Here is a 55,231-nt window from a genome sequence, read left to right as displayed (position 1 = left end):
CGGTGCTGGACCCGTGCTTCTCGGGCAAGACCGACCTCCTGCTGCTCGCTGCGCTAGCGCGGGTGCGGCCGTCCATCGTCAGCATCGTGCTGACCAATCATGACGCGACGGCGTTTCGCCGCGCGTGCGAAGCGGCGGGCGCCGACTTCTTCTTCGACAAGACCTCGGAGTTCGAGCTCGCCTGCCGCGCCATCGAAGCGATTGCCTATGCGCGTCGTGCGCATCGGGTCTGACCGCCAGGAGCCGATCATGCAAGTTGCCGCAGTCCGTGAACCCCGCCACGACGCGCCTCGCACCTCGCACGTCGTACCGATCCACGTCGCGCCCAGCACCGCGGCGGCACGCCACGCCGTCACGCGCTGCTCCACCTGTGCGATGCGCGCGATCTGCATGCCGCCCGAGCTGACACCGGACGAACTGAGCCGGCTCGATGCGTTGATCTGCTCGACGCGCTCGATCAAACGCGGCGACGCGCTGTATCGCGCGGGCGACGAGTTTCAAAGCATCTACGCGATACGCGCCGGCTCATTCAAAACCGTGGTCATGCATCGCGACGGTCGCGAGCACGTGACTGGCTTCCAGATTGCCGGCGACTCGCTTGGCCTCGACGGCATCGGCGAGGCCAAGCAGAACTGCGATGCGATTGCGCTCGAAGATAGCGTCGTGTGCATCATTCCGTTCGCGCAGCTCGAGGCGATCTGTCGCGAGATCAGACCGATGCAGCATCACATCTATCAGATGATGAGCGGCGAGATCGTGCGCGAATCGAGCCAGATGCTGCTGCTCGGCACGATGACCGCCGAGCAGCGCGTCGCGACGTTCCTCCTGAATCTGTCGAAGCGCTTCAAGGCGCGCGGCTTTTCCGCCGCGGAGTTTCATCTGCGCATGACGCGCGAGGAAATCGGCTGCTTTCTGGGCATGAAGCTCGAAACGGTGAGCCGGATGTTCTCGAAGTTCCAGCGCGAGCACCTCGTCAAGGCGAACGGCAAAACGATCCGCATCGAAGATCCGGAAAGACTGGCTCGGGTCTGAGCACCGGCGCGACGCCCGCCCCACGTTCGTTCGCGGGACATGCCGGGTGGAACAGGCGCTCCTGAACTGATATAACTCAGTGCGTTGCGGTACGCGACCTTGCGTGGCCGCCCGGAGGAGCGATGGGTCTATCGAGCGGCGAGTCTTCCTGCTTCACCAGTGCTGCGTCCGGGTCGGACGTGTCCGTCGAGGATCGCTATTTCATGTTGGTCGAAGCGGTACAGGACTACGCGATCTTCATGCTCGACCCCGCCGGCCGCGTAACCAGCTGGAATCCCGGCGCACAGCGCATCAAGGGCTACACGCCCGAAGAAATCATCGGCCAGCATTTCTCGAAGTTCTATACCCCGGAAGACATCGCGGCCGGCAAGCCCGCGCGCGAACTGGAAACCGCCGCAGCCGTAGGCCGCGCCGAGGACGAAGGGTGGCGTGTGCGTCGCGACGGCTCGCGTTTCTGGGCTAATGCGGTCGTTTCCGCCGTGCACGATGCGTCCGGCGCGCTGCTCGGCTTCGCCAAGGTCACCCGCGACCTGACCGAGCGCATGCGTCTCGCGGAACTCGAGCGCGCGAGTCAGGTATCCACGCACACGCACATCGCCCGTGAAAACGAGCAGAAACGTATTGCGCGCGAACTGCACGACGATCTCGGCCAACGGCTGACGGCGCTAAAAATGAGCGTGGCGCTGCTCGAAGCGAAGCTGAACAAGCAAGCCGACACCGAGCCGCTTGCGGCGCAAACGCGCGAGCTGCAACAGCAGATCGACTGGATGGCCGCTTCGCTGCGGCGCATCGCCGCCGATCTGCGCCCCCCGCTGCTCGACGACCTCGGACTCGCCGCCGCGCTCGACTGGCTGGCCGAAGACTTCACGAAACGCTACAACGTGCGCTCCAGCGTGCATCTCGAACCCGCCGAGCCGGTATGCGGCGAATTCGCGGCGACGGCGCTGTTTCGCATCGTTCAGGAGGCGTTGACGAACGTCGCGCGGCACGCCAAGGCGAGGCACGTACGCATCGACATGACCTGCGCGGGCCCGATCGTATCGCTCGATATCGACGATGACGGCGTGGGTGTCGCGCCGGATCATGCGCAGGGAACAACTTCATTCGGGCTGCTTGGCATTCGCGAACGTGTGCGGCAGTTGCGCGGCAACGTATCGTTCATCAGCTCGCCGGGCCATGGTTTCAGGATCTCGATCCAGATACCAGCCGACGCGCTCGTGTAGTGCCCCCACGCCGCCGCGCCCCGCTAACGCGGATTACTCCTCGGGCGCTTCCTCGCTGATCTGCTCTCGCATCAGCAACACCGGACAGGTCGAGAAACGCAGCACCCGCTCCGCCACGCTGCCGATCACGAGGCGCCGCACGCCGCGTCGCCCATGCGTGCCCAGCACGAGCAGATCGGCGTGGACGTCCTCGCCGTGGCGCAGCACGATCGTGGCGACGTCGTCGGACAGGCTCTCCGACTCGATCATCGCGGGCCGGCAACGCACATCGGCGGCGGCGCAGGCCTGCTCGGCCTGCTCGAGCACCGAGTGGCCGTCCTGGCGCAATGCTTCGACTAGCGCGAGCGGGTCGTAATAGCCGGCATAGGAAAAGATCGGCGTCTTGTCGACTACATAAACCGGATGCACGACGGCCTTCGTCAGCGCGGCGAGATTCACCGCTTCTTTCAGCGCGCGTTTCGAAAAGCTACTGCCGTCTAGCGCGACGAGGATATGTTGATACATGCCGATTCTCCACTGAGGTTGGATTTGTCAACGCGCGTGGCGCGCCCCTGCTACAGATAAAGGGGCCCGCCCGCACTGGCCGGATGCGGCGTGCCGCGCGTATGCCGCGACGGTGAGCCGCGTGCTGGTCGCGGTCGACGAGACGAAAGCGCGCATTCGCGGCGACGAACTGCCGGGCGACATGCGTGGCGAGCGCCAGTCCGGTGCCGCCCGCGGACGCGATCATCACGCGGTGGAAGGTGTTGCGCTCGGCAGCAGTGTTCATCGGCTTTCCTCGGATCGTCGCCGCGCCTCGGCCCGTGACGGGGCGCCCAACGGTGCGCGCTTACATAATGAACGCCGGCGCGGCGGGCGGCTTGATCTGCATCAAGCGACCATGGCTCGCGAACAGATCATGAGCGGACCGCGAGCACGGCCGCGCCGGTCAGCTTGCCGTGGCGCAGATCGTCGAGCGCGCGGTTCGCGTCGCGCAACGGGTAGGTGGTCGTCTCGATCGCGAGCCGGGTCTCCGCGGCGCTGCGCATGAACGCAAGCCCATCGTCGCGGGTCAGATTGGCGACCGATACGACGCGCCGCTCGCCCCACAGAAACGCGTACGGGAACGACGGAATGTCGCTCATATGAATCCCGCCGCACACCACCACGCCGCCCTTCGCGACCGCCTGCAGCGCCAGCGGCACCAGTGCGCCGACCGGCGCGAACAGCAGCGCGGCGTCGAGTTCGCTGGGCGGCGCCTCGTCGCTGCCGCCCGCCCATGTCGCGCCGAGGCGCAGCGCGAGTTGCTGGGCCGCGTGATCGCCGGGACGCGTGAACGCATAGACGGTGCGCTGCCGGTGACGCGCGACCTGCGCGACGAGATGCGCGGCCGCGCCGAAACCGTAGATGCCGATCCGTTCGGCGTCGCCCGCCATGCTCAACGTGCGATAGCCGATCAGACCCGCGCACAGCAGCGGCGCGGCCTCGACATCGCTGTAGTGCGGCGGCAGATGGAAGCAGTAGCGGCTATCGGCGACCGTGCGCTCGGCATAGCCGCCGTCGATCGTGTAGCCGGTGAAGCCAGCGTCGTCGCAGAGATTTTCGCGGGCGGACAGGCAGTAGCGGCAGTGGCCACAGGTATGGCCGACCCACGGCACGCCGACCCGTTCGCCCACCTTGAAACCGCTGACGCCCGCGCCCAATTCGGCCACCACGCCGACGATTTCGTGACCTGGAATCACCGGCCGCTTCGGATGCGCGAGTTCGCGATCGACCAGATGCAGGTCCGTGCGGCACACGCCGCAGGCATGAACGTCGATCAGAATCTCGCCGGCGCCGGGCCGCGGATCCGGCACTGCCCGCTCGGTCAGCGTCGCCGAGCTGCCGTCGAACACCATCGCTCGCATCGGGTTTCTCCTTCGGACGCTTCGGCGGCGGCACGCTGACGTGATGCAGATCGCGAGCTGCGCGCCGCTTTCATCAGATCAGCATAGGCGCGCCATTGTGTCGCGCGATCGGCTGCTGCCCTGAACCGTTTGATCGGGGTCAATAAGGGCCGTTTCGCCGCCCGTACACTGATCTTATTCCTGATAGGCGCAGGACGCGCACACGTTCGGGCAACGGGTACCTGGCCAATACGAACCAGTCATTTATATTGCGGAGACTTGCCATGCGTTTGACCGTTCATCTCGACACGTTCGATCGTGTCAACCCGATGGCCTTCGCCATTCTCTGGCTCGACAAGGACACGCGGCAATGGTCGCGCGAAGGTCATTTCGGGCTCGACTTGCCCGACTGGGGCGCGTTGCATGTGGGTTGCGGCAATACGCTCGTGTGCGCGCCGCATGGCACGACGCCGGTCTGCGCGCTCGAGGGGCTCGATCTCAACCAGCTCGACGGGCCGTTCGAAGGCGAGATCGGCCGCGTGCAGTGGTGCGCGGAGGGCGGCCGCAGCCTGATCAGCGGTCACTGGCGCGTGCAATGCATCGACGTCGAACAGACGGAACCGGAAACCAGCGTATTCGCAACCGACGAAAACGCGTGATTGGGCGCGTCGTAACCGCGGAGGCGGCGATCGCCACGACTGCCGTCGCTTGCGCTTGCCGCACGCGCTCGAGATCAGCGGCACCACCGCTCCGTACCGCCTTGGACGTTACGAAAAGAGGCCTGGAGCTGCGTCAGGTTGTGAACATCGAGTTTCGCGTAGATTTTTCGCACGTGGTCGATTACAGTGCTTTCGCGAATACCCATCAGTTGCGCAATGTCCCCATGCGAGCGTCGGAGCAACAGGTAAATGCAGAGTTGCCGCTGCCGTTCGCTCAAGCCAAGCTGAAATCCCCGCGTCTCGATTTCGAACGCGAGCGGAGGGAAATGCTCGGTGTAGATAGCGATACATGCGTGGTCCGCGCTCACTGCTGCGTGGTCGAAGCGATACGCTCTGAACGTAAATCGACCGGCGGCGTTGAACCGTTCCAGGACAGGTGGCGCTGCGGCGCAGCCTCGCCAGATTCCGTTGAAATTGGCAAGTAGCGGCGCCAGCCAACCCGGGAGCCGCGTGTGTTGCGCGTGGCTGACCGACTCTCCGCCTGCGAGCGCAAGCATCCGCATGCCGTCGTCGTTCTGCAACATGATCTTACCGGTGTCGTCGGCCACGATAACCGACGAACGGCCGTCTTCCGTGTGATCGGGATGCCGGCCTTTGGGCGACGTGAGCGCATGCCCGATATGTGCCGACAAAGGTCGAATGTCGGCGAGGTCCCGTTCGGAAAACGGCCGGCCGCCGGGCATTCTCTTGAGCGTCACGCTGCCCCACCCGCGCTTCCCATCGAAGGCCGTCAGTTCCAGGCTGTGCCGGATGTACATAGGGCGGTAGAGCTCGTTATACATCGTGCTGTTGAGCAACGCCCCATCGTGGCGTGCCGAGTTTTCGTATCCTCGTCCTCGCCGCATCGCAGTCGAAAAGCTAACCCCCATCGCATCAACCTGCATTTCCGTATTGTGCACTTCGGACATGTAGAGCGGCATCATTGCGTAGATGGCCTCGTTCTGGCTGTACATGTCGCTAAGCGCATACTGCGCGTCCGCGTAGAAGAACATGCCCCAGTCCGCGCCGACCAGCGTACGAAGCGTTTCGACGACGTGCGGAATGACGATGTGCGGATCAGATCCAAGCGAGCACAGCCGCCGGACGTGACCTGACAAAGCAGCGTGTTTTGAAGACATTTCTGTCTCCGGGGATCGTAGAAATCCGCTATGCCTGTGGTTGCTTCCTATACTGTCAGACGTTAGGCACGACTGTTACTCCCATTTGCGAGGGTATCGGTCCAGCGGAGATGTAAAGATGGGACGAGTCGATGACATTCATGCGGCGGTGCGGCTCGTCTATCAGGCGGCGCTCGATCCCGGGGAATGGCATACGGCGCTCGATTCGGTCGTGAACGCTATTGGTGCACATAAAGCGGTGCTCAACGAAGTGACCGGAGATGCCGCTGGTGTCGTCGCGTCGACCGGCATCGACCTCTATTCCGCGTCACGGCTGCACCGCGAGTTCGCGTCACGAATGCCGTACTGGATCAGCGCCATTCCGGCAGGAACGTCATTGCGTCAATCGTCAGCGATTTCGGATGCGGATTTCAGACGCTCGGATCTGTATAACGAGGCGGTTCGTCCGGCTGGCGGGTTCTACGGGATCGTCACGCCACTCGTGCGCACGCCTGTGCGTCAGGTCTATCTTTCGACCGGGCGCGAATTAGGCGCAGCGGATTTCGATAACGAAGATGTAGACGCCTTGAATGTCGTTGTGCCCCACCTTATCAACTCGCTTGAAGTGGGCAAGCGGCTCGTGCGCGCGGACGCGAACGTCAAGTCGGTATTTGATTTGCTCGATCGCGCGAGCGTCGGCGTCATTCTGTTCGACGCCGCGCTGTGCCCTGTGTTCGTGAATAGATGCGCCGAGGCGCTTGCATCGAGTGGCGACGGATTGGTGCTGTCGAAACGCACGGTGGCGGCGACGAGGCACGCGGAAACACTGTTGTTGCAGAAGGCGATGGCCAGCTCGGTTGGCTTGCATGACATAAAACGCAGCGGCCGCGAGAGTGCGATACAACGAGCCGCACCCACGCGCTGCTATCTTTCGCGCGATCCGCCGCGCCTGCCACTCGTCGTCAGAATCATGCCATTCGACCTGCACCAGCGGTCTGGCGCGTATGGAGATGCGGGCGAATCCAACACCATACGTGGCGCTCTGTTCCTGACGGAAGCCGATCGTGCGCCGAACGTCGATGCGGACGTACTCGTAGAAACGTTCCAACTCACCCGCCGCGAGGCGCAACTTGCGGTGTTACTGGCCAACGGCTACTGCCTCGAAGAGGCGGCGACGAAGCTCACGATCGGCTTAGGCACAGCGCGGGGATACCTGAAACAGATATTGGGCAAGACCTGCACACATAGGCAGGCCGAGCTCGTCGCGTTGATCCTGCGCAGTAGTCTGCAAGCTTTCGAATCTGCCGATGGCCGCTAAAGTCGCGGCGGCAAGGCCGTCTCCGCCAGACCGGCAAGCGGGCGTTTTTCACGCACGCGCTGACTCAGCATGCCGAGCACGAGTAGTGCTATCGGATAGAGGATCTTGTAGTTCGAATCCGCCATCAGGAAACCACAGGACAGAAATGCGAGCGGTGTCAGAAGCCATCGCTGTGCTCCGCGTTCGATCTTCCAGCAAGCGAAGATACATACCAGGTAGAGCACCAGAAAATTCTGGTTAGCAACGATCAATAGATCCGAGATCTGGATGTGAAATGCCGTCACCCCTGCCAGTACGGCCGCGAAGCTTGCCGCCACCAACAATACTGCGTTGCGAGGCGTTCCTTGCGCGTCCAGGCGCGCAAAGACTCCGGGCAGCAGGCGGTTCCTGCTGGCGGCATAGAAAAGACGACTGGCAGCGAAGACCCACGCATTGGCTGTCGCCTGGATAATCACGACTGTCACGAGCGCGAATGCAGACTGCCAGCGCAAGGGAACGAGCTGAGCAATGCCTTCTGCCGCGTTCACCGACGACTGGTTACTTGACGCACCGTTTACGGTGCCTGCCAGCAGAGAATACAACACCACTACGACGAGAAAGCTAGCCAGATAAACGAGCTTGATCGTTCGCTGCGGCTGCTGGAACTCCTCGAGACCGAACGAGACGTTCTCCCAGCCTATAAATGCCCAGAAAAGCAGAGCACTCACTCTCCAGACTTGCGATGGCTTGACGCCTGTCCAGTCGGGACGCGTCCACAACAGCATACCGGTGCGCAGGTCGGCGTGCCTCGTCACGCAAAGGGCGAGCACGGCAGCGACGATCAATGCGAGCGAGAGCTTATTGACGAGCGCAGCCTTGCGAATGCCGACGAGGTTGAACGTAACGGCAACCAGCAAGATCGAGATGCAGATCGGGACATGAGCACTCTTGCCGAGGCCAAAGGCAACTAGCGCATAGCTTGCCCCGATCATCGATTGGGCCGGCACGGTAAGCGGGAACGTGCCGCAGAGAACGGCCGTGACGGCAGATTCGGCGCGCCGCCCGAGCGCGGCTTCGGCGTAACGCGAAATGCCAGCGGCGGAGGCGTAGCGCGTGCCAAGGATTGCAAACACCCAAAGCAGCGGAAGGCAGGCGATCGCGCAGGCCAACCATCCGAATGCCGCGATTTGCGGTGAGCCCAGCTGCAGCGCAAGGCCCGGAAGACCAAACACGCCGGAGCCCACGACCATCCCGACAGCCAGCGCCGTGCCGCCGAACAGCGAAATCTGCCGACGCAATTCTGGCACTTCTTTCTCCTTCGCTGTTTGCTGTGCTGTGACTCGATGCAAGTCCAGATCGATTGCGGCGACTAGCACGGTCGTATTCATGCTAGATGTCGCGCGAAGGCGAAACACCCCATGTACAGGGGGCATCTGCGAGTCGGCCGCGAGCGGACGGAGCGTCCGTTGGACGTACCGTCGCCACGCGCGAATCGGCTAGAAGCACAGCGGAAGGTTCTCTGAGACCAGCCGCCGCGTCAGGCTGTAGTCAATGGCAGCGCCACACGTGCCTCCGGAATGCATTGGAGGCGATGGGCAGTCTGGAGGGGGCTCGACACGTGCGGGTCAGCACAAGCGAGGCGGACGGTGCCGGCGTGGTCGTCACCGTGCGCGACTCCGGGCCGGGCTTCGGCCCGAACGGTCCGGAACACGCGTTCAACGCGTTCTATGCGACGAAGGCGACGAGTCTGGGCATGGGACTTTCCATCTGTCGTTCGATTATCGACGCCCATGGTGGCCGCTTGTGGGTGGGTGAATCCACGCCGCGCGGCGCGGCCGTTCAGTTCACGGTGCCCCCGCACGCGTCGCCAATGCTATGACGCGCCGCCGGATATTTTCGCGAGAACGCTCGCAACGATGCGATCGCACTGCGCCCCGCCGAATTCGAACGCATCGCGCTCGGCGAGATCGAGCGCCTGAGCAAGCGACTCGCGCAACATGCTGCGCGCGCGGAAATGCCGGCTCCGCACCGTCGCTTCAGGAATGCTCAGACACTGCGCGGTCTCCTCGACGCAGAGATGCGCGACGAACGCCGGCCGCACCTTCACGAGCAGCGCCTTCAGTTGCTCGTTCTTCGCGCTTGGAATGAGCGTCTTGTCGAGCGCGTCGATCACGTTTTCATGATAGGTGACCTCGTGATCGATATAGGCCTTATCGAAGCTGGCGCCCGAAAGTGTCTTCAGCTTGGCGATGTTCTGGTCGCCGCCCTGCTTGATGTTCTGACTCGTCGGATTGTCCTCGGGGGTCACGTTGAGCTTCTTCACGAGATCCGTCGCGGCCTTGTTGACGCCGGTGTGATCGGTGACCATCCGCTGCGCGAACGCCTTCACGTCCTTCGATTCCGTTCTGGTTTCCGCGAGCTTGCCCGCGTCGATATCGACCTGATTTGCAGTCACGACGATCGCGGCAATCTGCGGATCGCTCGGCCCGGTGCCTTGCGCACCAGACGCTATGCTCGCTAACGCGAGGGTCGCCGCCAGCACTGTGTGGATGATGAGTTTCATATGACATCTCCCCATATTCCATTGCGGATATGGGATTGGATGTCACGTCGGAGAAGCGCGTTCCGGATCGACCAGCAACGCGCCCGGAATGCGCGCGCCACATTGACGCGTGACGCCAGAAACTACCGCACACTACATCGCGATCACTTTGCCGGGGTTCAGGATATTGTGCGGATCGAGCGCAAGCTTGATCGCCTTCATCGCGGCGAGTTCGGCCGGCGAGCGCGACATGCCGAGCACGCTCAGCTTTTCCTCGCCGATCCCATGCTCGGCCGATACCGAGCCGCCCATTTCCCCAGTGAGTTCATAGACGACGCGCTTGACCTCATCGATGTCCTCGTCGGTCCAGCCCGGTTCCTGCGCCACCACGTGCAGATTGCCGTCGCCGAGATGCCCGTAGACGAGGATCGTCGCTTGCGGCCAGCGCGCGCGCAGCCGCTCGTCGCAACGCTGCGCCGCATCGCCCGCCTGCGCGACCGCGAAACTGATGTCGAACGAGATGCGTCCGGGGATCAGGCGCGGATATTCGGCCGGCGCGTCGCGAATCGCCCAGAACGCCGCGGCGTCGGCGTCCGATTGCGCGATCGCGGCGTCGGAGATCACGCCGGCGTCGAGCATGTCGGCGAGAAAGTCCTCGAACGCCGCCGCCTGCCGCTCCGGGTCCGCGCCGCAAGTCTCGAGCAAAACGTAGTAAGCGTGATCGCTGCCGAGCGGCACGCGCAGTTCGGGCAGGCGTTCCCGCACGAAGTCGCAATAGCTGGGCCACATGACCTCGAACGCGGACACGCCGGCCGGCAGCCGCTCCTGCGCGCGGCCGAGCAGCGTGGTCACCGCCTCGTAATCCGGCATGCCGCACCATGCGGTCGAGATTGCGCGCGGTTTGGCGCGCAGGCGCAGCACCGCGCGCGTGATGACGCCGAGCGTGCCTTCGCTGCCGGTCATCAGGTTGCGCAGGTCGTAGCCGGTATTGTTCTTGATCATCTTGCGCTCGCCGCCGATCACGCTGCCGTCGGCGAGCACCGCTTCGACGTCGAGCACCTGGTCGCGCATCATCCCGTAGCGGATCACGCGGTTGCCGCCCGCATTCGTTGCGATGTTGCCGCCAATCGTGCAACTGCCGCGCGCGCCAAGGTCGAGCGCGAACATGAAGCCGGCGTGATCGGCCGCTTCCTGCACCGCCTGCAGCGGCGTGCCCGCGAACACGGTGATGGTCGCGCTGACCGGATCGATGTCGATGACGCCGTTCATCCGCTCGACGCTCAGCGCAACCTCGCCGCCGAGCACGCAGGCGCCGCCCGCGTGCCCGGTCATGCCGCCTTGCGTGACGACCGGCTGGCGGAATTGATGACAGATCCTGAGCGCGGTGGCGACCTGTTCGGTCGTGCGCGGTCGGATCAACGCTATCGGATCGGTCGATGGCGTGCCGCTCCAGTCGGCGAACTGCCGCCCGCCAAATTCGGCCGGCAGACTCACGATGTCCGCGCCGAGCGTTTCGCGCAGCGCGGCGACAGCTTCGTTACCGCGGGTCGCGGCGTTCGGTTCTTGCTGCATCAGATATCTCCAGTTCGTCAGGCGGACAGAGCCGCTGCGCGCGCCTGCACCGTTTGGGTCTGCGTTTGCGAGTGCACGCGCGACAGCGGCGCCTGCTGCCCTGGCCAACGCAGATAACTACGGTCGAGCCCGGCGATATCGCAGCAACCGAGCAAGCCGAGCGCCCGGTCGATCTCGGTCTGCAGAATCTCAATAGCCCGCTCGGCGCCCGGCTGACCGCCCGCGCTCAGACCATAGGTGGTCGCGCGTCCGAGCAATACCGCATCGGCGCCCAGCGCGACCGCCTTCAGGATCTCGGAGCCGCGGCGAAATCCGCCGTCGAGCATCACGCACAGCTTACCCCCAACCTGCTCGACGACTTCGGGCAGCACGTCCATCGCCGATACCGCGCTGTCGAGCTGCCGCCCACCGTGGTTCGACAGCACGATGCCGTCGACGCCGGCCTCCAGCGCCTTCAGCGCATCCGGCGCACCCAGCACGCCTTTGACGATCAGCCGACGCGGCCACAGATCGCGCAGCCAGCGGATATCGTCCCACGACAACGACGGGTCGAGTTCCCGGCCCAGTGTGATCGTCGCGCCCTTCACGCTGTCCTGCCCCGGCGGCAGCAGGTCGCCGAGATTGGCGAAGCGCGGCATGCCGTTCGGCCACAGCACGTTGGCCATCCAGCCCGGATGGCGCAGCACGTCGAACTTGTTGCGCCAGTCGAGCTTCAGCGGCTCGATGTAGTTGCGCAGGTCCCATTCGCGTTTGCCGAACACCGCGCTGTCGGTCGTGACGACCAGCGCCTCGATGCCCGCGGCCTTCGCGCGCTGCGCCAGTTTCGCCAGAGATTCGCGCGTGCGGTACATATAGACCTGCATCCACACGCGACCGCCCGCGCGCCGCACGACGTCCTCCAGCGAGACCGTCGACACGTTGCTCAGCACGAACGGAATGCCGGCCGCTGCCGCCGCGCTGGCCAGCTTGACGTCGCCTTCGCGAAACATCAGGCCGCTATAGCCGGTCGGGCCGATCATGAACGGTGACGCGCTGCGCTCGCCGAACAGCGTCACGCTCTGATTGCGCTTTTCGACGTTCACCAGCGTGCGCGGCAGAAAAGCGATTTCGCGGAACACGTCGCGGTTGCGCCGCAGTGTCGCTTCGTCTTCGGCGCCGCCCTCCACATACTCGAAACAGAAATTCGGCAGACGCTTGCGGGCCATCGCGCGCAGATCATCGATGCTGTGCGCGCGCTTCACGTCGCGGCCTGAATAAAGGCGGCGTTCCAATTGCATCCTCCAGTGCGTGATTGACTCGTCTATTTGATTGTTGGTTGTGTCGCTGCGCAGCCGTTCAGGTCACCACGCCGACCTGCCACGGCACGAACTCGCTCTGCCCGTAGCCGTGCAGCTCGCTCTTGGTGCGCGTACCGGAAGCGCAGTCGAGCATCATGCGGAAGATCGCTTCGCCGAGTTCGTCGATGCTCGCGCTGCCGTCGATCACTCCGCCGCAATTGATATCGATGTCGTCCTGCTGGCGCTCCCACAACGCGGTGTTGGTCGCCAGCTTCAACGACGGCGACGGCGCACAGCCGTAAGCGGAGCCGCGCCCGGTCGTGAAGCAGATCAGGTTCGCGCCCGAGGCGACCTGTCCGGTCGCGGACACCGGGTCGTAGCCGGGCGAATCCATGAACACGAAGCCCTTCGCGGCGATCGGCTGCGCGTATTCGTAGACGTCGACCAGATTCGTCGTGCCGCCCTTCGCGACCGCGCCGAGCGATTTTTCGAGGATCGTCGTCAGACCGCCCACCTTGTTGCCCGCCGATGGATTGTTGTCCATCGCGCCGCCATTGCGCGCGCAATAGTCCTGCCACCATGCGATGCGCGCGAGCAGTTTGTCGCCGACCGCGGCGCTCACCGCGCGGCGCGTCAGCAGATGCTCGGCGCCATAGATTTCCGGCGTTTCCGACAGAATCGCGGTGCCGCCATGCCGCACGAGCCGATCGACCGCGGCGCCGAGCGCCGGATTCGCGGAGATGCCCGAGTAGCCGTCCGAGCCGCCGCATTGCAGACCGACGCATAGATGCGCAGCCGGTACCGGCACGCGCTGCACGCGGTTCGCGTCGGCGAGCATCTCGCGCACCATCGCGATACCGCGTTCGATCGTCTTGCGCGTGCCGCCGCTGTCCTGGATCGTGAAGCTGCGCAGCTTCGTCGAACTGGCGTCGAGGCCGCCCGCCGCGAGCACACCGTCGATCTGATTCGTCTCGCAGCCCAACCCGACGAACAGCACCGACGCGAAGTTCGGATGCACCGCATAACCGGCGAGCGTACGACGCAGGATCGCAATGCCCTCGCCTTGCATGTCGATGCCGCAGCCGAGCCCGTGCGTCAAGGCGATTACACCGTCGACGTTCGGATAGTCGGCGAGCGCGTCGGGACGCACGTCGCGCCGGAAATGATCGGCAATCGCGCGCGCAACCGTCGCCGAGCAGTTCACACTGGTCAGAATGCCGATGTAATTGCGCGTCGCGATGCGGCCGTCGTCGCGACGAATCCCCATGAAATGCGCGGGTTCAGCGACGTAGACGGTCGGCTGCGCATCGGCGCCGAACGCGTGCTCGCGCGCGAACTCGGACATGCCGAGATTGTGCGTATGAACATGCTGGCCGCGCGCGATCGCTTCACGCGCTACGCCGATGATCTGGTTGTAGCGCTTGACCGGCTCGCCCTGCGCGATGTCGCGCGTCGCGATCTTGTGTCCCGGTGGAATCAGCCCGGCGACGACCAGTTGTTCCGCGTCGATGCGCGTGCCCGGCAACAACTGCCGGGTCGCGATGATGACGTCGTCGGCGGGATGCAGGCGAATGATCGGGCACGCGCCGCTAGCTTGAGTCGACATGAAAAGCCTCGAAGACAGGGTTATCCGTAAGCGTTCGAACAGAATACGTCAGATCGTGGAGCCCACGCCCTTGGGCAGATCGCGGCTGTCCGATTCCAGCGACAGCGGCTCGATGCGTCCCACGATGAAAAGATAGCTGAACGCGCCAAGAAAGCAGAAGCCGCCCGCGACGACGAGCGGAATCGTGAACGAGCCTTTCGACATCGCCACCATCACGCCGGTGAACGTCGTGATCACGATCCCCGCCAGATTCGATGCGAAGTTCTGAATCCCGCCGATCGACGCGACATGACCCGGCGTCGGCGCGACGTCGCCTGGCAGCGACCAGATGCTCGCCGCGGCGAACGCGAGGCTGCCATAGGCGATGCCGAAGAACGCGAGCATCAGATACGTGTTCTCCGTGAACGCCGACAGCGTGATCACCGACGACAACAGCATGCCGCCGACCATGCAGGTCTTGCGCGCGGCCGTCAGGCTCCAACCTCGCCGGAACAGCGCGTCGGACACGAAGCCGCCGAACCAGCCGCCCGGAATCGCGATCAACGCCGGAATCATGCCGAGCGTGCCGAGCGATTTGAGCGAGAAGCCACGGGTCTCCACGAGGTAGCTCGGAAACCACGTAATGAAGAAATAGATCACGAAGTTCAGGCAGAAGAAGCCGAGCATCATGCCCCACAGCGTGCGGTGGCGAAACAGCGACGCCCATGTCACCTTCTCCGCGCTTACCTGAGCCGCGGGAGTAGCCTCGAGTGCGACGGCCATCTCGTCTTGCACAGGATTGCGATAGATCACGAACCAGCCGACGATCCAGACCGCGCCGAGCAAGCCGGTGAGGACAAAAGCCGCCTTCCAGCCGAGCGTGCTGATGATCAGCGCAACCACGGGAATCGACAGCGCGGAGCCGACCCGCGAGCCGCTATCGAAGATGCTCGTCGCGAGCGCACGTTCCTTGGGCTGGAACCATTGGCTCACGAGCTTCGTGCAGGACGGATACGCGCCCGCCTCGCCGACGCCGAGCAACAGGCGGCAGCCGAACATGCCCGCGACGCTGGTCGTGACCGCGGTGGCCGCGGTAAACACCGACCACCAGCCGACCGCGAGCGGCAGCGCGATGCGCGCGCCGACGCGATCGACGAACCAGCCGAACGGCATCTGCATGAACGCGTAGGTCCAGAAGAAGCCGCTCAGGATGAAGCCCATCTCGGCGGGGCCGATGCCGAGCGCCTTTTCGATTTGCGGCGCGGCGACCGCGAGATTCGCACGATCGATGTAGTTCACTGCGATCGCGAGAAAGCACAGAAAAATTACTACCCAACGCATCTTCTTCATGAAACCGTCTCCTCCTGGCCCAGGCTAAGCCTATGTTTGGATGAACCTTGCGACCTCGTGAGCCGCTGGTGTACTGCAGGGTCGACGACCCGATTTACTGCGGATTTGCGGCCCGCGCCTTTAGCCGCGTTGCACGCACGCGGCAAGCGCCGCGTTCAGACGCGGTTGCTCGACACGCACGCCGAGCTCGCGGGCGAGTTCGATCACCGGCTTGAAGCGCCGCTGTTTCTTTTGCTCATGATTGCGCGCGATGTCGGCGAGGCGATGATCGAGGAACGGGTTTTCGAACCGCTCGCGCACGTCGTCGAGATAGGCGCGCGCGTCGCTGCCCTGACCGAGCGCATCGAAGACCGGCAGTACCTCGTCGCGCCACAGCGATTCGAGATCGGCGCGCAACAGCGGATCGCGCATCGCGTGCAGCACGTTCTCGTCGGGATCGCGCGCGTCGGCCTGCCAGCGCTCGGCGAGCCACGTATGCCCGAGATTCAGCAGCAGCAGCTTCAGGCGTTCGTAGTGCAACAGATCGTCGGTGACGATCATCGCTTCGTGCTCGCACGGCAGCACCATGCCGGCACGCCGCTCGATCGCCCACAACGCGTAGGGTTCGGCAACCGCGCCAACCGGCCGGATCGGCTCCGACACGATGCGGTCCACCAGCGAATTGACCCAGATGCAGGTGTGCTCGATGTAGCGCAGGAACTCGGTCCCGCCGCCCCAGTCGCGCGCGATATCGGCGACGAGGCCACGCAGCGTGTCGCCGTTGCCCGATACGAGTTCGCATGGCAGCAGCGTCAGCGGCGCGGCGCCGGCTTTGAAGCGCGCGTGCAGCAGCACTACGAGCTTCGCCGCGAATCCGCGCGGCACGCTCTTGTCGTCGCGCAATAGCTCGGCGGTGTCGTCGGCGAAACACTCGTAGCCTCGGTCGCCGGTGTTCGAGATCACCACGCGCGCGTCGTGCGCGAAGCGCTCCACCACTGTTGGCCAATCGGTATTCGCGTTCAATGCCTCGCTGATCGCATGACATTGCGTGGTCGTATCGATCACCGCTTCGCGACGCAGACCGCGAATGCGCACCTCGTACAGCCGGTGCGCGCGCAACGCGTCGATGCGCGCGAGGCTCTCGGGATTGGCCGTCGTCTGCACGACGCTCACGTGCCCCAGCGCGCGGCCCGAGTCGAGCGCCGCCGATACGAACAGATCCGCGTGCGCCTGCAGAAAGCGACTCGTGCCGAATTGAAGAATCGGGTTGCGCATCGTCCGTTTTCCCCGCTCGCTCAACAGGCCACCAGCGCCTTGATGACGCCGGCATCCGGTTTCAGCAGCTTGGGGAATTCGCCCGGCAGATTGGCGAGCTCGACCACGTGGGTATTGAGCGCGGCCGTCGGAATCTTGCCGGCGCGCATCGCTTCGAGCACCGTTTCGAAGTCGGCGACGGTCGCGTTGCGGCTCGCGAGCAAGGTCGTCTCGCGCTTGTGGAACTCGGGATCGGCAAACGAAATGCGCTGGCTGACGATCGACACCAGCACGTACTTGCCGCCGTGCGCGACGAACTGCAGCCCGCGCTCCATCGCCTTCACGTTGCCGGTCGCGTCGAATACCACGTCGAAGAACTCGTTATCGGTCAGCGCGGCGAGTTGGGCGGCATCGGTCGCGGCGTCGGTGGTGTCGAGCAGCACCGTGTGATCGGCCTGCAATGCGCCGGCACAAACGGACAGGCGGTCCGCGCGGCCGTCGAGCACGCTGACCTCGGCGCCGCGCAGTTTCGCGAAGATCGTCACGGCCATGCCGATCGGCCCAGCCCCGACTACCAGCGCACGCTGCCCGGCTTGCACGTCGGCGCGCGCGACCGCGTGTGCGCCGATAGCCAGGAACTCGAGCATCGCGGCTTGGTCGAGCGTCACGCCGTCGGCCTTGAAGACGAACGCCTGCGGCACCGCGAGGTACTCGGTCATGCCGCCGTCGGTATGGACGCCGAGCACGCGGATGTTCACGCAGCAGTTGCCCTTGCCCGCGCGGCAGGCCACGCAGCGCCCGCACGACAGATACGGCATCACGTACACCTGGTCGCCGGCCGCGACGCGCGCGCCGGCCGGCGCCGCTTCGACGATGCCGGCAAGCTCGTGCCCCATCACGCGCGGATACGACAGATACGGCTGATTGCCGGTGAAGATATGGAAGTCGGTGCCGCAGATGCCGACTCGGCGGATGCGGATCAGCACATCGTCAGGGCCGGCGTTCGGCATCGCGCGTTCGGTGAGCGCGAGCTGGCCGGGTTGTTCGCAAATGACTGTCTTCATCGTCATGGAGGAATTGATCGGGTATCGGGAGCGGAGCGGCCCGCAGGGCTGCTCGCCTGGCGTCTACTTGGCGTCGATCTGGCCTTACCAATTTGCAAAAGTAACGGCACATGCGATACTGGTCAAGCCAATTTGCACGATGTTGGGGGAAACCCCGAACGCTGTCAGCGCGCAGCCGAGCGCGCGCGATTTGCGCGCCGGGCGCTTCGATCTACAATCGGCGCTCGCCTTATCGGGATTGCACAAGCTCCATTGCCGGGAAACGTTTCGTGAACACCAAACCTGCCGACACGCGCCGTCTGTACCTTCAGATCGCGGAAAAATTGCGCGATCTGATCGCTCAGCCGGAGTTCGCGCCGAACGGCCGCCTGCCGCCCGAGCGCGCGCTGGCGGAAACGCTCGGCGTATCGCGGCCGTCGGTGCGCGAGGCGCTGGTCGCGCTGGAACTGGAAGGCCTCGTCGAGATTCGCATGGGCTCGGGCGTCTATCTGTGCGCGACGCCGTCCGCGCCAAGTGATGCGTCGCTGTCGCAGGCCGAACTCGGCGATAGCCTGCTCGACATCCTCGGCGCGCGCTGCCTGATCGAAGGCTCGATCATTGCGAGCGTCGCACCGTTCTGCAAACCGAAAGACCTGAAGATGCTGCGCGCGATCTACAACGAGATGGAGCGCGAAGTGAAGGCGGGCAGAATTCCGGTCGCCGCCGATCGCGCGTTCCATCTGGCGATCGCGCAGATGTCCGGCAACGAAGTGCTGGTGCGCACCGTCAGCTCGCTATTCGATGCGCGACATAGTCCGCTGTCGGAAAAGCTGCGTGGCCACTTCGAAAACGAAACGACGTGGGGCGCCGTGCCCGAAGAACATCTGGTGATTCTGGAAGCGCTGGAAGCGCACGATCCGCTGCAGGCGCAGGCGGCGATGCAGCGCCACTTGAAGCTGTCGTTGGAGCGGGTGATCACGGGGGGACAGCGGACGACTTAGAAACGGTTTCATAAAGACTTCTGGGCACGCTTGAGCGTGTTCCAGCAGATCAAGGAACAACCGAGTCTGAGAAACGCCTCATGAACGGTTCGTCGTCAACGATTGGTTTTCCCATCTACTCAATCCGCTTGTTTGCGCCGCAATCGCAAACGTGCCGAGCGTCGACGCGGCTCGTATCAGCGCGCCGCCTCGGACCGTACGCTGCGCGATTTCACGCGCCAGTTCGCGAGCGCGCCGAGCGCCATCAGCACGCTGGTGCCGAGAAACACCGCGCGCATGCCGACGTGGCCGCCGACGAAACCGCCCAGCAGCGGACCGGCCACCTGCCCCGCGTACTGCGACGACACCGAGTAGCCGAGAATCGCGCCCGTCACGCTCGCCGGCACGTTGTGCCGGATCACGCTCGCGATGCACGGCAACAGGCCGCCGAGTGCAATGCCCATCAGGAAACGCAGCACGATCAACTGCCAGCTCGCGGTGACGAACGCCTGCGGCACGAGCAACACCGCCGAGACCGCGAGGCAGCCGACGATCACGTTCCAATGCCCGACGCGATCCGCGAACCTGCCGAGACGCGACGACGAGATCACGCTGCCGAGCGCCGCGCCCGACATGACGAAGCCCGCGACCATCGTCACGCTTTGAGGCTTCGTGAGATGGGCGACGTAGACGGTGATGATCGGTTCGATCGACATGTTCGCGACCATCAGCAGCAGGCCGGTGGCAAGCATCGCGATGGCCGCCCGCTTGTCGTCGACCCAGGCCCACGCGCCCTTCTTCGACGCGCTGTCCGCGCGCTTGCGGACCGGCTGCTCGCGAATCAGAAACGCGGTCGCGAGAAAGGCGACGAAGATCGCCGCGCCCGAGGCCCAGAAGGTCGCGCGGATGCCGATCAGCGGCGGCAGGAAGCCGCCGAGCAGCGGGCCGACCAGATTGCCCGCCATGATCCCCGACGACAGCACCCCGAGCGCCCAGCCCGAACGCGCCTTCGGCGTCTGCGTCGCGACGAGGATCATCGAGCCCGACGCATAGCCGCCGAGCAGCCCGGCGAGCAGCCGCAACGCGACCAGTTGCCAGGCCGAGTGCGCCATGCCGATCAGCGACATCGCGACCGCCATGCCGAGGCTCGAGCGGATCAGCATCAGCTTGCGGCCGTAGAGGTCCGCGAGCTTGCCCCACAGCGGCGCGACGAGCGCGGCGCTGAAAAACGTCGCGCCGAACGCGGCGCCGGACCACTGCACGATCGCCGCATGATCCTGCACGCCGAGTTGCTCGACGTAAAGCGGCAGGAACGGCAGCAGCACCGTCATCGCGACGATGGTCGTGAACGAGCCGAACACGCACACGCACAGGTTGCGCTGCCAATGCGCGGCGGCTTCATCGGCGGCCGGCGGGGCGGCCTTGGCCGCCGCCGTCGCCTGCGCCTGCGGCGGCACCGGTTCGGCCGTTGGTACGTCGAGCTTGCGATTCATCTTCGAGACTTTCCAGGTGACTAGGGGGCCGTTCGAGCTATCCGAAGCATGCTAACGGGCTGCGTCGCCGTCAGGCAGTCAACCCATCATCCTGGTATCGCTACTACCTCTTCCGACTAGTGGCCCGCGGGCGACGCGCTGTGCGACGTCTGCGGCGCGGCCGCCGCCGATGCCGCCGCATCCGACACCCCCGCCGCGCCGCCCGGCAGATCGGCCGGCTTCGTCGAACTCACCGCATCCGGATAGAGCTGCATCAGCACGCGCAGCACACCATTGGTCCAGCCAAAGCCGTCCTGTAGCGGATACTCGCCGCCGCCCGCCGACTTGTCGCTCGCGTCGACGTCGTACTTCTCGACCAGCTTGCCGGTGCGCTGGTAGTACGCGACGTTGGTGCGAATCCAGCGGGTCGCGATATCACGCGCTAGCTCCGGCTCGCTGTAGCGGCGCAGCCCGATCACCGCGAGGTACTGCAGCGGCGCCCAGCCGTTCGGTTCGTCCCACTGCTGTCCGGTATCGGTCCGCGTCGTCGCGAGACCGCCCGGGCGCAGCAGATCCCGCCGGATCGTCTGCGCCACTTCGCGCGCGTCGTTGCGTGTCGCGACGCCGGTGTAAAGCGGGTACACGGTCGCGGCAGTCAGCCGGTGCGTGAGCGTGCGGTGCACGAAGTCGTAGTCGGCGAAAGCGTGCAGTTGCGGGTCCCACAGCATCCGGCGGATCGCATCGGCTCGCACGCGGGCGCGTAGTTCGAGATTCTCCGCGTGGCCTGCGTCGCCGGTCACCCGGTAGGCTTTCGCGAGCGCGCGTTCGAGCTCCACCATCAGGCAGTTCAGGTCCACTGGCACGAGCGAGGTCACGTCGATGGTCGCGAGCGTCCTGCCGTCGGCGAACCAGCGCGAACTGAAATCCCAGCCGGTTTCGCCGCCCGCGCGCAGGTTGCGCCACAAATCCTGCGCGTCGCGTTGCGGTATCTGCTGCGCCGTCATCACATCCTCGCGGTACGACTCGTCGCGCGGCGCCGCGCGCTCGTCCCAGTAGCGATTGAGCAGCGTGCCGTCGGCGAGGCGCACCAGATGGCGCGCCGCGTTGCCGGGCGACAGATGATCGCTGCCCGCCATCCAGTACGCGTATTCACGGCGCAGCTCGGGCAGATAGCGGGCGTAGACCTGATCGCCCTCTTTGCGCGCGACGAGCTGCACCATCTGCGCGAAGAACGGCGGCTGCGAACGGCTCAGGTAATACGTGCGATTGCCGTTGGGGATATGGCCATAGCGGTCGATCAACGTCGAGAAGTTGTTCAGCTCGTCGTCGACGAGCGCGCGCTGGCCGCTCGCGTCGAGCCCCAGCAGAATGAAGTACGAGTCCCAGTAGTAGATCTCGTCGAAGCGGTCGCCCGGCACGATGTACGACGACGGTAGCGGCAACAGCGAAGCGTACGGGCTGGCGCTCGCATCCGGTTCGCGGCGCAGCACGCTCCACAGCGTATCGATGTGCGCGGTGACGCTTTCGTTCGGATCGGACACATAGCGCTTCGGCTCGCGAGCAGGCAGCGTGAAGCGCTGTTCGACGAATTGCTTCAGGTCGAAGCGCGGCTGAGCGCGCTGGCTGTCGTAGTCGGCGATGACTTGCGGAGGCGGCTCGTTTGGCGACATGTCGGCGAACGTCTTGCTGTCCGGGTACAGATGCGCTAGTTCGACGTCGCGATACAGCTCGCCATACAGCTCGGATGGCGGCGTCGGCACGACCGGCGACGGCTGCGCGTGATCCGTGTTGCCAACGCGCCCGGCCGCGGCGCTGCTCCCGGCATTCGCAGCGCCAGCCGATGCGGGCAGCGTAAGGACCGGCACGGCCGGCTGGGTCGGCGCGACCGTCGGCGCGGATTGCGCGGTGACGCTGCTGCTTGCGGCGAGCGCCAGCGCGGTGGCCACGGAGGCTAGAACGCAGCGGTACGGCCGCTCGCGGGAAGACCAAACGGGAAGATCGGAACGAAATGGCATCGGCGGACCCGTTGAGGACGACGCGGTGACGTCGACGTAGGCGGCCCGCCGCGCGTGCCGATCCTATGCTGCACGCTACCGCGGGGCTTCGAGAGGGTCTCGCTAGCAAATGCGGGGCCCGCTTCGCAAAACGATGTCGCGCGCAAGCGCTCTTTACCGAGTGCTAACCAGGTCCTTACCGAACTGCGCTCGAAGCATGAGCCTTCATCGGGCCGCGCGGTCCGGCGCCGGCTTGCGGCCCGCTCATTCTAGGCGGAAACCGCCGTTAGCCTCCGGTCGCGAATCCTAATGACGCCGCCTTCGCGCGAAGATTCGCGAAGCGGTCCGCCGTCGGGTTGATCGCCCGCTTTTGCGACTGATCGACCGCCGATAGGGAACTCGACGGCGAAGGCACGACCGCCCCCAGGCAGGTTCCGCCGAACGGCCCCTGGACGACCGTGAACGCGGGAGCGTCGGTGCGGGGCGCGCCGTTGAAATCGAGCGCGTAAGCGAGATTGAAGGTCGCCCGATCGCCGCCGCGCACGCCGAGCGGCTGCAAGCCGAAGCGCCATTGCAATAGCGCGTGAATCGAGCTGGGGTCGAACGGATAGCGCGTGATCGAACCCGCGCGCACGCGGGGGCCCAGCAGCGCGAGCGGCACGCGAAAGCCGAGCTTGCCGTCGTTGCCGAGCGTGAGCTCGTTGTTGCTGATCGGCCTGGTGGGCGGCACCACGTGCTCGAGAAACCCGCCCCATTCGTCGTAGACGACGATCATCAGCGTGCGGCTCCACGTCGGGCTCGTGCGCAGCGCCTCGTAGACCTGCGCGAGAAACGCCTCGCCGTCGCGGATGTCGGCATGTGGATGATCGTCGGAGGAAACGCCTTCCGGCTCGCCCGTAAATGACGGATCGACCATGCAGAATGGCGGCAGCGTCCCCGCCGCGGCATTCACGAGGAAATCCGCAAACGGGCGCGAAATGCCGACATACCGTGTGCCATAAAGCGCCGTGATCGGCACGTCGTGGTAGTAGTAGCGAGCGTCGACATCGGCGTCGCTCAGCTTGTCCCAGATCGTCGCGAGCGACGACGTGTCGGCGCTGTCGTCGAGCCGGTCCGTTGCGCCGCTGTGCAGATAGAGGCGATTGGGAAACGTGCTGGTGAGGATGCCGCTGAAGTAAAAGTCGCCGATCGTGTAACTGCTGGCCACGGCGTTGAAAAATTGCAGGTCGGCCTGCGTGTAGAAGCCGATAGGCAGCAGGTCGCCCCGGCTCAGGCTCGTGCCCGGCGTGAGCAGCCAGCCATTCATCGCACCCGATGCCAGTTGCGTGCGTGCCCCCGAAAAGCTGTGATTGGGGTCCAGGAAGGCGCACGCCTGATAGCCGTACGCGGCATTCGCCGCGAGCGAAAACGGCGTTTGCGTCGCGCCGAACGCGTCCTTGAATTGCCGGTTCGCGGGCATGCCCTCGGCGCCCGGCACCCAGCCGAGGAAATGGTCGAACGAACGATTTTCCATCGTGACCAGCACGATGAAGTCGATGCCCGAGCTGGCCGGCGCGGGCAACGCCGGGCGCGGCAGGCTATAGCGGTCGGCCGCGTTGGGCGCCGGAATGTCGGTAATCGAGGGCGCGGGGTCGCCGCCTCCTCCGCGCGTTAAGTCGTCTCCGCCCGATCCGCCACCGCAACCCGATAGCGCAACGCTGCCGGCCACCGCGGCTACGCCAGCAAGAAAGCGGCGGCGGTCGTGTGCATGAGTCTTGTGAGTCTCGTCGCCCATCACACGCCTCCTGATTGGCTGCGGCGCGGGCATTCGTCCATGCCTGCCTGCCGCGAAGCAACACGCGCGCGCCGATTGGAGCGGCGGTTGGCCGTTGGCAGCAAGTTTCGAACCCGAGGGATTGGCGGGCCGTTGCGAAGTGGCGATGTCCAACGAATGACTTCAAAGGCAGATGAGGCCTTGTCCGCCTAGATCTCCACGCGCGCGCCGACTTCGATCACCCGATTGGCCGGCAATTTGAAGAAAGCCGCGATATTGCCCACGTTGTGCAGCATCACCGCGAACAGCCGCTCGCGCCATAGCGCCATGCCGTGGACGCGTTTGGGCACGACAGCCGCGCGGCTCAGGAACCAGGATGTGTCGTCCAGGTTGAACGTGAGTTCCGGCGACTTGTAGGCGGCCAGCGTGCGCGGCAAGTCCACTTCGTCCTTGAAGCCGTAATTCACCGTTGCGTGCCAGCAACCCGCGCACAGCGGCCTGATCTGCACGCGCTCGCTGTCGGCCACCCTCGGCACGCTTTTCGTGATTACGCTCAGGAAGACCGTGCGCTCATGCAGCACACGGTTGTGCCGCAGGTTGTTGACGAGCGCGTGCGGCACCGCTTCGGCGTCCGGCGTCAGGAAGATCGCCGTGCCGCCCACACGCGTCGGCGAACTTTCGAGCAGCGCGGTGAGGTACTGTTTGAGCGGCGTCTTTCCCGCCCGCGCGCGCGCTTCGGCCAGCATCATCTCCCAGCCGCGTCCCCACGTCGCCATGATCGTGAACATGATCGCGCCGACCACGAGCGGGAACCAGCCGCCATCGACGATCTTGAGCAGATTCGCCGAGAAGAACAGTGCGTCGATCACGAAGAAGAACGAGGTGGAGAGCACGCACAGCAGCCAGTTGTAGCGCCACGCGTAACGCACGACGAAGAACGTCAGGAACGTGGTGATCAGCATCGTACCGGTCACGGCGATGCCATACGCGGCCCCGAGCGCCGTGGACGAGCGGAAGCCCAACACCGCCGCGACCACGGCGATCAGCAGAATCCAGTTGATGCCGGGCACGTAGATTTGCCCGATCTCGCGCTCCGACGTATGTACGATGTTCATGCGCGGCAGGAAGGAAAGCTGCATGGCCTGCATCGTCATCGAATAGGTACCCGAAATAACGGCTTGCGACGCGATCACGGTGGCGATCGTCGCCAGCACGATCATCGGCACGATGGCCCACTGCGGGAACAGTCGGTAGAACGGGTTTTGCACCGCGCCCGGGTTCGCCAGCAGCAGCGCGCCCTGGCCCAGATAGTTCAGCGCGAGCGCGGGAAAAACGACGCCGAACCACGTAACACGGATGGGCCGCTTACCGAAATGGCCCATGTCGGCGTAGAGCGCCTCGGCGCCCGTCAGCGACAGCACCACCGCGCCGAGCGCGACGAACGCCAGCCAGCGGTGATGCATGACCAGGCGGAAACCTTCCAGCGGATTGAGCGCGTACAGCACGACCGGCGTGGCTATGATGTTCGCGACGCCCGCCGCGCCGATCACGACGAACCAGAGCACCATCACTGGCCCGAACACGGCGCCGATGCCGCCCGTGCCGTGCTTTTGCGTGACGAACAGGACGATCAGCGCGGCGAGTGTCACCGGAACCACATAGGTCTTGAGCCCGGGCTCGACGACTTCGAGCCCTTCCACGGCGCTCAGCACGGATATGGCCGGCGTGATCACGCTATCGCCGAAGAACAGCGCCGCGCCCATCACCCCCACCACGAGGAGCCCGCGACGCAAGCGCGGCCGCGACGCGACCGACGACGCCGCGAGCGCGAGCAACGCCATGATCCCGCCTTCGCCGTGATTATTCGCCCGCAGGATCAGGACGACGTACTTCAGCGAAACGACGATCATCAGCGACCAGAAAATCAGCGAAACGATGCCGACGATATTGAAAGCATTGAGCGTGAGACCGTTGGCGGGATCGAACACGGTGGCGAGCGTATAGAGCGGGCTCGTGCCGATGTCGCCATAGACCACGCCGAGCGCGGCCAGCGCGAGCGCTGGAAGAGCCGGTGAGGCGTCGCCGTGGCCTTCCTTCCCCGACGCGGCGGTTGCGGAATGTGCCATGTCTCCCTCCTCCTACGAATCGCGCGTGAGCCGTGATGGCCGAGCCGCGGGTTCGCTTCGATTCTTTCGTTTCGTTGACGTGAATTCGTCTTGGTCGTGCGCACTGGATCGTGCCAGTGCGCTAGAGAAGTATAGAAATTTCCGGCGAAAATGCGCTTTGCGCAGCAGTCACGCATCTGGCCGACGCCGTCGCTCCGTCCACTGTCAGCTCAACGTCAGGTAGAACGGCGCAAGTGTCAGCAGACCGCCTCGTCCGTCCGCCTCGAAGGTGCCGTGCCGGCGTGCTCTCCGAGTTCCATGATTTCCACGAGCCGCTGCTGGTAGTGCTCCGGCAAATACTCCGCGAGTGAATAGCTTCTGCCCTTGTCCGCCAGATGTATCGCGAGTCGATCCAGTGCCAGTTCGAGGCTCTGAGGCTCCGACCGAAATTTGATCTTGTTGCCCACCGCGTCAGCGGTCGTCGCCATGCTGCCGCCGTCGTGGACGAGGGCAGGCAAGCCGAGCATGGCTGCCTCGATAATGACGAGCGGCGCATTCTCGGCTCCCAACGATGGCACGACGACCGCGTCGGCAAATCGCCGCATCCGCGCAAACAATTCCTCTTGCGGCAGTCTGCCGAAAAAAACCAGTTTGCCGCGCTCGATCAGCGACGCGAAGCGCTGCTCCATCGCACGACGATCCGGACCGTCCCCGTAGACTCCTAATACGTCAATACGATGAAAGTTCACGCTCTCTGCGAGTTCGATAAATTCCGCGAGTCCCTTTTCCTGTGAAATCCTGCCGACAAAGGCAAGCCTGAATCTCTGCTTGCCAGCAACACGCGAAGGCTGAAACGCGACCGGTACTGAAGAGGGATTAAAAAACGACTCTCGTATTCGTGATGCCACTGCGATGCAGCGCTTCTTCCATGAAGGCGCTTGGACAAACGATCGTCTCGAAGATCCGCGTGGCAGGGAATGCCTCGCGTACTGCGTGCCAGTAACACTTCGTCATCAAGTCGTGCAGAAGACCTTTCGTCGTCGACCGACGGGTCAACGCCGCACGCAGATTGCTGATAAACAACTTCCGCTCCGCCCATCGACGCATAATCGTTTATTACCAATACCCTGCAGCGCTTCATGTTCAGGCCCGCTGTTGGTGCACATCTCACGACACCGAGTACATGCATGATGGTGGTTAATTCGTCGGGAATTTTATGAAGTCATTTTCGACGACTGTGTGTGAGAGCGCACCAAGCAAGTAACCGTTCTTTTACTGCGTCTTACAGGCCGGGGGGATTAGAAGTGCTATTACGCCGCGAAAGCTGCGGATGAAAAATTGATCGGAGATATCTATTGCGGTATCGACGGTACCTGGGTTGCGTGGCCGCGGTTTCCTGACCCGCATCGACGACACAACGGCGGCCACCCTCAGCCAGGGTTTCCCCTCCTTCAGCACATCAAAACTTGTCCTACTATCAAGCAGTTAAAACTAACTAACTCATCAGTTAGTCCGGTGTCCATGCCGCAAGTCGCCCGTTCCAGAATGGGTCGTCGTCCTCATCCGCAGGACTTCGACGCACGCGAACATCTGCTCGATGTCGCGGTGGCGCTGTTCGCCGAGCGCGGGATCGCCAACACGACGGTGGCGCAAATCGCGGCGGCGAGCGGCGTGACGTCCGCGATGGTGCACTACTGGTTCCAGACCCGCGAAAAGCTACTCGACGCGTTGTTCGAGGAAAAGCTGGTCGCCGCGTTCGGCGCCATCTGGGACCCGGTCGATGCCGAACGCGACGATCCGCTCGCGCTGACGCAAGGCATCGTCAAACGCATGTTCGACGTCACCGAGGCCATGCCGTGGCTGCCTTCGCTATGGCTGCGCGAAATCATCAACGAAGGCGGCCTGCTGCGCGAGCGCGCGTTTGCGCATATCCCCGTGCAAAAGGTCGCCGCGTTCGGTCAGAACATCGCACGCGGTTGCGCGTCGGGTCAGTTGAATGCGCAGCTCGAACCGTTGCTGCTGTTCAACTCGGTGCTCGCGCTCGTGATGCTGCCGCAGGCAACCGCCAGGATCTGGCAGCGCCTGAATCCGCGCAGCTCGTTCGATCGCGCGACGCTCGAACGCCACGTCGTCGCACTGCTCACGCAGGGCATGAGCGCAACCACGGCGGTCAAGACCAGCGCCAGGGCAAGGAGCCGGGCGACGTCCACCGCACGCCGAGCGATAGGAAAGCCGTCATGATTCCGTCCGCCCGCTCATCCACACGTGTCGCGTTGCTTGCGCTGTGCATCGCGTGCGGGAGCTGTTCGCAACAACCGGCGAACACATGGCAAGGCTATGTGGAAGGCGAGTTCCTGTACCTCGCGTCTTCGCAGGCGGGCCAGTTGACCGAGCTCGCGGTCTCGCGCGGGCAGACCGTCGCGCAGAACACGCCGCTGTTCGCGCTCGAAGCGCAGAACGAAACCGACGCCGTGGCGCAGGCCAACGAGCAATTGCGCTCGGCCCGCGCCCAGCTCGCCGACCTCGGAACCGGCAAGCGTCCGCCGGAAGTCAACGTGACGCGCGCGCAACTCGTGCAGGCCGAAGCCGATGCGGCGCGCGCCGCGACCCAGTTCCGCCGCGACCAACAGCAATTCGACGCCGGCGGCATCGCGCAAAGCCAGCTCGACGACTCGCGCGCGAGCGCGCTGTCGAGCGCCGCGCACGTGCGCGAGTTGCAAAGTCAGCTCGCCGTCGCGCGTCTGCCGGGACGGATCGAGCAGATCCGCGCACAGCAGGCGCAAGTCGACGCCGCGCAGGCCCAACTCGGCCAGGCCCAATGGAAGCTCGATCAGAAAAGCGTGCACGCGCCGCACGCGGGCCTCGTGTTCGACACGATGTTTCGCAGCGGCGAATGGGTGCCGGCGGGCAGCCCCGTCGTGCGCATGTTGCCGCCGGAAAACGTCAAGGTGCGCTTCTTCGTGCCGCAGGGAGTGGTCGGTTCGCTCGCGCCGGGCCGTCGCGTATCGATTCATTGCGACGGGTGCGCCGCCGATGTGCCGGCCGTGCTCAGCTTCATCTCGGACCAGGCGGAGTACACGCCGCCAGTGATTTTCAGCAACGAAAGCCGCGCGAAGCTCGTGTTCATGGTCGAAGCCAGACCGCAAACCGCCGATGCGCCGAAGCTGCGGCCCGGCCAGCCCGTCACGGTCACGCTGCAATGAGTGCGCCCGCGCCGCCCCCCGCCAACGCCAGCGACCCCGTGTACGCGATCGATGTGCACGGGCTGAACAAGCATTTCGGCACCAAGCACGTGGTCAATGACGTGACGATGCAGGTGCAGCGCGGCGAGATCTTCGGCTTTCTCGGCCCGAACGGCAGCGGCAAGACTACCTGCATCCGCATGATGTGCGGACTGCTGACGCCGGACTCCGGCAGCGGCACCTGTCTCGGCTACGACATCGTGCGGGACAGCGCGCAGATCAAACGCCGCACCGGCTACATGACGCAGCGCTTCTCCTATTGGGAAGATCTGTCGATCCGCGAAAACCTCGACTTCGTCGCGCGCATCTACGAGATGAAGAACCGCCGCGAGGCGGTGGATCGCGCGCTCGAACAGCTTGGCCTGCAAAGCCGTGAGAAGCAGTTGGCCGGCGCACTATCGGGCGGATGGAAGCAGCGTCTCGCGCTGGCCGCGTGCATGCTCCATGAACCGGAACTGCTGCTGCTCGACGAGCCGACCGCCGGTGTCGATCCGAGCGCGCGCCGCGACTTCTGGGAAGAGCTGCACCGCCTCGCGGCGCGCGGCATCTCGGTACTCGTCAGCACGCACTATATGGACGAAGCGGAACGCTGCCACAAGCTCGCCTATATCGCGTACGGCAAGCTGCTCGCGCAGGGTACGTCCAAACAGGTGATCGACTCGCAAGGGCTCGTGACGTGGGCCGTGTACGGCCAGAATCTCGTCGAGCTCGGCGACCGGCTGCGCAGCTCGCCCGGCGTCGAGCAGACGGTCGCTTTCGGTTCGTCGCTGCACGTGAGCGGGCCCGACACGCCCGAACTCCACGCGAGCATCGACCAGTTGGAACGCTCGAACTCCACGCTACGAATCGAAAGACAGGAAACCGGCCTCGAGGACGTGTTCATCTTCATGATGAACCGCTCGACCGACAACTATGCAACGCCTTCCGCGGGCAAAGCATCGTGAATTCCGCGCGCCGACTTCCGCGCTTTTCGCTGATGCGTTGGTGGAGCATCGTGCGCAAGGAGTTTTTGCAGCTGAAGCGCGACCGCATCACGTTTGCGATGATGATCGTGCTGCCGATCATGCAGATGGCGCTGTTCGGCTTCGCGATCAATACCGACCCGAAGCATCTGCCGACCGCCGTCATCGCCGCCGATCACAGCGAGTTCACGCGCAGCTTCCTGATGGCGATGCGCAACTCCGATTACTTCGACATCGTCTCGACGCTGCCCGATGAAGAGTCCGGCCGCCGCGCGCTCGCGCAAGGCAAGGTGCTGTTCGTGCTGAATATTCCGGTCGGGTTCACCCGCGAGCTGGCCAAAGGCGCGCGGCCCTCGCTGCTCGTCGAAGCCGACGCGACGGACCCGATGGCGGTGGGCACCGCGCTCGGCGCATTGCCGTCGATCACGCAGTCGGTACTGCAGAAGGACCTCACGGGTCCGCTGTCGCCGCTCGCGGTCGGCCCCACCGCTTTCGATGTCCAATTGCACCGGCTCTACAACCCCGAAAGCATCACCCAGTACAACGTGGTGCCGGGCCTGATGGGCGTGATCCTGACGATGACGATGGTGATGATGACGGGCCTCGCGATCACGCGCGAACGCGAGCGCGGCACGATGGAAAATCTGCTGGCTACGCCCGTCCTGCCGCTCGAAGTGATGACCGGCAAGATCGTGCCTTATGTGGCGATCGGTCTGGTGCAGGTCAGCATCATTCTCGCGGCCGCTCGCTTCGTGTTCAACGTGCCGTTCGAAGGTGGTCTGATCGCGCTGTATCTGTCCGCGCTATTGTTCGTCGCGGCCAATCTGACGATCGGCATTACGTTGTCGTCACTCGCGCAGAATCAGTTGCAGGCCATGCAGCTGACGATGTTCTATTTTCTGCCCAACATCCTGCTGTCGGGGTTCATGTTCCCGTTCGCGGGCATGCCGAAGTGGGCGCAGTACATCGGCAACCTGTTGCCGCTCACCTACTTCAACCGGCTCGTGCGCGGCATCCTGCTAAAAGGCGTCGGGTGGGCCGACATGTGGCCGCATGTGTGGCCGCTGCTGATCTTTCTGTTCGTCGTGATGGGCGTTGCCGTGAAGTTCTATCGACGCACGCTCGATTGAGGAAGGCCTGCAATGCGTTCCGCCCCTCGCTTTCGTGACGTGGTTTTTCATCGCGCGGCTTGTTTATCCGTCACGCGTCGGCTCGCCGCCTGCGGCGCAAGCGCGGCATTGTGCGCGTGCACCGTCGGCCCCGATTTCCATCGGCCCGATGTGACCGGCGTGTCGAGCTATACCGCCGCGCCGCTTGCGGCAAGCACGGTCGCCGCCGATGGTCCCGGCGGCGCCGCGCAACACTTCGTGCCGACCGAGGTGCCCGGCGACGGCTGGTGGCGCGCGTTCGGCTCGCCGGCGCTGAACGCGCTGGTGCAGCAGGCGCTCGACGACAGCCTGACCCTCGCGCAAGCCCGCGCGAAACTCGACGAAGCGCAGCAGGACTACCGCGCGCAGGCGGGCGGCACGCTGTGGCCGCAGGTCGATGCGAACCTGTCGACTACGCGCGAGAGGATCGATCCCGAAGCGCTGGGCTTCGGCCAGCTGACGCAAGGCCGCGCGTTTGCGCCGTTCACGCTGTACAGCGCGCAAGTCACCGTGTCGTACACGCTCGATCTGTTCGGCGCGGATCGCCGCGCGCTCGAAGCGGTGGCCGCGCAGGTCGACTATCAGCAATACGAGCTGGAAGCCGCGCGTTTGACGGTCGCGGGCAATGTGGTGACGGCGGCGATCCGGCGCGCGTCGCTCGCGCGACAGATCGCACTCACAGAAGCGCTGCTCGCGAATCAGATGCAGCAACTCGATATCGCCGAACACCGCTATCACGCGGGCGGCATCTCCGAGGTCGATCTGCTGAGTCAGCGCACGCTCGTGCAGCAGACCCGCGCGACGTTACCGCCGTTGCGCACGCAGCTTGCACAGACCGATCATCAGCTCGCGATCTATCTGGGACGCGCGCCAGCGGAATTGGCCACCACGCACGACCTTGCCGCGCTCGACCTCGATACGCTCGTGCTGCCCGCCGACCTGCCGCTGACCTTGCCGTCGACGCTCGCGCAGCAGCGGCCCGACATTCGCGCGTCCGAGGCGTTGTTGCATCAGGCGAGCGCGAACCTCGGCGTCGCGACCGCGAACCTGTATCCGCGTATAACGCTGTCAGGCAGCGCGGCGACCGAACGCGTCAACGTGTCCGATCTGCTGACGGGTTTCAACGTGTGGAATTTCGGCGCGGGTCTCACGCAGCCGCTGTTTCATGGCGGTGAACTGCTGGCGCGCAAGCATTCGTCCGAGGCGGCCTACCAGGCGGCGCTCGCCGTGTACAAGCAAACCGTGCTGGAGGGACTGCAACAGGTCGCCGACGCGCTGCGCGCGCTCGATCAGGATGCGATTGCGTTGCAGGCGCTCGATGCCGCGCAGCGCAGCGCGCAGCACAGCGCCGGTATTGCGAGTCAGCGTTATGCGGCGGGCGGCATCAGCCAATTGACGCTGCTCGATACGCAGCGCCAGCAATTGCAGACCGGACTCGATCGCACCAAAGCCGCCGCGCAGCGTTATGCCGATACCGCCGCGCTGTTTGAGGCGCTCGGGGCGCGGCCTTGAGTTACCGCTTCGTCATTGGTTTGCCGACGTCTCGCGCCGCACCTTGTTCAGCACGAGGTAGGCGAACGAGCCGATCACGATGCCCCAGAACGCGGAGCCGAGCCCGAGGAAGGTCATACCGGATGCGGTCGCGAGAAACGTGATGACCGAGGCCTCGCGATGGTCTTCGTCCTGGATCGCGCCCATCACGTTCGACGTGATCGCACCGATCAACGCGAGGCCCGCCAGAATCGCGACGAATTCCTTCGGCAGCATCGTGAACAGCGCGACGATCGCACCGGCGAAGGTCCCACCGATCAGATAGAACACGCCGTTGGCGATGCCGGCGATATAGCGCTTGTCCGGGTCGTCGTGCGCGTCCTTGCCGGTGCACAGCGCCGCCGTGATCGCGGCGATCACGATCGTGATGCCGCCGAAAAACGCCACGCCGATCGACGCGATGCTAGTCGCTGTGATGATCGGCCGGGCCGGCGTGTGATAGCCGGACACGCGCAGAATCGCCATGCCCGGCAGGAACTGGCCGGTCAGACTGACGACGACGAGCGGCAGCGCAAGACTCAGCGTCGAGCTCAGCGTCCATTCGGGTTGGATGAAGATCGGCCGCGTGACTTGCAGCGGCAGCGCGCCGAGGTGCGCGGCGCCGAGCGCGATGGCGAGCACCGTGCCCGTCAGCAACACCAACACGATGCAATAGCGCGGCAGCACGCGCCTGAAGACGATGTACGCACCGATCATGCCGAACGCCAGCGCCGGCATCGACGCGGCCGCCTTGAACGCATGAGTGCCGAACTGCAGCAGAATGCCGGCCATCATCCCGCAGGCGATGCCCTTCGGAATGCTGCGCACCATGCGATCGAAATAACCCGATATGCCGATCAGCAGAATGATCACGGCCGCGCTCAGATACGCGCCCACCGCCTGATGCAGCGTCAACGCGGGGAACAGTCCGACCAGCAGCGCGGTGCCGGGCGCGGACCACGCGGTCACGACCGGCACCTTCAGCTTCCAGCTCGCGAAGATGCCGGAGACGGCCGGGCCGATCGAGATGCCCCATACCCACGACGCGACCATCTCGTTGGGCATGTGGGCCGCTTGCGCGGCCTGGAAGAAGATCACGAGCGGGCCCGCGTACGAGATCAGCACGGCCAGAAAGCCGGCCACGATGGCGGACACGGACCAGTCGGCCGCAATGGCGCGCGTGGTAGGCGCCTGGCTAGGGGTGGGATTCATCGTCGATGTGGGTCGTGGCGGCCCGCTGTTGGTGACACGCGCCGGGCGGCGCATGTCACCGCGAGTGACCGCGAATCACCGCATGTCACCATCCGGCAGCGGAGTCATTGCGGGCCGATAGTATGAAGGACAATCGCCGCGCGGCCTATCGGCGTCGTTCGGCCCGCCGCTTGCTAGCCCTGATCGCCGCCGCCGACCGGCAGCACGGTGCCGGTGATATACGACGCTTCGTCGGAAGCGAGGAACAGGATCGCGCCGACCTGTTCGTCGATCGTGCCGTAGCGATGCATCAGGCTCGACGCGATCGTCTGATTGACGATGCCCTGATACCACGTCGCTTCCTGCTCGCTTTGCGGTGCGGTATTGCGCGGCACGCGGCGCGGCGGCGCTTCGGTGCCGCCGGTCGCGACCGCGTTGATGCGGATGCCGTGTTCGGCATGCTCCAATGCGAGGCTCGCAGTCAGCGCATTGACGCCGCCTTTCGACGCCGCGTACGGCACGCGATAAATACTGCGCGTCGCAATCGACGACACGTTGACGATCGCGCCGCTCGCGCGCTCGAGCATCGCGGGCAACACCGCGTGGCAGCACCACAGCGTCGGGAACAGCGAACGCCGCACCTCGGCCTCGATCTGCTCCGCTTCATACTCCTCGTACGGCTTCGCCCAGATCGTGCCGCCGACATTGTTGACGAGCGCGTCGATGCGGCCGAACGTATCGATCGCGAAGGCCGTCATCGCAGTCGCGCCCGCATAGGTTTCGAGGTCGGCGATGAACGCGCGCGCGTCGCCGCCGGCGCGCGCAATCTCTTCGGCCACCTCGTGCACGATCGGCGAACGGTCCACCAGCACCACCGCCGCGCCCTCGCGCGCCGCGCGCAGCGCGACGCCGCGGCCGATGCCTTGGCCCGCGCCGGTCACGACGAGCACCTTGTCCTTGAAGCGATCGGTAAAGGTCGAGGTCATGCTACGTTGCTCGCCGAGAATTTTTCGTAGTAGAAGTTCGCGGGCTCGACGCTGCTGTCGCGCAGCCAGCCCTGCACCGCTTCGACCATCGCGACCGGGCCGCACAGGTAGACGTCGACGTCGCCGCTATTGAGCCATTCGCTGTCGACGTGCGCGGTCACGTAGCCTTTGCGCTCGTGGCTGCTCGCGGCATCGACGACACAGGTGCGGTAGCTGAAATTCGGCAGCGTGCGCTGCGCTTGTTCGAGCTGTTCGAGCGCGACCAGGTCGATGTCGTGGGTCACGCCGTACACGAGGCGCACCGGCTGCGTGTTGCCGCCCGCCTTTAGCACGTCGAGCATCGACAGGAACGGCGCGATGCCGGTGCCGCCCGCGAGGAACAGCACCGGGCGCTGCGGATCGCGCAGATAGAAGCTGCCATACGGACCCGTGAAGCCGATCCACTGACCCGGCTGCGCATCGCGGCTCAGGAAGCCGCTCATCTTGCCATCCGGCACGTTGCGCACGACGAACGCCGCGCGCGTCGCGCCCGGCGCCGAGCTGAACGAATACGACCGGCTCTCGCCGCTCGCGCCCGGAATCTCGACGTTCACGTATTGCCCCGCGAGAAAGCTCGGCGCGCTCGCGCCGTCGATATCGATCGAGAAATGGATCGTCGAATCCGACAGCCGTTCGACCGCCGCGAGCGTGCCTTCGAAACGCGACACCCCGGTCTTGCACGCCGCCGACGACGCCTGCACGCGAATCACCAGATCCGAGCGCGGCCGCGTCTGGCACGCGAGGATATAGCCCTTGCCCGCTTCTTCGGGGGTCAACGCATCTTCGACGTAGCTCTCCTCGGGCATGTCGTACGCGCCCGATTCGCACAGTCCGCGGCAGGTGCCGCACGCGCCTTCGCGGCAGTCGAGCGGAATGTTGATCTTCTGCCGGTACGCGGCATCCGACAGCGTTTCGTTCTCACGGCAGCTGATGAAGCGCGTGACGCCGTCTTCGAATTGAAGTGCAATAGTGTGTTCCATGACCTGTCTCCTGCAACCGCACCGGCTAGATGTGGTAGATGTCGATGACCTGATTGATGTAGTCGTTCTTCAGCACGACGTACTTGCTCAGGATTTGCGGCTCGGCGCCGTTGAAGTCGATCACGTAGCGCGACATGCCGAAGTAGCTGTAGTTGGTCTTGTAGCGATGGCTCAGCGTGTGCCAGTTGAAGCGCACCGTGTACACGCCGCTCTCCGCGCTCTCCACTTCGACGTTCGCGACGTTGTGGCTCGTGCGCGTATCGGGCATCGTCGCGCTGGAACGCTCGGTCTTGATGCGAAACACGCGGTCTTCGAGGCCTTGGCGGTTCGGGTAATAGATCAGCGAAATCTCGCGCTGCGGATCGGTGACGAGCTTGTCCTCGTCGTCCCACGACGGCATCCAGAACGACGCGTCCGGGTGATAGCAGGCGAGCCATTCGTCCCATTGCTCGTCGTCGAGCAGGCGGCTTTCGCGGAACAGGAAAGCCTGAATATCGGTGATGGCGATGTTGCTCATGCGCGGCTCCCCGGCGCGTTCAGCGCCTTTTTCATCGTGTCGATCCAGTAGCGGTGCTGCACCGTGTAGAGGCCTTCGTCTTCGGTTTTCACGCCGCTCATCACGGGGTTCAGGCCGATCTTTTGCGCGGCTTCGTCGGCGCCGTCGATCCAGTGCTTCGAACCGCGGCACATGTCGTTCCATTCGACCGCGCGGGCCGCGTAGCCCAACTGGCAGGCGCGGAATTCCTCCAGGTCATCGGGCGTGGCCATGCCGCTCACGTTGAAGAAGTCTTCGTATTGACGGATGCGGCGCGAGCGCGCTTCGTCGGACTCGCCCTTCGGCGCGATGCAGTAGATCGTCACCTCGGTCTTGTTGACCGACAGCGGCCGCAGCACGCGAATCTGGGAGCCGAACTGGTCCATCAGATACACGTTCGGGTAGAGGCACAGGTTGCGCGAGTTCTGGATCATCCAGTCAGCGCGCTCGGCGCCGCAGCGCGCGGCGAATTCCTCGCGGCGGCTGAAGTTCGGACGGTCTTCGGGATTCGCCCAGCGCGTCCACAGCAGCATGTGGCCGTGCTCGAACGCGTAGAAGCCGCCGCCCTGACGGCCCCAGCTGCCCGCATCCATCGCGCGGATCTTGTCTTCGCGCGCGTTTTCTTCCTTGCGATGATTGGTCGTCGCCGCGTAGTTCCAGTGCACGGCCGACACGTGATAACCGTCCGCGCCGTTTTCCGCGGTCAGCTTCCAGTTGCCTTCATACGTGTAGGTCGACGAGCCGCGCAGCACTTCGAGTCCGTCTTCCGACTGGTCGACGATCATGTCGATGATGAGCGCCGCCTCGCCGAGGAACGTCTCGAGCGGCGGCACGTCATCGCTCAGGCTGCCGAACAGGAAGCCGCGATAGTTGCCGAAGCGCGCGAGCTTCTTCAGATCGTGCGAGCCTTCCTTGTTGAAGCAGTCGGGATAGCCCGCTTCCGACGGGTCTTTGACCTTCAGCAGCTTGCCGCTGTTGTTGAAGGTCCAGCCGTGAAACGGGCACGTATAGGTGGCCTTGTTGCCGCGCTTGTGGCGGCACAGCATCGCGCCGCGGTGCGTGCACGAATTGATGAACGCGTTCAGCTCGCCCTGACGGTTGCGCGCGATCACGACCGGCTGCCGGCCCATGTAGGTCGTGAAATAGTCGTTGTTGTTCGGAATCTGGCTTTCGTGCGCGAGATAAATCCAGTTGCCCTCGAAAATGTGCTGCATTTCGAGTTCGAACAAACGCTCGTCGGTAAACGCGCTGCGATGCAGGCGGTAATCGCCGCGCTCGCGGTCTTCGACGAGAAAGTCGTCGATATTCTTCAATTGTGGAGTGTGATCCGGGTAGATCGGAATCATGCGTGTCTCCTGGTACGGACTGTCGGTATGCGTGCGAAGCACGCGTGTAGGGAGCGGCCTGCCTGCCGCGAGGCCGGCTGGCCGATTGGTCTTTCACGTCGGGGAGTGGAGGCGGTGCGCCTCCGGGGGCTGCGTCAGGTCGCGGCGCGCAAGGGCTCGACCTTCGGCACGAGAGGCGGGATATCGGTGGACAACCCTTTCGGCAGGGTTTCGATTTCAGCGTGTTTCACTGCTGCTCCTGAACTCTTTCTAAGTCTTGGATCCCATGCGCGAGGATTCGCCTGCGCCGTCTCCGTGGGGCCGACCGACGCTTCAGACCGGGCCGAGTTGTCAATGCTCGGGAGGTATAATTTTGCGGGGCGTCTACGGTAACTGAAGGATAGTTGCGCGCCATTTGCATCGTCCAACACTGATTTAGTATCGCGACGATACTTAGAAGGTATTTTTATGGAATTGCGCCACCTGCGCTACTTCGTGGCCGTTGCCGAGGAATGCAACTTCACCAAGGCCGCCAAACGTCTGCATATTGCGCAGCCGCCTTTGAGCCGGCAGATCCAGCAGCTCGAAGACACGCTCGGCGTGCAGCTGTTCGAGCGCAACTCGCGGCCGCTGAAGCTGACCGAGGCGGGCCGCTTTTTCTATTCGCACGCGGTGCAGCTGCTCGCGCAAACGACGGAAATCGAGGCGATGACGCGGCGCGTCGGCAAGATCGAGCGGAGTTTGTCCGTGGGCTTCGTCGGCTCGACGCTGTACGGCATGCTGCCGAAAATCATCCGGCGCTTTCGTACCGAGAACAGCACGGTCGAGCTGAGCCTGCACGAGATGTCGACGATGGATCAGATCAAGGCGCTCAAGGAAGGCCGCATCGACGTCGGCTTCGGCCGCATTCGTCACGAAGACCCGAGCATCCGGCGCGTCGTGCTGCGCGAAGAACGGATGATCGTCGCGCTGCCGCTCGGCCATCCGCTGATCGACGCGAAGCCGGTGCTGTCAATGCACGACCTGACCAGCGAAACGCTGATCATCTTTCCGAAGGCGCCTCGGCCCAGTTACGCGGACCAGGTGCTGGCCGCGTTTCACGATCGCGGGCTGAAGCCGCAGCGGCTCTACGAGACGCGCGAGTTGCAGATCGCGCTCGGCCTCGTCGCCGCGGGCGAAGGCATCTCGATCGTGCCGGCGAGCGTGTACGGCTTGCAGCGCGGCGACATCGCCTATAAGGACCTCGACGATGAGAACCTCGTGTCGCCGATCATCATGAGCATGCGCATGCTCGACGAATCGGCCGACATTCAGCGCATGCAGGAACTGATCTACGCGCTGTACAACGAACAGCACATGACCTATCTACCGCCTTCGCATCAGTAGCGCGGATCGCGCGGTTCGCGGCTAGACGTCCATGCGGGCGTCGCCGTAACGAAGTTGTATGGACAAGCTCGTGGCCACGGTATAGACCGCGGGTATACGCGAAAATTACGGCTGAGCCCGCAGCCTTTCAATCGGCCTGAAAAGCTTGTCTGCAAAGGCATTTGCTCCTATTCTCCGTCTCCCCTCCTGGGTGCGCGTAAGCACTAACCCTGATTGCCGCTCATCGGCCGTACGGGATAATTTGTCTATACAACATCGCACTCGTTGCATCCCTCCCGGAGACTTTGATGAAGAAACTTGCCTTGTCCCTCGCCCTCGCGCTCGCTGCCACCGGCGCTTTCGCCAAAGATTGGTCCACAGTCCGCTTCGGTGTGGATGCGAGCTATGCGCCGTTCGAATCGAAAGCGACCGATGGCAAGCTGGTCGGCTTCGACGTCGATCTCGGCACCGAAATCTGCCGTCGTCTGAATGCGAAGTGCGTGTGGGTCGAGCAGGACTTCGACAGCATGATTCCGGCACTGAAGGCGAAGAAGTTCGACGGCGTGCTGTCGTCGATGTCGATGACGCCGAAACGTGCTGAACAGATCGCTTTCTCGTCGAAGCTGTTCAACACGCCGACACGACTCGTCGCAAAGAAGGGCTCGGGTATCGTGCCGACCGCTGAATCGCTGAAGGGCAAGACGGTGGGCGTCGAACAGGGCACGATCCAGGAAACCTACGCGAAGACCTATTGGGAGGCGAAGGGCGTAAAGGTCGTGCCGTATCAGAACCAGGACGCGGTCTACACCGACCTGCAGTCGGGCCGTCTGGACGCGGCGTTGCAAGACGCGGTACAGGCTGACCAGGGCTTCCTGAAGACGCCGCGCGGCGCGGACTTCGCCTTCGTCGGGCAGAACATCGACGATCCGAAGATCCTCGGCAACGGCGCGGGCATCGGCATGCGCAAGGAAGACGAAGACCTGAAGATCAAGGTCGACAAGGCGATCGCCGACATGATCAAGGACGGCACGTACAAGAAGATCGAGCAGAAGTACTTCGACTTCGACGTGTACGGCGGCTAAGCCCGCGCGCAACACCACGGGCCCGCTCCACCCGATCGCCAGGCCCCGCGCGTATGCGCGCGGGTCGCTCCTTCAACAAGGACACTCCCATGCTGTTTCAAGGCTTCGGTCCGCTGCTCCTCGCGGGCACGTGGGTAACCATCAAGCTCGCGGTGCTGTCGCTCGCGGCGTCGTTCGCGCTGGGACTTCTCGGCGCCGCCGCGAAGCTGTCGACCAACCGCGTGCTTTCGCGCATCGGCACGATGTACACGACGCTGATCCGCGCCGTGCCCGACCTCGTGCTGATGCTGTTGCTGTTCTACAGCATCCAGATCTGGCTCAATGAGCTGACCGACATGTTCAGCATGGAGCAGATCGACATCGATCCGTTTCTCGCCGGCGTGATCACGCTGGGCTTCATTTACGGCGCGTACTTCACCGAAACCTTCCGCGGCGCGTTTCTGTCGGTGCCGCGCGGGCAGATCGAAGCGGGCTTCGCGTACGGCATGAGCGCGCGCCGAGTGTTCACCCGCATTCTGTTCCCGCAGATGATGCGCTTCGCGCTGCCCGGCATCGGCAACAACTGGCAGGTGCTCGTGAAGGCCACCGCGCTCGTGTCGATCATCGGTCTCGCGGACGTCGTGAAGGCATCGCAGGACGCCGGCAAGAGCACCCAGTCGTTCTTCTTCTTCACGCTGGCGACCGGAGCCATCTACCTCGCCATCACCACCATTTCGAACCTGGTATTGATCCGCCTCGAGAAGCGCTACTCGATCGGCGTACGGAGGGCCGCGCTGTGATCGAACTGATCCGTCAATACTGGCAGAACTACATTTTCACGGATGGCTTCAACTACACCGGCCTCGTCATCACGCTGTGGTTGCTGGTTGCGTCGATCGTGCTCGGTTTCGTGCTGGCCGTTCCGCTCGCGATCGCCCGCGCGTCGCGCAACCGTTACATCTGCGGGCCCGTCTGGCTTTTCACCTACGTGTTTCGCGGCACGCCGTTGTACGTTCAACTGCTGCTGATCTACACGGGGCTCTACAGTCTGCATTTCGTCCATTCGCACGCGATGCTCGACAGCTTCTTTCGCAATGCGATGAACTGCACGCTGCTCGCGTTCGCGCTGAATGAATGCGCGTACGCCACCGAGATCTTCGCGGGCGCGATCCGCGAGACCTCGCACGGTGAGATCGAGGCGGCCCAGGCTTACGGCATGTCGAAGTTCAAGCTGTATACGCGCATCATCCTGCCGTCGGCGCTGCGCCGGGCCCTGCCCTCGTACAGCAACGAGGTGATTCTGATGCTGCACGCGACCACGCTCGCGTTCACGGCGACCGTCCCCGACATTCTGAAAGTGGCGCGCGACGTAAACTCCGCGACCTACGCGACGTTCCAGGCGTACAGCATCGCGGCGATCCTGTATGCGGCGATCGTGTTCACGCTGATCTGGGGCTTCCGCAAGATGGAAATCCGTTTGCTGGCTTATCTGAAACCGCAAGGGCATTGAAGCGCATTCGCGCCATGATGGAGCATACGAGCATGTACAAGCTGACAGTCGACGACCTGCACAAGAAGTTCGGCGACAACGAGGTATTGAAGGGCGTCTCGCTGAATGCGAAGGCGGGCGACGTGATTAGCCTCATCGGGTCGAGCGGCTCCGGGAAAAGCACCTTCCTGCGGTGCATCAACTTTCTCGAATCGCCGTGTTCCGGGCGCATCACGCTGAACGGCGAGGAGATCAACACGAGCAGGGATCGCAACGGCTCGCTACGCGTGACCCATCCGAAGCAGTTGCAAACGATGCGCACGCGTTTGTCGATGGTGTTCCAGCATTTCAACTTGTGGGCGCATATGACGGTTCTCGAGAACATCATCGAGGCGCCGATCAGCGTGCTGGGATTGAGCCGCGCCGAAGCCGAGGAACGCGCTCGCAAGTATCTGACCAAGGTCGGTTTGCCGGCCAGCACGGAGAAAAAATATCCGTCGCATCTGTCGGGCGGTCAGCAGCAGCGCGTCGCGATTGCTCGCGCGCTCGCGATGGAGCCGGAAGTGATGCTGTTCGACGAACCGACTTCGGCGCTCGATCCCGAGCTCGTCGGCGAAGTGCTGCGGGTGATGCAGGCGCTCGCCGAAGAAGGCCGCACGATGATCGTCGTCACGCACGAAATGGGCTTTGCGCGCAACGTGTCGAATCATGTCGTGTTCCTGCACAAGGGCAAGATCGAGGAGCAAGGGCATCCGCATCAGGTGCTGACGAATCCGCGTAGCGAGCGGTTGCAGCAGTTTCTGGCGGGGCGGTTGAAGTAGCGGCGGCAGGGTATGGCGCGTGGTTCAGTCTCGTGCCTTAGCCCGAATCATCCGCGGAACGACTGCGCCACTCACCAGATTGCCCCCGCGTAGGAGAACTCGCGCAATCGCGCGTCGGGCGTGATCAGGGTGCCGCCAAGCGCCATCGCCGTGGATGCGATCAGCCGCTGATGCGACGTGAGCGTGGTGGGTAGCGCCGCGGCCTGGACGGCGATCGCCATATCGACCGGCACCACGCGCAGGCCCTCGACCGACGCCAAGGTCGACAACCAGCGCCGTGTATCGACACACAGTTTGAGCCGGCCATCCTCGACGTATTCCGCTACCTCGAGGACGCTAATCATCGAAATGGCGATTTCGCCCGCATTCATTTCGCGGTCGATCGCCTTGCGAGCCGTGACGCTCAGCTTGTCGTGAGCGCTCAGCCACATGATCAGCGCAGCGGTATCGAGCACAATCATCGAGCCCTCGCCGATCGCGCAGTGCAATCAGGTGCCGGTTCGGGATCGAACGAGGCGATCCCGGATCGAAGCACGTCGAGCGGATTCGTGTGGCCAGCGGTGTAGCGTCGAATCTCGATGGTAGGTTTGCCGTGGTCGGTGACAACCACACTGCCCCCTAGTGTTTCCACTTGCCGGAACAATTCGCAAGCCTTTGCCTTGAACAGCGCTTTTGAAATCTGTCGCTCCATTTTTTCTACCATTTCAATGCGGGCAGTCAGGCCCGCAGCTGGTCTCCGCTCCGTTCACAGGTGCACCGTGTGTTCGCCGTCCCCCTCCGGCAAGACGAGGATCACGCCTGACTCGCGTGACCGCACCTCGAGGCCGCCGGCGTCGCGCAACGCCGGCCACTGCCGTAAGAGCAGCGGCAATCTCGCTTTGACGCCATGACTACGAATCCGCAGGGTATGGTCGCCGCGCGTCACGCTCACGCTCGTCACCGCCGCACCGTCCGGGCCGCGCAACGTCACGCTCGCCGATTTGCCGGAATCCAGCTCGAACAGGTGCAGTTCGCTGCGCAACGCATAGTCGTAATCGGGCCGCTGGTTCTCGGTCCCGATCGCGAGCAGCGTATTCGGCCGCACGTACCACGGCAGGCTCAGAAAGCCGTGCCGCTCTGGCTAATTCCCGAATATCACTGGAGAGCTGCTGTCGAGACTCGGGCTGCGCGGGGGATTGGTCGGTCCTGACGATAAATGGCGGATTGGTGCCAGATTCGTTCGCAAGTGTCCGTCTTCTGGATGCGGGAAGCTGTGTAACACGCCGGGGCTTCAACGGGTTGTCAGCTTTGCGGTGACGCCCGATACACTCGCCCCTTTCCTCCGCATGTTGCCAATTCGCATGCGGAGACCGGTGCGCGCCAACGAACACCCGCATACTCGAAAAGGAGTTACCGATATCGGAAGCGCCTGTTACCGCGTCACAGCCAGCGCGCGACAATACGTTGGTATGACTGATGATCAGGGGCGCACCGACGTAACTTGTTGTCCGCAATGGGCGGGTGACCGAGGCTTGGTGATAAGCCTGTCCAGGCGCAGCGCCCCTCCCGCAAGACTTTATCCGGGGTTTTTTAGGATGGCTTCTTGTTGCACAATCGGGCCTCCTTCATTGGCTGTCAGGTACGATGACTTCACTTTCCCTCGGTTCTTTCCATGAGGTCCGTGAAAGGCGGCACGGACATTTCTTCTCGATCAGTCTTTACAGATCGTTCAACCTTCACATCGAGTCTCCGTGGCTGTTCGACGTCGACCGGTGGTTCCATTTTGCATTGCCGGCGAGCGTGCCCCGCGAAGCACACGACGACATTGTGCAGGGCATGGAGGAAGCGCGCGCAGCATGGCTGCGATATAGCCCATCCATGCTGCTGTCACTCCAGTCGTACGAGTTGCGCGATATGCTCGGCCGGAGTGGCAACCGCTTTCATATGTACAGGATGAGAGACCATGAGGTTGCCAAAGCCCTGTACAACGAAGTGAAGGACGGTAGTCTGATCTTCGTCCCTGAGCGGGACGAGATACGCAAGTGCGTGCAGGCGATACGAGAGCAGCGGGAAAAGGCCTCACAATCGGACTCCGCGCGCGCGCAGCAACCGGACCGCGCGGACATACCAAGGTCGCTCTATGGCAACGGACCGCGCGTGCCGCAGAACCTCGGCAATGCACAGCCGTTCGACTATCAGCCCGATATGCCGGATGGTGACGGGGTGCAGGTCGCGGGTAGCGAAGGTACGCCGCGCAACAATCAGGCGCAAAACAGGCAGTTCAAGGCCGTTGTAAGAGCGTTGGATCTGAATAAAGATCAAGCCTAGCGACTTCATCGAGAAACCAGTAGACAGGGCTTTGGCTATCACGAGATGCTAGAGCGCGGGCGGGAAATGTTCGGAGATGGTGATGACTGATATTAAGGCAGAAATTACGAAGCGGCTTGCCGTGCTTGTTGGGCTCGAGGTGAGTTGGGTCAGTCATGCGGGAGACATGCTCACCATGCAGTTTGGTCCCCAAAGGCGGTATACGCTCGGGGGCGAAGAGCACGAGGATGGAGCGTGGGCGCTCCACGTGCAATGTGCCTGGCAGATCAAGCGAAATGGATTAACCGTAGCAACACGGGAAGATCTGCGCGGCTCTGATGAAAAAGCGCACGACACGGCCAGGCGCTTGCACGAAATGCTCGTAACGCAAGAGCCTTTCAAGTGCGCGGACGCATCGGCAGACGACGCGGGCGGCATCGTCGTTTTGTTCTCGCGAGGGTATCGCCTTGTGGTGATTCCAGACGGAATCGAAGATGACGAGGACTGGCGCCTTTTCGCGCCCAGCGTCGATGAGAAGCACTTCGTGATCGAGGGTGGCAAGGTCGATCCCTGGTCGTTGTCGTGACGGCGCGATGTTATCGAGCGAAGTCGCGTCGGCTACGGATTCAACACCACCCACGCGTCCCCATCGACCGCAATCTTCACCGCATCGAGGCTCGCCCCCGGTGACCGAGGCTAGTGAAAAGCCTGTCCACGCGCAGCGTCCCCGCAAGGCTTACTAAGCATGGTCGCCCCAAAATCGTTTGTTGTTTCCTATAACCCGGAATTGCAGCAATTCGAAGTATTCTCGGTGAAGGATGAGGACCTTGCCCCGCTAAGGAGCAAAAATGTTGTCGCACCGTGGCGCCTCGAAGACATTCCCGGCGAGGAATTGACAGAGAACATCGCAAGCCGACTCGGAGCGACAGCACTCGGCATCCTCTCGATATATCACGCCGAAGTGAAACAACGTTTGCGCGTAAAGCCGGATCAGTTCCCGTTTCCCTAAGCCGTTCGCCTAATAGCGCCTATTCTTACGTGGGAACGAAAGACCGTGCAGTTATCACTTTTTATGACGATGCAACACAAACGGTGAAGACTTGTGTTGTTCTTCGCGACCGGGTGCAAAGTGCAATGGATAGAGTTGTAGTACATGCCACCGAGCCGGAAAATCCTGGTGCGCCAGGAACAGATGAGCACGCCAGGCTTATCGGTGGAACGTCACTTCTCATTATCGAGCGAAGTCGCACCGACTACGGATTCAACACCACCCACGCGTCTCCATCGACCACAATCTTCACCGCATCGAGGCTCGCCCCCGCACACGGCCCTTCGATGCAGCGTCCATCTTCGAAGCGAAACAACGCGCTGTGATGCGCGCACATCAACACCTGCGAGCGATAGCACAGCACGTCGCCGGGTTCGAAATCGAGCGGCACAGAAAAATGCGGACAGCGGTTCGCGTAAGCCCACACCTGCTCGCCCCGCCGCACCACCACGACGGGCACGCCGGCGGCCGTCGCATCGACGACCCGCGCGCCGCCATCGGGCACGTCGGCGAGCGGACATAGCGGCGTTTCGTTCATCGCTCAGACTCTCCGTTCAGGATTGCCGAGGCTCCAGTCCCACGGGCGAATCTCGACGCAATCGAACAGTCCCGCCTGCATGTACGGATCGTTGCTGACGAACTCCATCACGTCGTCGATACGCTCCGCTTCGACGACCAGCAACGTGCCATTCATCGCATCGCATTGCGGCGCGAGCGTCGGACCACCAAGGCGCACGAGCACGCCGCGATGCGTACCGCCGCGCAGCCACGTGCGATGCACCGGACGCACCCGTTCGCGCACTTCGCGCATGCCGGGTTTGTCGGTCGCGAATACCGCGAAAAAACGTGCCATCGCCATCAGCTCCGATCGAGGATGAAGTCGTAGCGCGCTTCGCGGAACGGTCCATCGAAACCGAAGCGGCGCGCGAGTTCGTGATCCGCGGGGCACTCGCGATAGTCGACCATCAGCGACGGCTTCACGCCGAACACCGCGTCCGAACCCAGATACGGGTCTTCGCGATCGAACACATGCGTGACGAGCGTACGATGCCCCGGCGCGTCGATCATGAAGTGCAGATGCGCGGGTCGCCACGGATGCCGTCCGGTCGCTTCGAGCATGCGGCCGACCGGGCCGTCGGTCGGAATCGGATAGCTGACCGGGACGATCGTCGAAATCGCGTAGCGGCCTTCGGCGTCGGTACGAAAACGTCCACGCAGATTGCCGTGCGGCTGCTCGGTGTCCTGCCCCGAGTACATGCCGTTCCCGGCGGTCTGCCAGACGTCGAGCACCGCGTTCGCAAGCGGCTCGCCGTCCGTCGACAGCACGCACCCATGCACGAGCGCGGGTGTGCCGGGCGTGAACGCGATGTTCTCGCCATACGCGCGCTCGGGCATGCCGCGAATGTAGAACGGGCCGAAAACAGTGGTGTCGGTGGCGCCCGTCGCCAGACGATGGTTGATCGCGTCGACCAGCATCGATACGCCGAGCGTATCCGACAGCAGGATGAATTCCTGGCGCACGAGGTCGTCGCACATCTTGCCGGTGTCGGTCAGAAAGCGAATAGCCGACATCCATTCGGCCTCGGTCGGCTCGACTTCGCGCACGAACGCATGCATGTGCCGCACGAGGCTTTGCATCAGCGTGCGCAGCCGATCGTCGGGTGTACCGGCGAAGCTTGCTACCACCTGCTCGGTCAGGGCCTGCTCGGCCTCTTTGCTGTCTGTCGACATGTCTTCCTCCATCGATTGATCTGGCGGCACCGCGTTGCCCGGCGCTCAGACGGGTTCGGCACCCTGCCACGCCCGTTGCAGCAGCGCGCGGATCGCATCGCGTTCCACGGGACGCGGGTTCGCATACGGATTCTTGCACGCGAGATCGGCCGCTTCGTCGAGTCCCTGCTCGGGCATGCCGATCTGCGCGAGCGCCAGCGGAACGCCGAGCGCGCGATTCAGTTCGAACAGCAGCGGACCCGCGTCGGCCTCGCGCTTGCCGCCGAGCGCGCGCGCGACGCGCGCGAGCGCATCGGGCGCGGCGCCGTGGTTGTAGTGTGCCGTATGCGGCAGCATCGCCGCATGGGTTTGCGCATGCGGCAGGTTGAACGTGCCACCCAGCGTATGACAAAGCTTGTGATGCAGGGCCATGCCGACCGCGCCCAGACAGGTGCCCGCGAGCCACGCGCCGTACAGCGCGCTGCTGCGCGCGGCGGCATCGTCCGGTGCGCGCACGATCGCGGGCAGCGCTTCGCCGAGCGCGCGGATCGCTTCCTCTGCCATCAGGCTGATCACCGGATTCGCGTCCTCGGCATACAGCGCTTCGACCGCGTGCGCCATCGCGTTGATGCCCGACGCGGCCGAAATGCCCGCCGGCAACGACAACGTCAGCGACGGATCGTAGATCACCGTGCGCGGCAGCACGCGCATATCGCGGCCCGTGCGCTTCAGACGCCCTTCGGTGAGCCCGTAGATCGGCGTCATCTCGGAGCCCGCATACGTGGTGGGCACGGCGATGATCGGCAGCGACGATTCTAGCGCGATCGCCTTGCCGAGGCCGACCGTCGAACCACCGCCCACCGCGACGCAGCAGTCGGCATCGAGCGCGGCGGCCGCATCGCGCGCCTCGCGAGCGACCTCGATCGGCACGTGCATCACGGCTTGCGCATGCACACCCGCCGCGCGCTTGCCGAGCACCTCCGCGACCCGCTCGGCCAGCGCGTGCTGCTCGGGTGTCGCCAGGATCAGCGCGCGCCTGGCTCCTAGCCGCTCGACCTCCGCGGGCAGCGTCGTGAGCCCGCCCCATTCGAACACCACACGCGACGGCGTGCCCTGATAGACGAAGCGCTCCATGCGGCCCTCAGCGTTTGAAATGCGGCGGCACGTTGCCGTCGACGTTGACCCACACCGAGCGCGCTTCCGTATAGTCGTGCATCGCCTCGAAGCCCATCTCGCGGCCATAGCCAGACTGTCCGACGCCGCCGAACGGGCTGCCCGGATTGACGCGTTTATAGCAGTTGACCCAGCACATGCCCGCATGGATTCTCGCGGCCATCGAATGCGCGCGCGACAGATCGCGCGTCCACAGCCCGCTGCCGAGTCCGTAGTCGGTGCCGTTGGCGATCGCGAGCGCTTCGTCGTCGGTACGGAAACGCAGCACCGTGACGAACGGGCCGAACACTTCGTCCTGCGCGACGCGATCGTTCTGACTCGCAGCTTCGACGACGGTCGGGCGCACGTAGTAGCCGTTCGCAAGTGACGCATCGCTCGGCGCGCTGCCACCGGTCAGCACGCGACCGCCCTGCTGACGCGCGATGTCGACGAACGCCAGCACCCGTTCCTGATGCTGCTTCGACGTGAGCGGCCCCATCTCGGTGTCGGCATCGAGCGGATCGCCGAGCCGGATCGACGACGCCAGCGACACGAAGCGTTCGAGGAACTGATCGGCGATGCGCTCGTGCAGGATCAGCCGCGAGCCCGCGATGCACGCCTGGCCCTGGTTGTGGAAGATCGCCCACGCGGCGCCGTTGATCGCGGCGTCGAGGTTCGCGTCGTCGAACACGATGTTCGCGCCCTTGCCGCCGAGTTCGAGCTGCACACGCTTCAGGTTGCCCTGCGAGGCCTCGACGATGCGCCGCCCGGTCGCGGTCGATCCGGTGAACGCGATCTTGCCGACACCCGGATGCTCAGCGAGCCGCTGCCCCGCCGTATGACCATAGCCCGCGACGATGTTGACGACGCCCTCGGGAAAACCGACCTCGGCCATCAGTTCGACGATGCGCAGCGTGGACAGCGGCGTGATCTCCGACGGCTTCAGCACGACCGTGTTGCCGGCCGCGAGCGCCGGACCCATCTTCCAGCTCGTGAACATCAGCGGGAAATTCCACGGCACGATCTGTCCGACCACGCCGATCGGCGCGCGCTGCACGTAGTTCAGAAAGCCAGCTTCGACCGGAATCACCGAGCCTTGCAGCTTGTCGGCCATGCCGCCGAAGTAGCGAAAGCATGCCGCCGTGCGCGGCACGTCGAGGGAGCGCGAATCGCGGATCGGGTGGCCGGTGTCGAGCGATTCGAGTTGCGCGAGTTCTTCCGCGTTGGCCTCGATCGCGTCGGCGAGCTTAAGCAGCAGCCGACCGCGTTCGGCGGCGGGCAGCGCGGCCCATTTCGGGAACGCGCGCGCGGCGGCATCGACAGCCAGATCGACATCGGCGGCGGTGGCCGCGGCGATCTGTGTGATCAGCGAGCCGTCGTGCGGATTGAGCACGTCGATCGTGCCGCCTTCGACGGCGTCCGTGAAGCGGCCGTCGATGAACAGTTGGGTTTGCATGAATGGTCCTCGGTGAATGCGGGCGCGGGGCTCTTCAATCGAGCGTTCAGAAATCGACGGGGTACGGCTTCAGTTCGCCGCTTTCGTAACGCTTCGGCAAATTCGGCGTCGCGTTCTCCCACACGAGCAGCATCGAGCGCTTGGTCGAATAACCCTGATGGCGGATATCGGCCGGCATCGCGCAGATGTCGCCCGCACGCATCGTGATCCGCGCGCGCGGCGCGCCGGTGTTCTTGTCGCCGATGTCCCAGACGATCTCATCGGACAATTGCAGGAACCACTCGACGCGATCGTTGCCGTGAAACACCGGCAGGATGTATTCCTCGGTGGTCGGGCAGAACAGGCTCTGGCCGCACACCGACGTGACCGACGGATTCCAGGTAACGTCCGAGCGCGACAGATACTTGAACAGGTTGAACGCGTGCAGCTGGCCCTCGAAGCCGGGCTCGACATGCACCTCCGGATCGTCCTGCGTGACGTCGGCGAACGCGCGGTTCACCGGCAGATCGTCGCGCAGCGGCGAGTCGCCTTCGAGGCCCGGCATGCGACGCGTCGCGATGCGCGTGCGCTCGATCGCGGCATCGTTGTCGCCATGCTTGCGGCCGAACGCGGTGCCGGTTTCCTCGGGTGCCGCGAACGGGTCGAAGCCTTCGTTGGTCCAGTCGTGCAGGATCGCCTTGAAGGTCGCCATGATCGTCGGCGTCTCGAAGGTCTCCATGTAATCGACACCCGCGTCCTTCATGATGCCGTTGAACGAACCCGCATACACGTCGACCTTGCCGTAGTGATTGCGCGTGCCGAACACCTGGTCGAAATTAACCCAGCCGTAGAAGAAGCCCCATGCGACGTCGCGCATCATCGCGCGCAGGAACGCATCGGCGGGCACCGCGTGGGTGCGCGTCTGGCCTTTCGCGGGCCAGTTGATCTTGACGAAGTACTCGTCGCGCAGGAATTCGAACGCGCCGAGCGTAAAGCGGCGATAGCCGGTGACCGCGTCGGGTTCGCTGGCGCGCACGGTGTCGGCGGCGAAGCCGGCCGGGTGATCGAGGGTTTCGAGGGATGCCATGTTTTGTCTCCTATGTCGACCAGAGTTGACGCTTTAGCGCTTACTCTGGTCCCATGCAACGTAGTTGCGGGGTGGGTGCATGATCTGCGTATCAGTGCAGGCAGATGTCGGCCCACTTCTCCACCGACAGTTCGCCGAGCATCGTTTGCACGAGCGCGACGCCGGGTTTCTGCGCGGTGAAGCGATATGCGCAGCCGGCCGGCAGCAATGCCTGATGACCGCGACGCAGCACCACGTAACCCATCGCGCGGCCGGCGGGTTGCGCGCCCGCTGCGACGGTGCCCGTGCCGCTCTTCGGCGGATTGTCGAGCTTGATGAAATCGATGCGTACTGCGCCGTCCATCAGGACCGCGAACTCGTCGTGCGCGCAGGCGAACCATTGCGATTGGCCTTCGGTGCGCAGCGCCTCGATCACGTAGTCGAGGTTCTTGCCGACTACAACCTTCTCATAGGGCGCCGACCCGGCAGCGACCTCGAAGATATTGGAAAACACGTAGTGGCGCGCTTCGCCGCTCGTGATTTCGATTTCGCCTTTGCGGTAGCCGTCGAGCGAGCCAAAGACGGTGTGGAATGACGACTCGGTCATTGCTGTCTCCTAGTTGGAAGCGGGTGTCGTTTGATTCAACTTTAGAAGCGCAACAGGATGGCAACAACCGGCGATCGGGCGATTACAGCATTCGGACTTTGCAAATAATCGCCGCGTGAATAGCCTTACGTCACCCAGCCACGCTCGATCAGCGGCCGGTCCCACGCGGGCTCGGGACCCAGGTACTCGGCCAGAAACTCGACCAGCGCTTTCACCTTGAGCGCCTGTCGTTGGGTCGCCGGATACACGGCCGCGAAGTTCAGCGGCGACAGCGTGTAGCCGGTCAGAATCGGCACCAGCGAACCATCGAGCAGCGAGGCGCTCGCGACCAGCGTCGGCAGACAGACGACGCCGCCGCCAGTCAGCGCATAGTCGCGCAGCAAATGCACCGAGTTCGAACGGATCATGCCCGGCAGCTCCATCTCGACTACCTCGTCACCGTGCGTCATGGTCCAGCGATTGCGCGACGGGTAACCCGAATAAAGCGCGGTGGTGTGTTGCAGCAACTCGCGCGGATGCTGCGGCGCGCCATGCTCCGTCACATACGCGGGCGTAGCGCAGAACAGACGCCGCACTTTGAACAGCCGTCGCTCGATCAGCGATTCGGCGATCGGCGGAAAGATCTGGAAAGCGACGTCGAAGCCCTCTTCGATCGGATCGACCACCCGGTCGTTGACGATCACATCGAGCTGGATGCCGGGATAGCGTCGGTTGAATTCCGCAAGCGGCGCGCCGAAGTGGCCGAGCGCGAAACCCGGCAGCATCTGGATGCGCAAGCGGCCGGTCGGTGTCGCGCGCAACTCGCGCATCTGGTCGGTCAGTTCGTTGACACGCCCGACCACCTCTGCGCATTCGCGATAGAACGCCTCGCCCACTTCGGACAGGCGGACGACCCGGGTGCTGCGATGAAAGAGCGGCGCGTTGACGAACTTCTCCAGCTGCTGGATGCGCGTCGTGATCACCGAACTCGTCACGCCCAACTGCCGCGCCGCTTCGGCGAAGCTGCTCGTCTCGGCCACGCGTACGAAGGCCTCGATGCTCAGAAAACGATCCATGCTGGGTCCTTGTCCACTCGTCCAGCCTGTCAGTGTATCCGGGCTGGGGCGCGTGAACGCGCCGCCCCGTCGGCGACAACGGCCTAGTTGTCGAGCGCTGCGCCGACCGGTTGCAGCGCATCATTCCGGTTGCTCGCTGGCCGGCAGGTCGAGCGACGGCGCAAGCCGCTGACGACGCACTCGGGCCGGCGCGGTTTCCTCGAGCAGCAGGCTCACGCCGATACCTAGCAGCACCGCGCAGATCGGCAGCCACAGGATGTTCTGAATGCCGAAGTGCGTCGCGACGAAGCCCGCCAATGCCGGCGCGATGCCGCCGCCAAATATCTCGCCCGCGCCGACGACGATGCCGATCGACGTCGAGATCATGCCGATCGGCGCAGCTTCGGTCGCAACCGGACCGGATAGCAGCGATACGAGTCCGAGCGTGAAGAACGACGCGACGAACAGCACCGCGAACAGCTGCACCGGCTGCGCACCGAGTCCGCGGAACAGGTACAGCATCACCGCCGTGCCGGCGAAGCCGACGATGCTTGCCACGCGCCGCCCGGTCAGATCCGACAGCCCCGGCAAACCGAACTGTCCGATAAAGCCGCCAAAGCCGATCGCCGAGACGACGACGCCCATGCGCTGCGTGTCGAGCGACAGGTACTCGGTCAGGTACAGCGGCAGCATCGCGCCGAGCACGAACACGCCGGTCATCGCACAGAAAAGCGCGGCCATCGCGATCGGGATGTTGCGGCTCTTCAGCACGTCGCGCCAATTGCCGCGTTCGGCCGGGCAGGCGGGCCGCTTTGGCGTAGCTTGCGGCGCGGCTTTCGGTTCGCGAATCACGAAGAACATCAGCACGCCGAGAATCAGTCCCGGCACCGACACCAGCGCGAACACCCAGCGCCACGTGACCACGCTGAGCAGCTGCGTCGCGATGATCGGCGACAGCGCGAGGCCGAACAGCGCGAAGCCGCTTTGCTGCAGGCCCAGATTGAAACCGCGGCGCTTCGGATGCGACGCATCGGCGGTCGCGGCGAAGCTGGTCGGGCAGAACGAGCCTTCGGCGACGCCCATCAATGCGCGCACCGCGAGCAGGCTCATCAGGCCGCCGGCAAGTCCGGAGAAACCGGACAGCAGCGAAAATGCCAGAATCGCCGGGATCAGCACCTTGCGGCGCCCGATCTTGTCGGAGATGCCGCCCATCAGCGCCGCGAAAATGCCCCAAGACAAGCCGAGGATGCCGATGCAGTTGCCGACGTCCTGCGCGGTCAGATGCAGGTCCTTCATGATGGCCGGAAAGAGCGGCGCGATCAGCCAGCGGTCGAGTCCCACGAGGCCGAAGCCGAGGGCCAGCAGCACGACGGCCTTCCATTCGTAGCCCACATCCCAGTCGTTCGATTTCATCTGTGTCTCCATGTCTCCGTAGTCCGGCCGCCTGGCGCGCGCACGGCATTCGCTGGCGCCGCGGCGCGCCGCCGGGTTCGTCGAATTCAGCAACGGGTGTCGTGCCGCGCTTCGTCGATGCGGCAGCGACGCGGCCAAGATTGGCCCAAGTGCGGCGGCTCAGGTACGGGACAAGCGGCGAATGCGGTATTCGTGAATCGCAAATAATCGCGAGGAATAGCGCGGCGGCGAGCGTGGGCAAGGCTTGGGGGCATGCGGATGAGGTGAATTGGATGCGCTTGGAGGCACCCCAGGACAAGCCCGGGTAGACGCGCGGATGTGCCGCGGGCGGGGGGGCGCGCGGGCAAGCCATTGCGGCGCGCTCGCGCGTGGCCGCGACATTCCGGGCATACGCGCCCGATATACTCCAGTCACCTCTGAACGTCTTTCAGCCACGGGCGGTCACTCGGATCATGAAAGCAACGGACCTCGAACAACGCATCCTCAAGCAGTCGCTGCTTTGCACCGTGATGATCGCCGGACTCGGCATCGTGGTCGGGATTCTGAGCGGCTCGCTGGCGATCATCTTCGACGGCATGTTCTCCGCGCTCGACGCCGCGATGTGCAGCCTGTCGTTGCTCGTCACCCGCCTGCTTCAACAGGAGAGCAGTCGACGCTTCCAGCACGG

General features: G+C 64.1%; 54 protein-coding genes (2 of these 54 only partly in view). 21 read left to right on the top strand and 33 right to left on the bottom strand.

Features of this window, described 5'->3' with window-relative positions; translation table 11 throughout:
• The 3 genes from AB4Y34_RS19750 to AB4Y34_RS19740 form a co-directional block, all read left to right on the top strand.
• On the top strand, positions 1-233 hold the 3' portion of the coding sequence (locus tag AB4Y34_RS19750) for a response regulator (RefSeq protein ID WP_176378448.1). 175 nt of this gene lie to the left of the window's left edge; the window shows 233 of its 408 coding nt (coding positions 176-408); its start codon lies off the left edge, out of view; the stop codon is at positions 231-233.
• Positions 234-249: 16 nt separating this feature from the next.
• Positions 250-1,032 (top strand): fumarate/nitrate reduction transcriptional regulator Fnr, encoded by a 783-nt coding sequence (gene fnr, locus AB4Y34_RS19745; protein ID WP_368716937.1) that lies wholly within the window; start codon positions 250-252, stop codon positions 1,030-1,032.
• A gap of 122 nt (positions 1,033-1,154) precedes the next feature.
• Positions 1,155-2,255: a PAS domain S-box protein gene (locus AB4Y34_RS19740; RefSeq protein ID WP_368716936.1), complete on the top strand. Its 1,101-nt coding sequence runs from the start codon at positions 1,155-1,157 to the stop codon at positions 2,253-2,255.
• Between the two features lie 33 nt (positions 2,256-2,288).
• On the opposite strand, the gene AB4Y34_RS19735 is transcribed toward AB4Y34_RS19740, so the two are convergent.
• Positions 2,289-2,759, bottom strand: a complete 471-nt coding sequence (locus AB4Y34_RS19735; RefSeq protein ID WP_368716935.1) for a universal stress protein — start codon at positions 2,757-2,759, stop codon at positions 2,289-2,291.
• Positions 2,760-3,151: 392 nt separating this feature from the next.
• Positions 3,152-4,141 carry a zinc-dependent alcohol dehydrogenase family protein gene (locus AB4Y34_RS19730; RefSeq protein WP_368716934.1) on the bottom strand — a complete coding sequence of 330 codons (990 nt, stop codon included), beginning with the start codon at positions 4,139-4,141 and terminating at the stop codon, positions 3,152-3,154.
• Positions 4,142-4,404: 263 nt separating this feature from the next.
• On the opposite strand from AB4Y34_RS19730, the gene AB4Y34_RS19725 reads away from it, so the two are divergent.
• Complete coding sequence (locus AB4Y34_RS19725; RefSeq protein ID WP_368716933.1) at positions 4,405-4,779, top strand: DUF3564 domain-containing protein; 375 nt, start codon at positions 4,405-4,407, stop codon at positions 4,777-4,779.
• A gap of 74 nt (positions 4,780-4,853) precedes the next feature.
• On the opposite strand, the gene AB4Y34_RS19720 is transcribed toward AB4Y34_RS19725, so the two are convergent.
• Positions 4,854-5,957: a helix-turn-helix transcriptional regulator gene (locus AB4Y34_RS19720; RefSeq protein ID WP_368716932.1), complete on the bottom strand. Its 1,104-nt coding sequence runs from the start codon at positions 5,955-5,957 to the stop codon at positions 4,854-4,856.
• A 118-nt stretch (positions 5,958-6,075) separates the two neighbouring features.
• Here AB4Y34_RS19720 and AB4Y34_RS19715 point away from each other — a divergent pair, with 118 nt between their 5' ends.
• Complete coding sequence (locus AB4Y34_RS19715; RefSeq protein ID WP_368716931.1) at positions 6,076-7,254, top strand: helix-turn-helix transcriptional regulator; 1,179 nt, start codon at positions 6,076-6,078, stop codon at positions 7,252-7,254.
• On the opposite strand, the gene AB4Y34_RS19710 is transcribed toward AB4Y34_RS19715, so the two are convergent.
• Positions 7,251-8,621 (bottom strand): APC family permease, encoded by a 1,371-nt coding sequence (locus AB4Y34_RS19710; protein ID WP_176378455.1) that lies wholly within the window; start codon positions 8,619-8,621, stop codon positions 7,251-7,253. The two genes, AB4Y34_RS19715 and AB4Y34_RS19710, sit on opposite strands and share 4 nt — an antisense overlap.
• 5 nt (positions 8,622-8,626) lie before the next feature.
• Here AB4Y34_RS19710 and AB4Y34_RS19705 point away from each other — a divergent pair, with 5 nt between their 5' ends.
• On the top strand, positions 8,627-9,112 hold the full coding sequence (locus AB4Y34_RS19705; RefSeq protein ID WP_368716930.1) for an ATP-binding protein: 486 nt from the start codon (positions 8,627-8,629) through the stop codon (positions 9,110-9,112).
• Here the strand turns inward: AB4Y34_RS19705 and AB4Y34_RS19700 are convergent.
• The 7 genes from AB4Y34_RS19700 to AB4Y34_RS19670 all read right to left on the bottom strand — a co-directional run bounded on the left by AB4Y34_RS19700 (position 9,107) and on the right by AB4Y34_RS19670 (position 17,856).
• Positions 9,107-9,796 (bottom strand): DUF4142 domain-containing protein, encoded by a 690-nt coding sequence (locus AB4Y34_RS19700; protein WP_368716929.1) that lies wholly within the window; start codon positions 9,794-9,796, stop codon positions 9,107-9,109. The two genes, AB4Y34_RS19705 and AB4Y34_RS19700, sit on opposite strands and share 6 nt — an antisense overlap.
• A gap of 132 nt (positions 9,797-9,928) precedes the next feature.
• On the bottom strand, positions 9,929-11,347 hold the full coding sequence (locus AB4Y34_RS19695) for an FAD-binding oxidoreductase (RefSeq protein WP_368716928.1): 1,419 nt from the start codon (positions 11,345-11,347) through the stop codon (positions 9,929-9,931).
• A 17-nt stretch (positions 11,348-11,364) separates the two neighbouring features.
• Positions 11,365-12,618 carry an alpha-hydroxy acid oxidase gene (locus AB4Y34_RS19690; protein WP_368716927.1) on the bottom strand — a complete coding sequence of 418 codons (1,254 nt, stop codon included), beginning with the start codon at positions 12,616-12,618 and terminating at the stop codon, positions 11,365-11,367.
• Positions 12,619-12,682: 64 nt separating this feature from the next.
• Positions 12,683-14,230 (bottom strand): UxaA family hydrolase, encoded by a 1,548-nt coding sequence (locus AB4Y34_RS19685; RefSeq protein WP_176378458.1) that lies wholly within the window; start codon positions 14,228-14,230, stop codon positions 12,683-12,685.
• 48 nt (positions 14,231-14,278) lie between these two features.
• Positions 14,279-15,559: an MFS transporter gene (locus AB4Y34_RS19680; protein ID WP_176378459.1), complete on the bottom strand. Its 1,281-nt coding sequence runs from the start codon at positions 15,557-15,559 to the stop codon at positions 14,279-14,281.
• Between the two features lie 120 nt (positions 15,560-15,679).
• Positions 15,680-16,813 (bottom strand): mannitol dehydrogenase family protein, encoded by a 1,134-nt coding sequence (locus AB4Y34_RS19675; protein WP_368716926.1) that lies wholly within the window; start codon positions 16,811-16,813, stop codon positions 15,680-15,682.
• Between the two features lie 20 nt (positions 16,814-16,833).
• Entirely contained in the window at positions 16,834-17,856 is a 1,023-nt protein-coding gene (locus AB4Y34_RS19670; RefSeq protein ID WP_368716954.1) for a zinc-binding alcohol dehydrogenase family protein, read from the bottom strand.
• A 269-nt stretch (positions 17,857-18,125) separates the two neighbouring features.
• Between AB4Y34_RS19670 and AB4Y34_RS19665 the strand changes: the two genes are divergently transcribed.
• Complete coding sequence (locus AB4Y34_RS19665) at positions 18,126-18,836, top strand: FadR/GntR family transcriptional regulator (protein WP_368716925.1); 711 nt, start codon at positions 18,126-18,128, stop codon at positions 18,834-18,836.
• Between the two features lie 176 nt (positions 18,837-19,012).
• Here AB4Y34_RS19665 and AB4Y34_RS19660 read toward each other — a convergent pair whose 3' ends face one another.
• The 5 genes from AB4Y34_RS19660 to AB4Y34_RS19640 all read right to left on the bottom strand — a co-directional run bounded on the left by AB4Y34_RS19660 (position 19,013) and on the right by AB4Y34_RS19640 (position 27,047).
• The gene (locus AB4Y34_RS19660) at positions 19,013-20,308 is read right to left on the bottom strand and encodes an MFS transporter (protein WP_368716924.1); all 1,296 of its coding nucleotides are present in this window, start codon (positions 20,306-20,308) and stop codon (positions 19,013-19,015) included.
• A 116-nt stretch (positions 20,309-20,424) separates the two neighbouring features.
• A complete protein-coding gene (treA, locus tag AB4Y34_RS19655) occupies positions 20,425-22,233 on the bottom strand; it encodes an alpha,alpha-trehalase TreA (protein ID WP_368716923.1) in 1,809 nt (602 codons plus the stop codon).
• A 334-nt stretch (positions 22,234-22,567) separates the two neighbouring features.
• A complete protein-coding gene (locus AB4Y34_RS19650) occupies positions 22,568-24,055 on the bottom strand; it encodes an alkaline phosphatase family protein (protein WP_368716922.1) in 1,488 nt (495 codons plus the stop codon).
• Between the two features lie 188 nt (positions 24,056-24,243).
• Positions 24,244-26,160: a potassium transporter Kup gene (locus tag AB4Y34_RS19645; RefSeq protein ID WP_368716921.1), complete on the bottom strand. Its 1,917-nt coding sequence runs from the start codon at positions 26,158-26,160 to the stop codon at positions 24,244-24,246.
• Positions 26,161-26,396: 236 nt separating this feature from the next.
• Positions 26,397-27,047, bottom strand: a complete 651-nt coding sequence (locus AB4Y34_RS19640) for a glycosyltransferase (protein ID WP_368716920.1) — start codon at positions 27,045-27,047, stop codon at positions 26,397-26,399.
• Positions 27,048-27,684: 637 nt separating this feature from the next.
• Here AB4Y34_RS19640 and AB4Y34_RS19635 point away from each other — a divergent pair.
• Genes AB4Y34_RS19635 through AB4Y34_RS19615 form a run of 5 tightly spaced genes read left to right on the top strand, consistent with a single transcriptional unit; the run spans position 27,685 to position 33,003 of the window.
• A complete protein-coding gene (locus AB4Y34_RS19635) occupies positions 27,685-28,380 on the top strand; it encodes a TetR/AcrR family transcriptional regulator (RefSeq protein WP_368716919.1) in 696 nt (231 codons plus the stop codon).
• A complete protein-coding gene (locus AB4Y34_RS19630; protein WP_176378465.1) occupies positions 28,377-29,342 on the top strand; it encodes an HlyD family secretion protein in 966 nt (321 codons plus the stop codon). The genes AB4Y34_RS19635 and AB4Y34_RS19630 overlap by 4 nt, the downstream gene beginning before the upstream one ends.
• On the top strand, positions 29,339-30,325 hold the full coding sequence (locus tag AB4Y34_RS19625) for an ABC transporter ATP-binding protein (protein WP_368716918.1): 987 nt from the start codon (positions 29,339-29,341) through the stop codon (positions 30,323-30,325). The genes AB4Y34_RS19630 and AB4Y34_RS19625 overlap by 4 nt, the downstream gene beginning before the upstream one ends.
• 32 nt (positions 30,326-30,357) lie before the next feature.
• Positions 30,358-31,473: an ABC transporter permease gene (locus tag AB4Y34_RS19620; protein ID WP_176378610.1), complete on the top strand. Its 1,116-nt coding sequence runs from the start codon at positions 30,358-30,360 to the stop codon at positions 31,471-31,473.
• A gap of 12 nt (positions 31,474-31,485) precedes the next feature.
• On the top strand, positions 31,486-33,003 hold the full coding sequence (locus AB4Y34_RS19615; protein WP_368716917.1) for an efflux transporter outer membrane subunit: 1,518 nt from the start codon (positions 31,486-31,488) through the stop codon (positions 33,001-33,003).
• A 12-nt stretch (positions 33,004-33,015) separates the two neighbouring features.
• Here the strand turns inward: AB4Y34_RS19615 and AB4Y34_RS19610 are convergent, their stop codons facing one another.
• From AB4Y34_RS19610 to benA, 5 genes are all read right to left on the bottom strand, one after another.
• Complete coding sequence (locus AB4Y34_RS19610; protein WP_368716916.1) at positions 33,016-34,233, bottom strand: benzoate/H(+) symporter BenE family transporter; 1,218 nt, start codon at positions 34,231-34,233, stop codon at positions 33,016-33,018.
• A gap of 173 nt (positions 34,234-34,406) precedes the next feature.
• Positions 34,407-35,198 carry a 1,6-dihydroxycyclohexa-2,4-diene-1-carboxylate dehydrogenase gene (locus tag AB4Y34_RS19605; RefSeq protein WP_368716915.1) on the bottom strand — a complete coding sequence of 264 codons (792 nt, stop codon included), beginning with the start codon at positions 35,196-35,198 and terminating at the stop codon, positions 34,407-34,409.
• The gene (gene benC, locus AB4Y34_RS19600; RefSeq protein ID WP_368716914.1) at positions 35,195-36,217 is read right to left on the bottom strand and encodes a benzoate 1,2-dioxygenase electron transfer component BenC; all 1,023 of its coding nucleotides are present in this window, start codon (positions 36,215-36,217) and stop codon (positions 35,195-35,197) included. Before benC ends, AB4Y34_RS19605 begins: the two co-directional genes overlap by 4 nt.
• 25 nt (positions 36,218-36,242) lie before the next feature.
• Entirely contained in the window at positions 36,243-36,734 is a 492-nt protein-coding gene (gene benB / locus AB4Y34_RS19595) for a benzoate 1,2-dioxygenase small subunit (RefSeq protein ID WP_176111472.1), read from the bottom strand.
• The gene (gene benA / locus AB4Y34_RS19590) at positions 36,731-38,098 is read right to left on the bottom strand and encodes a benzoate 1,2-dioxygenase large subunit (protein ID WP_176111473.1); all 1,368 of its coding nucleotides are present in this window, start codon (positions 38,096-38,098) and stop codon (positions 36,731-36,733) included. Before benA ends, benB begins: the two co-directional genes overlap by 4 nt.
• 447 nt (positions 38,099-38,545) lie before the next feature.
• Here benA and AB4Y34_RS19585 point away from each other — a divergent pair, with 447 nt between their 5' ends.
• The 5 genes from AB4Y34_RS19585 (at position 38,546) to AB4Y34_RS19565 (ending at position 42,813) form a co-directional block, all read left to right on the top strand.
• Positions 38,546-39,463 (top strand): LysR family transcriptional regulator, encoded by a 918-nt coding sequence (locus AB4Y34_RS19585; protein ID WP_176111474.1) that lies wholly within the window; start codon positions 38,546-38,548, stop codon positions 39,461-39,463.
• 287 nt (positions 39,464-39,750) lie between these two features.
• Complete coding sequence (locus tag AB4Y34_RS19580; protein WP_368716913.1) at positions 39,751-40,524, top strand: ABC transporter substrate-binding protein; 774 nt, start codon at positions 39,751-39,753, stop codon at positions 40,522-40,524.
• 89 nt (positions 40,525-40,613) lie between these two features.
• Positions 40,614-41,303, top strand: coding sequence for an ABC transporter permease (locus AB4Y34_RS19575; RefSeq protein WP_018434772.1), 690 nt, complete (start codon positions 40,614-40,616; stop codon positions 41,301-41,303).
• A complete protein-coding gene (locus tag AB4Y34_RS19570; RefSeq protein WP_368716912.1) occupies positions 41,300-42,013 on the top strand; it encodes an ABC transporter permease in 714 nt (237 codons plus the stop codon). Before AB4Y34_RS19575 ends, AB4Y34_RS19570 begins: the two co-directional genes overlap by 4 nt.
• A gap of 32 nt (positions 42,014-42,045) precedes the next feature.
• Positions 42,046-42,813, top strand: coding sequence for an ABC transporter ATP-binding protein (locus tag AB4Y34_RS19565; RefSeq protein WP_176378473.1), 768 nt, complete (start codon positions 42,046-42,048; stop codon positions 42,811-42,813).
• Positions 42,814-42,884: 71 nt separating this feature from the next.
• On the opposite strand, the gene AB4Y34_RS19560 is transcribed toward AB4Y34_RS19565, so the two are convergent.
• The 3 genes from AB4Y34_RS19560 to AB4Y34_RS19550 are packed head-to-tail and all read right to left on the bottom strand — an operon-like array spanning position 42,885 to position 43,897.
• Positions 42,885-43,274, bottom strand: coding sequence for a type II toxin-antitoxin system VapC family toxin (locus AB4Y34_RS19560; RefSeq protein WP_176111479.1), 390 nt, complete (start codon positions 43,272-43,274; stop codon positions 42,885-42,887).
• Positions 43,271-43,504, bottom strand: a complete 234-nt coding sequence (locus AB4Y34_RS19555; RefSeq protein ID WP_217910250.1) for a type II toxin-antitoxin system Phd/YefM family antitoxin — start codon at positions 43,502-43,504, stop codon at positions 43,271-43,273. Before AB4Y34_RS19555 ends, AB4Y34_RS19560 begins: the two co-directional genes overlap by 4 nt.
• A 54-nt stretch (positions 43,505-43,558) precedes the next feature.
• Positions 43,559-43,897, bottom strand: coding sequence for a hypothetical protein (locus AB4Y34_RS19550; protein WP_368716911.1), 339 nt, complete (start codon positions 43,895-43,897; stop codon positions 43,559-43,561).
• Positions 43,898-44,436: 539 nt separating this feature from the next.
• Between AB4Y34_RS19550 and AB4Y34_RS19545 the strand changes: the two genes are divergently transcribed.
• The 3 genes from AB4Y34_RS19545 to AB4Y34_RS19535 all read left to right on the top strand — a co-directional run bounded on the left by AB4Y34_RS19545 (position 44,437) and on the right by AB4Y34_RS19535 (position 46,108).
• Entirely contained in the window at positions 44,437-45,120 is a 684-nt protein-coding gene (locus tag AB4Y34_RS19545; protein ID WP_368716910.1) for a hypothetical protein, read from the top strand.
• Between the two features lie 82 nt (positions 45,121-45,202).
• Positions 45,203-45,685: a hypothetical protein gene (locus tag AB4Y34_RS19540; RefSeq protein ID WP_368716909.1), complete on the top strand. Its 483-nt coding sequence runs from the start codon at positions 45,203-45,205 to the stop codon at positions 45,683-45,685.
• A 159-nt stretch (positions 45,686-45,844) separates the two neighbouring features.
• Complete coding sequence (locus AB4Y34_RS19535) at positions 45,845-46,108, top strand: hypothetical protein (RefSeq protein ID WP_176121455.1); 264 nt, start codon at positions 45,845-45,847, stop codon at positions 46,106-46,108.
• Positions 46,109-46,352: 244 nt separating this feature from the next.
• Here AB4Y34_RS19535 and AB4Y34_RS19530 read toward each other — a convergent pair whose 3' ends face one another.
• From AB4Y34_RS19530 to AB4Y34_RS19490, 9 genes are all read right to left on the bottom strand, one after another.
• Positions 46,353-46,685, bottom strand: coding sequence for a Rieske 2Fe-2S domain-containing protein (locus AB4Y34_RS19530; RefSeq protein ID WP_176378476.1), 333 nt, complete (start codon positions 46,683-46,685; stop codon positions 46,353-46,355).
• 3 nt (positions 46,686-46,688) lie between these two features.
• Positions 46,689-47,000 carry a YciI family protein gene (locus AB4Y34_RS19525; RefSeq protein WP_176111488.1) on the bottom strand — a complete coding sequence of 104 codons (312 nt, stop codon included), beginning with the start codon at positions 46,998-47,000 and terminating at the stop codon, positions 46,689-46,691.
• 5 nt (positions 47,001-47,005) lie between these two features.
• Positions 47,006-47,878, bottom strand: coding sequence for an intradiol ring-cleavage dioxygenase (locus AB4Y34_RS19520; RefSeq protein WP_368716908.1), 873 nt, complete (start codon positions 47,876-47,878; stop codon positions 47,006-47,008).
• Positions 47,879-47,923: 45 nt separating this feature from the next.
• The gene (locus tag AB4Y34_RS19515; RefSeq protein ID WP_368716907.1) at positions 47,924-48,991 is read right to left on the bottom strand and encodes a maleylacetate reductase; all 1,068 of its coding nucleotides are present in this window, start codon (positions 48,989-48,991) and stop codon (positions 47,924-47,926) included.
• 7 nt (positions 48,992-48,998) lie between these two features.
• Positions 48,999-50,465 (bottom strand): aldehyde dehydrogenase family protein, encoded by a 1,467-nt coding sequence (locus AB4Y34_RS19510; protein WP_368716906.1) that lies wholly within the window; start codon positions 50,463-50,465, stop codon positions 48,999-49,001.
• 46 nt (positions 50,466-50,511) lie between these two features.
• Positions 50,512-51,531, bottom strand: a complete 1,020-nt coding sequence (locus AB4Y34_RS19505; RefSeq protein WP_176121459.1) for a hydroxyquinol 1,2-dioxygenase — start codon at positions 51,529-51,531, stop codon at positions 50,512-50,514.
• Positions 51,532-51,622: 91 nt separating this feature from the next.
• Positions 51,623-52,117: a hydroxyquinol 1,2-dioxygenase gene (locus AB4Y34_RS19500; RefSeq protein ID WP_368716905.1), complete on the bottom strand. Its 495-nt coding sequence runs from the start codon at positions 52,115-52,117 to the stop codon at positions 51,623-51,625.
• A gap of 125 nt (positions 52,118-52,242) precedes the next feature.
• Complete coding sequence (locus AB4Y34_RS19495) at positions 52,243-53,172, bottom strand: LysR family transcriptional regulator (protein ID WP_176378481.1); 930 nt, start codon at positions 53,170-53,172, stop codon at positions 52,243-52,245.
• Positions 53,173-53,292: 120 nt separating this feature from the next.
• On the bottom strand, positions 53,293-54,564 hold the full coding sequence (locus tag AB4Y34_RS19490; protein WP_368716904.1) for an MFS transporter: 1,272 nt from the start codon (positions 54,562-54,564) through the stop codon (positions 53,293-53,295).
• A gap of 452 nt (positions 54,565-55,016) precedes the next feature.
• Between AB4Y34_RS19490 and AB4Y34_RS19485 the strand changes: the two genes are divergently transcribed.
• Positions 55,017-55,231 carry the 5' portion of a cation diffusion facilitator family transporter gene (locus tag AB4Y34_RS19485; RefSeq protein ID WP_368716903.1) on the top strand. It continues 691 nt past the right edge of the window, so only the first 215 of its 906 coding nucleotides appear in the window; it begins with the start codon at positions 55,017-55,019; its stop codon lies off the right edge, out of view.

Source organism: Paraburkholderia sp. BR10954, from assembly GCF_040965775.1.
GTDB lineage: Bacteria > Pseudomonadota > Gammaproteobacteria > Burkholderiales > Burkholderiaceae > Paraburkholderia > Paraburkholderia youngii.
The sequence above is the reverse complement of the archived record's forward strand: the minus strand, read 5'-3'. Positions and strand labels throughout refer to the sequence as shown.

What these genes read in the sequence shown, in the direction of transcription:
- AB4Y34_RS19545 (WP_368716910.1), top strand. Translation starts at nt 44,437, where the DNA reads ATGACTTCACTTTCCCTCGGTTCTTTCCATGAGGTCCGTGAAAGGCGG.
- AB4Y34_RS19505 (WP_176121459.1), bottom strand. Translation starts at nt 51,531, where the DNA reads ATGGCATCCCTCGAAACCCTCGATCACCCGGCCGGCTTCGCCGCCGAC.
- AB4Y34_RS19605 (WP_368716915.1), bottom strand. Translation starts at nt 35,198, where the DNA reads ATGACCTCGACCTTTACCGATCGCTTCAAGGACAAGGTGCTCGTCGTG.
- AB4Y34_RS19610 (WP_368716916.1), bottom strand. Translation starts at nt 34,233, where the DNA reads ATGAATCCCACCCCTAGCCAGGCGCCTACCACGCGCGCCATTGCGGCC.
- AB4Y34_RS19670 (WP_368716954.1), bottom strand. Translation starts at nt 17,856, where the DNA reads ATGAAGACAGTCATTTGCGAACAACCCGGCCAGCTCGCGCTCACCGAA.
- AB4Y34_RS19735 (WP_368716935.1), bottom strand. Translation starts at nt 2,759, where the DNA reads ATGTATCAACATATCCTCGTCGCGCTAGACGGCAGTAGCTTTTCGAAA.
- AB4Y34_RS19645 (WP_368716921.1), bottom strand. Translation starts at nt 26,160, where the DNA reads ATGGCACATTCCGCAACCGCCGCGTCGGGGAAGGAAGGCCACGGCGAC.
- AB4Y34_RS19555 (WP_217910250.1), bottom strand. Translation starts at nt 43,504, where the DNA reads ATGGAGCGACAGATTTCAAAAGCGCTGTTCAAGGCAAAGGCTTGCGAA.
- AB4Y34_RS19615 (WP_368716917.1), top strand. Translation starts at nt 31,486, where the DNA reads ATGCGTTCCGCCCCTCGCTTTCGTGACGTGGTTTTTCATCGCGCGGCT.
- AB4Y34_RS19530 (WP_176378476.1), bottom strand. Translation starts at nt 46,685, where the DNA reads ATGAACGAAACGCCGCTATGTCCGCTCGCCGACGTGCCCGATGGCGGC.
- benC (WP_368716914.1), bottom strand. Translation starts at nt 36,217, where the DNA reads ATGGAACACACTATTGCACTTCAATTCGAAGACGGCGTCACGCGCTTC.
- AB4Y34_RS19635 (WP_368716919.1), top strand. Translation starts at nt 27,685, where the DNA reads ATGGGTCGTCGTCCTCATCCGCAGGACTTCGACGCACGCGAACATCTG.
- fnr (WP_368716937.1), top strand. Translation starts at nt 250, where the DNA reads ATGCAAGTTGCCGCAGTCCGTGAACCCCGCCACGACGCGCCTCGCACC.
- AB4Y34_RS19495 (WP_176378481.1), bottom strand. Translation starts at nt 53,172, where the DNA reads ATGGATCGTTTTCTGAGCATCGAGGCCTTCGTACGCGTGGCCGAGACG.
- AB4Y34_RS19565 (WP_176378473.1), top strand. Translation starts at nt 42,046, where the DNA reads ATGTACAAGCTGACAGTCGACGACCTGCACAAGAAGTTCGGCGACAAC.
- AB4Y34_RS19685 (WP_176378458.1), bottom strand. Translation starts at nt 14,230, where the DNA reads ATGTCGACTCAAGCTAGCGGCGCGTGCCCGATCATTCGCCTGCATCCC.
- AB4Y34_RS19695 (WP_368716928.1), bottom strand. Translation starts at nt 11,347, where the DNA reads ATGCAGCAAGAACCGAACGCCGCGACCCGCGGTAACGAAGCTGTCGCC.
- AB4Y34_RS19650 (WP_368716922.1), bottom strand. Translation starts at nt 24,055, where the DNA reads ATGGGCGACGAGACTCACAAGACTCATGCACACGACCGCCGCCGCTTT.
- AB4Y34_RS19525 (WP_176111488.1), bottom strand. Translation starts at nt 47,000, where the DNA reads ATGGCACGTTTTTTCGCGGTATTCGCGACCGACAAACCCGGCATGCGC.
- AB4Y34_RS19725 (WP_368716933.1), top strand. Translation starts at nt 4,405, where the DNA reads ATGCGTTTGACCGTTCATCTCGACACGTTCGATCGTGTCAACCCGATG.
- AB4Y34_RS19660 (WP_368716924.1), bottom strand. Translation starts at nt 20,308, where the DNA reads ATGAATCGCAAGCTCGACGTACCAACGGCCGAACCGGTGCCGCCGCAG.
- AB4Y34_RS19500 (WP_368716905.1), bottom strand. Translation starts at nt 52,117, where the DNA reads ATGACCGAGTCGTCATTCCACACCGTCTTTGGCTCGCTCGACGGCTAC.
- AB4Y34_RS19575 (WP_018434772.1), top strand. Translation starts at nt 40,614, where the DNA reads ATGCTGTTTCAAGGCTTCGGTCCGCTGCTCCTCGCGGGCACGTGGGTA.
- AB4Y34_RS19520 (WP_368716908.1), bottom strand. Translation starts at nt 47,878, where the DNA reads ATGTCGACAGACAGCAAAGAGGCCGAGCAGGCCCTGACCGAGCAGGTG.
- AB4Y34_RS19580 (WP_368716913.1), top strand. Translation starts at nt 39,751, where the DNA reads ATGAAGAAACTTGCCTTGTCCCTCGCCCTCGCGCTCGCTGCCACCGGC.
- AB4Y34_RS19540 (WP_368716909.1), top strand. Translation starts at nt 45,203, where the DNA reads ATGACTGATATTAAGGCAGAAATTACGAAGCGGCTTGCCGTGCTTGTT.
- benA (WP_176111473.1), bottom strand. Translation starts at nt 38,098, where the DNA reads ATGATTCCGATCTACCCGGATCACACTCCACAATTGAAGAATATCGAC.
- benB (WP_176111472.1), bottom strand. Translation starts at nt 36,734, where the DNA reads ATGAGCAACATCGCCATCACCGATATTCAGGCTTTCCTGTTCCGCGAA.
- AB4Y34_RS19705 (WP_368716930.1), top strand. Translation starts at nt 8,627, where the DNA reads ATGTCGCGCGAAGGCGAAACACCCCATGTACAGGGGGCATCTGCGAGT.
- AB4Y34_RS19675 (WP_368716926.1), bottom strand. Translation starts at nt 16,813, where the DNA reads ATGCGCAACCCGATTCTTCAATTCGGCACGAGTCGCTTTCTGCAGGCG.
- AB4Y34_RS19515 (WP_368716907.1), bottom strand. Translation starts at nt 48,991, where the DNA reads ATGGAGCGCTTCGTCTATCAGGGCACGCCGTCGCGTGTGGTGTTCGAA.
- AB4Y34_RS19625 (WP_368716918.1), top strand. Translation starts at nt 29,339, where the DNA reads ATGAGTGCGCCCGCGCCGCCCCCCGCCAACGCCAGCGACCCCGTGTAC.
- AB4Y34_RS19720 (WP_368716932.1), bottom strand. Translation starts at nt 5,957, where the DNA reads ATGTCTTCAAAACACGCTGCTTTGTCAGGTCACGTCCGGCGGCTGTGC.
- AB4Y34_RS19700 (WP_368716929.1), bottom strand. Translation starts at nt 9,796, where the DNA reads ATGAAACTCATCATCCACACAGTGCTGGCGGCGACCCTCGCGTTAGCG.
- AB4Y34_RS19535 (WP_176121455.1), top strand. Translation starts at nt 45,845, where the DNA reads ATGGTCGCCCCAAAATCGTTTGTTGTTTCCTATAACCCGGAATTGCAG.
- AB4Y34_RS19585 (WP_176111474.1), top strand. Translation starts at nt 38,546, where the DNA reads ATGGAATTGCGCCACCTGCGCTACTTCGTGGCCGTTGCCGAGGAATGC.
- AB4Y34_RS19510 (WP_368716906.1), bottom strand. Translation starts at nt 50,465, where the DNA reads ATGCAAACCCAACTGTTCATCGACGGCCGCTTCACGGACGCCGTCGAA.
- AB4Y34_RS19730 (WP_368716934.1), bottom strand. Translation starts at nt 4,141, where the DNA reads ATGCGAGCGATGGTGTTCGACGGCAGCTCGGCGACGCTGACCGAGCGG.
- AB4Y34_RS19715 (WP_368716931.1), top strand. Translation starts at nt 6,076, where the DNA reads ATGGGACGAGTCGATGACATTCATGCGGCGGTGCGGCTCGTCTATCAG.
- AB4Y34_RS19490 (WP_368716904.1), bottom strand. Translation starts at nt 54,564, where the DNA reads ATGAAATCGAACGACTGGGATGTGGGCTACGAATGGAAGGCCGTCGTG.
- AB4Y34_RS19630 (WP_176378465.1), top strand. Translation starts at nt 28,377, where the DNA reads ATGATTCCGTCCGCCCGCTCATCCACACGTGTCGCGTTGCTTGCGCTG.
- AB4Y34_RS19620 (WP_176378610.1), top strand. Translation starts at nt 30,358, where the DNA reads ATGCGTTGGTGGAGCATCGTGCGCAAGGAGTTTTTGCAGCTGAAGCGC.
- AB4Y34_RS19560 (WP_176111479.1), bottom strand. Translation starts at nt 43,274, where the DNA reads ATGATTGTGCTCGATACCGCTGCGCTGATCATGTGGCTGAGCGCTCAC.
- AB4Y34_RS19710 (WP_176378455.1), bottom strand. Translation starts at nt 8,621, where the DNA reads ATGAATACGACCGTGCTAGTCGCCGCAATCGATCTGGACTTGCATCGA.
- AB4Y34_RS19740 (WP_368716936.1), top strand. Translation starts at nt 1,155, where the DNA reads ATGGGTCTATCGAGCGGCGAGTCTTCCTGCTTCACCAGTGCTGCGTCC.
- AB4Y34_RS19680 (WP_176378459.1), bottom strand. Translation starts at nt 15,559, where the DNA reads ATGAAGAAGATGCGTTGGGTAGTAATTTTTCTGTGCTTTCTCGCGATC.